The organism is Catenulispora pinistramenti (genome assembly GCF_018274385.1).
GTDB classification, from domain to species: domain Bacteria; phylum Actinomycetota; class Actinomycetes; order Streptomycetales; family Catenulisporaceae; genus Catenulispora; species Catenulispora pinistramenti.
The window spans coordinates 1-57,671 of record NZ_JAAFYZ010000025.1; the positions used below are offsets into that span (position 1 = coordinate 1).

Annotated in this window: 50 protein-coding genes (1 of these 50 running past the window's edge); 14 read left to right on the top strand and 36 right to left on the bottom strand. The window is 70.2% G+C overall.

Annotation, left to right across the window (positions count from 1 at the left end):
- Positions 1-23: 23 nt before the first annotated feature.
- Positions 24-596 carry a GNAT family N-acetyltransferase gene (locus KGQ19_RS10200; RefSeq protein ID WP_212008846.1) on the bottom strand — a complete coding sequence of 191 codons (573 nt, stop codon included), beginning with the start codon at positions 594-596 and terminating at the stop codon, positions 24-26.
- Positions 597-621: 25 nt separating this feature from the next.
- Positions 622-2,142 carry a MocR-like transcription factor YczR gene (gene yczR / locus KGQ19_RS10205; protein ID WP_212008847.1) on the bottom strand — a complete coding sequence of 507 codons (1,521 nt, stop codon included), beginning with the start codon at positions 2,140-2,142 and terminating at the stop codon, positions 622-624.
- 140 nt (positions 2,143-2,282) lie between these two features.
- Here yczR and yczE point away from each other — a divergent pair, with 140 nt between their 5' ends.
- The gene (gene yczE / locus KGQ19_RS10210; RefSeq protein WP_212008848.1) at positions 2,283-3,110 is read left to right on the top strand and encodes a membrane protein YczE; all 828 of its coding nucleotides are present in this window, start codon (positions 2,283-2,285) and stop codon (positions 3,108-3,110) included.
- A gap of 104 nt (positions 3,111-3,214) precedes the next feature.
- Here yczE and KGQ19_RS10215 read toward each other — a convergent pair whose 3' ends face one another.
- The 5 genes from KGQ19_RS10215 to KGQ19_RS10235 form a co-directional block, all read right to left on the bottom strand.
- Positions 3,215-3,685 (bottom strand): pyridoxamine 5'-phosphate oxidase family protein, encoded by a 471-nt coding sequence (locus tag KGQ19_RS10215; RefSeq protein WP_212008849.1) that lies wholly within the window; start codon positions 3,683-3,685, stop codon positions 3,215-3,217.
- Between the two features lie 28 nt (positions 3,686-3,713).
- Positions 3,714-4,472, bottom strand: a complete 759-nt coding sequence (locus KGQ19_RS10220) for a hypothetical protein (protein ID WP_212008850.1) — start codon at positions 4,470-4,472, stop codon at positions 3,714-3,716.
- 92 nt (positions 4,473-4,564) lie between these two features.
- Complete coding sequence (aspS, locus tag KGQ19_RS10225) at positions 4,565-6,409, bottom strand: aspartate--tRNA ligase (protein WP_368862083.1); 1,845 nt, start codon at positions 6,407-6,409, stop codon at positions 4,565-4,567.
- Positions 6,406-7,668: a histidine--tRNA ligase gene (hisS, locus tag KGQ19_RS10230; RefSeq protein WP_212008851.1), complete on the bottom strand. Its 1,263-nt coding sequence runs from the start codon at positions 7,666-7,668 to the stop codon at positions 6,406-6,408. Before hisS ends, aspS begins: the two co-directional genes overlap by 4 nt.
- Positions 7,669-7,685: 17 nt before the next feature.
- On the bottom strand, positions 7,686-8,381 hold the full coding sequence (locus tag KGQ19_RS10235) for an MBL fold metallo-hydrolase (protein ID WP_212008852.1): 696 nt from the start codon (positions 8,379-8,381) through the stop codon (positions 7,686-7,688).
- Between the two features lie 283 nt (positions 8,382-8,664).
- Between KGQ19_RS10235 and KGQ19_RS10240 the strand changes: the two genes are divergently transcribed.
- Together KGQ19_RS10240 and KGQ19_RS10245 are read left to right on the top strand one after the other, a co-directional pair.
- Positions 8,665-9,489 (top strand): peptidylprolyl isomerase, encoded by an 825-nt coding sequence (locus tag KGQ19_RS10240; protein ID WP_212008853.1) that lies wholly within the window; start codon positions 8,665-8,667, stop codon positions 9,487-9,489.
- 207 nt (positions 9,490-9,696) lie between these two features.
- Complete coding sequence (locus KGQ19_RS10245) at positions 9,697-10,941, top strand: DUF349 domain-containing protein (RefSeq protein ID WP_212008854.1); 1,245 nt, start codon at positions 9,697-9,699, stop codon at positions 10,939-10,941.
- Positions 10,942-11,114: 173 nt separating this feature from the next.
- On the opposite strand, the gene KGQ19_RS10250 is transcribed toward KGQ19_RS10245, so the two are convergent.
- From KGQ19_RS10250 to KGQ19_RS10260, 3 genes are all read right to left on the bottom strand, one after another.
- On the bottom strand, positions 11,115-11,672 hold the full coding sequence (locus tag KGQ19_RS10250; protein WP_212008855.1) for a DUF3592 domain-containing protein: 558 nt from the start codon (positions 11,670-11,672) through the stop codon (positions 11,115-11,117).
- A gap of 189 nt (positions 11,673-11,861) precedes the next feature.
- A complete protein-coding gene (locus KGQ19_RS10255; RefSeq protein WP_212008856.1) occupies positions 11,862-12,773 on the bottom strand; it encodes an RpnC/YadD family protein in 912 nt (303 codons plus the stop codon).
- 109 nt (positions 12,774-12,882) lie between these two features.
- Complete coding sequence (locus KGQ19_RS10260; RefSeq protein WP_307856384.1) at positions 12,883-15,087, bottom strand: RelA/SpoT family protein; 2,205 nt, start codon at positions 15,085-15,087, stop codon at positions 12,883-12,885.
- Here KGQ19_RS10260 and KGQ19_RS51805 point away from each other — a divergent pair.
- Positions 15,074-15,376, top strand: coding sequence for a hypothetical protein (locus KGQ19_RS51805; RefSeq protein ID WP_307856385.1), 303 nt, complete (start codon positions 15,074-15,076; stop codon positions 15,374-15,376). The two genes, KGQ19_RS10260 and KGQ19_RS51805, sit on opposite strands and share 14 nt — an antisense overlap.
- Before the next feature lie 668 nt (positions 15,377-16,044).
- On the opposite strand, the gene KGQ19_RS10265 is transcribed toward KGQ19_RS51805, so the two are convergent.
- The 12 genes from KGQ19_RS10265 to KGQ19_RS51810 form a co-directional block, all read right to left on the bottom strand.
- A complete protein-coding gene (locus KGQ19_RS10265; RefSeq protein ID WP_212008857.1) occupies positions 16,045-16,608 on the bottom strand; it encodes an adenine phosphoribosyltransferase in 564 nt (187 codons plus the stop codon).
- 75 nt (positions 16,609-16,683) lie between these two features.
- Positions 16,684-17,868, bottom strand: coding sequence for a protein translocase subunit SecF (secF, locus tag KGQ19_RS10270; RefSeq protein WP_212008858.1), 1,185 nt, complete (start codon positions 17,866-17,868; stop codon positions 16,684-16,686).
- Entirely contained in the window at positions 17,868-19,781 is a 1,914-nt protein-coding gene (gene secD, locus KGQ19_RS10275) for a protein translocase subunit SecD (RefSeq protein ID WP_212008859.1), read from the bottom strand. The genes secF and secD overlap by 1 nt, the downstream gene beginning before the upstream one ends.
- Before the next feature lie 233 nt (positions 19,782-20,014).
- Positions 20,015-20,512 (bottom strand): preprotein translocase subunit YajC, encoded by a 498-nt coding sequence (yajC, locus tag KGQ19_RS10280; protein ID WP_212008860.1) that lies wholly within the window; start codon positions 20,510-20,512, stop codon positions 20,015-20,017.
- A gap of 295 nt (positions 20,513-20,807) precedes the next feature.
- Entirely contained in the window at positions 20,808-21,821 is a 1,014-nt protein-coding gene (gene ruvB, locus KGQ19_RS10285; protein ID WP_212008861.1) for a Holliday junction branch migration DNA helicase RuvB, read from the bottom strand.
- Positions 21,822-21,909: 88 nt separating this feature from the next.
- A complete protein-coding gene (gene ruvA / locus KGQ19_RS10290; protein WP_212008862.1) occupies positions 21,910-22,536 on the bottom strand; it encodes a Holliday junction branch migration protein RuvA in 627 nt (208 codons plus the stop codon).
- Between the two features lie 84 nt (positions 22,537-22,620).
- Positions 22,621-23,133: a crossover junction endodeoxyribonuclease RuvC gene (gene ruvC, locus KGQ19_RS10295; protein ID WP_212008863.1), complete on the bottom strand. Its 513-nt coding sequence runs from the start codon at positions 23,131-23,133 to the stop codon at positions 22,621-22,623.
- A 126-nt stretch (positions 23,134-23,259) separates the two neighbouring features.
- A complete protein-coding gene (locus tag KGQ19_RS10300) occupies positions 23,260-24,015 on the bottom strand; it encodes a YebC/PmpR family DNA-binding transcriptional regulator (RefSeq protein ID WP_194892606.1) in 756 nt (251 codons plus the stop codon).
- A gap of 28 nt (positions 24,016-24,043) precedes the next feature.
- Positions 24,044-24,658, bottom strand: coding sequence for a pyridoxal 5'-phosphate synthase glutaminase subunit PdxT (gene pdxT / locus KGQ19_RS10305; protein WP_230418444.1), 615 nt, complete (start codon positions 24,656-24,658; stop codon positions 24,044-24,046).
- Positions 24,659-24,661: 3 nt separating this feature from the next.
- On the bottom strand, positions 24,662-25,573 hold the full coding sequence (pdxS, locus tag KGQ19_RS10310; protein WP_413562904.1) for a pyridoxal 5'-phosphate synthase lyase subunit PdxS: 912 nt from the start codon (positions 25,571-25,573) through the stop codon (positions 24,662-24,664).
- 217 nt (positions 25,574-25,790) lie between these two features.
- On the bottom strand, positions 25,791-26,333 hold the full coding sequence (locus tag KGQ19_RS10315) for a LemA family protein (RefSeq protein WP_212008864.1): 543 nt from the start codon (positions 26,331-26,333) through the stop codon (positions 25,791-25,793).
- A 41-nt stretch (positions 26,334-26,374) separates the two neighbouring features.
- Entirely contained in the window at positions 26,375-26,857 is a 483-nt protein-coding gene (locus tag KGQ19_RS51810; RefSeq protein WP_212008865.1) for a CGNR zinc finger domain-containing protein, read from the bottom strand.
- Between the two features lie 64 nt (positions 26,858-26,921).
- Here KGQ19_RS51810 and KGQ19_RS10325 point away from each other — a divergent pair, with 64 nt between their 5' ends.
- Positions 26,922-27,647: a hypothetical protein gene (locus KGQ19_RS10325; protein WP_212008866.1), complete on the top strand. Its 726-nt coding sequence runs from the start codon at positions 26,922-26,924 to the stop codon at positions 27,645-27,647.
- 58 nt (positions 27,648-27,705) lie between these two features.
- Here KGQ19_RS10325 and KGQ19_RS10330 read toward each other — a convergent pair whose 3' ends face one another.
- The 4 genes from KGQ19_RS10330 to leuA form a co-directional block, all read right to left on the bottom strand.
- Positions 27,706-28,881 (bottom strand): glycosyltransferase family 4 protein, encoded by a 1,176-nt coding sequence (locus KGQ19_RS10330; protein WP_212008867.1) that lies wholly within the window; start codon positions 28,879-28,881, stop codon positions 27,706-27,708.
- Complete coding sequence (locus KGQ19_RS10335; protein WP_307856386.1) at positions 28,878-29,972, bottom strand: phosphatidylinositol mannoside acyltransferase; 1,095 nt, start codon at positions 29,970-29,972, stop codon at positions 28,878-28,880. The genes KGQ19_RS10330 and KGQ19_RS10335 overlap by 4 nt, the downstream gene beginning before the upstream one ends.
- Positions 29,969-30,586, bottom strand: a complete 618-nt coding sequence (pgsA, locus tag KGQ19_RS10340; RefSeq protein WP_212008868.1) for a phosphatidylinositol phosphate synthase — start codon at positions 30,584-30,586, stop codon at positions 29,969-29,971. The genes KGQ19_RS10335 and pgsA overlap by 4 nt, the downstream gene beginning before the upstream one ends.
- 147 nt (positions 30,587-30,733) lie before the next feature.
- A complete protein-coding gene (gene leuA / locus KGQ19_RS10345; RefSeq protein ID WP_230418445.1) occupies positions 30,734-32,545 on the bottom strand; it encodes a 2-isopropylmalate synthase in 1,812 nt (603 codons plus the stop codon).
- A gap of 81 nt (positions 32,546-32,626) precedes the next feature.
- On the opposite strand from leuA, the gene KGQ19_RS10350 reads away from it, so the two are divergent.
- From KGQ19_RS10350 to KGQ19_RS10365, 4 genes are all read left to right on the top strand, one after another.
- Entirely contained in the window at positions 32,627-33,307 is a 681-nt protein-coding gene (locus tag KGQ19_RS10350) for a FadR/GntR family transcriptional regulator (protein ID WP_212008869.1), read from the top strand.
- Positions 33,308-33,502: 195 nt separating this feature from the next.
- A complete protein-coding gene (locus KGQ19_RS10355) occupies positions 33,503-35,692 on the top strand; it encodes an elongation factor G-like protein EF-G2 (protein ID WP_212008870.1) in 2,190 nt (729 codons plus the stop codon).
- A 433-nt stretch (positions 35,693-36,125) separates the two neighbouring features.
- On the top strand, positions 36,126-36,746 hold the full coding sequence (locus tag KGQ19_RS10360) for a sensor domain-containing protein (protein WP_212008871.1): 621 nt from the start codon (positions 36,126-36,128) through the stop codon (positions 36,744-36,746).
- 2 nt (positions 36,747-36,748) lie between these two features.
- Complete coding sequence (locus tag KGQ19_RS10365) at positions 36,749-39,202, top strand: Hint domain-containing protein (RefSeq protein WP_212008872.1); 2,454 nt, start codon at positions 36,749-36,751, stop codon at positions 39,200-39,202.
- Positions 39,203-39,290: 88 nt separating this feature from the next.
- Here KGQ19_RS10365 and KGQ19_RS10370 read toward each other — a convergent pair whose 3' ends face one another.
- The gene (locus KGQ19_RS10370; RefSeq protein WP_212008873.1) at positions 39,291-39,695 is read right to left on the bottom strand and encodes a thiol-disulfide oxidoreductase DCC family protein; all 405 of its coding nucleotides are present in this window, start codon (positions 39,693-39,695) and stop codon (positions 39,291-39,293) included.
- Positions 39,696-39,699: 4 nt separating this feature from the next.
- Positions 39,700-40,278, bottom strand: a complete 579-nt coding sequence (locus tag KGQ19_RS10375) for an HIT family protein (protein WP_307856387.1) — start codon at positions 40,276-40,278, stop codon at positions 39,700-39,702.
- A gap of 102 nt (positions 40,279-40,380) precedes the next feature.
- Here KGQ19_RS10375 and KGQ19_RS10380 point away from each other — a divergent pair, with 102 nt between their 5' ends.
- A complete protein-coding gene (locus KGQ19_RS10380; RefSeq protein WP_212008874.1) occupies positions 40,381-42,918 on the top strand; it encodes a DEAD/DEAH box helicase in 2,538 nt (845 codons plus the stop codon).
- Positions 42,919-43,145: 227 nt separating this feature from the next.
- The gene (locus tag KGQ19_RS10385; RefSeq protein WP_212008875.1) at positions 43,146-43,991 is read left to right on the top strand and encodes a site-2 protease family protein; all 846 of its coding nucleotides are present in this window, start codon (positions 43,146-43,148) and stop codon (positions 43,989-43,991) included.
- 13 nt (positions 43,992-44,004) lie between these two features.
- Here the strand turns inward: KGQ19_RS10385 and KGQ19_RS10390 are convergent, their stop codons facing one another.
- Positions 44,005-44,448, bottom strand: coding sequence for a MarR family winged helix-turn-helix transcriptional regulator (locus KGQ19_RS10390; protein ID WP_212008876.1), 444 nt, complete (start codon positions 44,446-44,448; stop codon positions 44,005-44,007).
- Between the two features lie 114 nt (positions 44,449-44,562).
- Between KGQ19_RS10390 and KGQ19_RS10395 the strand changes: the two genes are divergently transcribed.
- Positions 44,563-44,919 (top strand): VOC family protein, encoded by a 357-nt coding sequence (locus KGQ19_RS10395; RefSeq protein ID WP_212008877.1) that lies wholly within the window; start codon positions 44,563-44,565, stop codon positions 44,917-44,919.
- A gap of 104 nt (positions 44,920-45,023) precedes the next feature.
- On the opposite strand, the gene KGQ19_RS10400 is transcribed toward KGQ19_RS10395, so the two are convergent.
- Genes KGQ19_RS10400 through KGQ19_RS50960 form a run of 3 tightly spaced genes read right to left on the bottom strand, consistent with a single transcriptional unit; the run spans position 45,024 to position 48,865 of the window.
- Entirely contained in the window at positions 45,024-47,504 is a 2,481-nt protein-coding gene (locus KGQ19_RS10400; RefSeq protein WP_212008878.1) for a Tex family protein, read from the bottom strand.
- Positions 47,505-47,560: 56 nt separating this feature from the next.
- Complete coding sequence (locus KGQ19_RS10405) at positions 47,561-48,067, bottom strand: nucleoside-diphosphate kinase (protein WP_212008879.1); 507 nt, start codon at positions 48,065-48,067, stop codon at positions 47,561-47,563.
- A gap of 51 nt (positions 48,068-48,118) precedes the next feature.
- The gene (locus KGQ19_RS50960) at positions 48,119-48,865 is read right to left on the bottom strand and encodes a class I SAM-dependent methyltransferase (protein ID WP_212008880.1); all 747 of its coding nucleotides are present in this window, start codon (positions 48,863-48,865) and stop codon (positions 48,119-48,121) included.
- 226 nt (positions 48,866-49,091) lie between these two features.
- On the opposite strand from KGQ19_RS50960, the gene KGQ19_RS10415 reads away from it, so the two are divergent.
- Positions 49,092-51,287: an MMPL family transporter gene (locus KGQ19_RS10415; protein ID WP_212008881.1), complete on the top strand. Its 2,196-nt coding sequence runs from the start codon at positions 49,092-49,094 to the stop codon at positions 51,285-51,287.
- A gap of 71 nt (positions 51,288-51,358) precedes the next feature.
- Here the strand turns inward: KGQ19_RS10415 and KGQ19_RS10420 are convergent, their stop codons facing one another.
- The 3 genes from KGQ19_RS10420 to KGQ19_RS10430 all read right to left on the bottom strand — a co-directional run bounded on the left by KGQ19_RS10420 (position 51,359) and on the right by KGQ19_RS10430 (position 55,512).
- Positions 51,359-52,306, bottom strand: a complete 948-nt coding sequence (locus KGQ19_RS10420; RefSeq protein ID WP_212008882.1) for a TIGR03621 family F420-dependent LLM class oxidoreductase — start codon at positions 52,304-52,306, stop codon at positions 51,359-51,361.
- A 74-nt stretch (positions 52,307-52,380) separates the two neighbouring features.
- Complete coding sequence (locus KGQ19_RS10425; RefSeq protein WP_212008883.1) at positions 52,381-53,835, bottom strand: FAD-dependent oxidoreductase; 1,455 nt, start codon at positions 53,833-53,835, stop codon at positions 52,381-52,383.
- Between the two features lie 174 nt (positions 53,836-54,009).
- Positions 54,010-55,512: a helix-turn-helix domain-containing protein gene (locus tag KGQ19_RS10430; protein ID WP_498038948.1), complete on the bottom strand. Its 1,503-nt coding sequence runs from the start codon at positions 55,510-55,512 to the stop codon at positions 54,010-54,012.
- A 684-nt stretch (positions 55,513-56,196) separates the two neighbouring features.
- On the opposite strand from KGQ19_RS10430, the gene KGQ19_RS52690 reads away from it, so the two are divergent.
- Complete coding sequence (locus KGQ19_RS52690; RefSeq protein ID WP_212008885.1) at positions 56,197-56,646, top strand: WhiB family transcriptional regulator; 450 nt, start codon at positions 56,197-56,199, stop codon at positions 56,644-56,646.
- A 330-nt stretch (positions 56,647-56,976) separates the two neighbouring features.
- Here the strand turns inward: KGQ19_RS52690 and KGQ19_RS10440 are convergent, their stop codons facing one another.
- A protein-coding gene (locus tag KGQ19_RS10440; RefSeq protein ID WP_212008886.1) for a TrmH family RNA methyltransferase crosses the window boundary here: on the bottom strand, positions 56,977-57,671 show its 3' portion. The gene runs 115 nt beyond the window's last position; 695 of the gene's 810 nt are visible here — the last part of the coding sequence; its start codon lies off the right edge, out of view; the stop codon is at positions 56,977-56,979.

Below are 57,671 nucleotides of genomic sequence, written 5' to 3' on the forward strand. Positions count from 1 at the left end.
CCGCCCGCCCGCACCTCGCCGCCCTACCGCTTCGCCCATTCCTGAGCGGTCAGCTCGTAGCGAACTTCCCCGTGCTCGGAGCCCTCGATCGGCTCCAGCTCGGGGAAGAACGTGCCCGCATGCGTCATCCCCAGCTTCTCCATGACGTTGCGCGACCCGCGGTTCACGAACATCGTCTCGGCCCACACCATCCGCACCCCGAGCTCGGTGAACGCCTTGCGCAGCAGCGCCTGCGAGCCCTCGGTCGCGTACCCCTTCCCCCACGCCGCCTGTCGTAGCCGGTACCCGAGCTCGACCTCGTCCAGCGGCCCCTCGGCCTTCGGCCGCAGGATGAACCAGCCGATGAACGCGCCGCCCTCCTTCTCGTGCGCGGCGAACAGGCCGAGCTTGTGGTCCCACTTCTCCAGCCCCGCGAGGATCCGCGGCAGGATCCGCTCCCGGATCTCCTCCGGCGGCGTCGGCTTCCCGCCGGTCAGATAGCGCATCACCGCCGGGTCGCTGTCCAGCTCGATCAGCAGCTCGGCGTCGTCGGCAGTGAACCGGCGCAGGAACAGGCGCTCGGTCTCCAGATAGGTATCCGTGTCGTAGGTATCCACGTCCCCGATCTTCGCCGAAGGAGCCTCAGGCCACCCACCGGTTTTCCTCCGGTACCGGCGGCAGCGCCGCCTCGCACCGGAACGCGGCCGCCAACCGCCGCACCGCGTCGCGCAGCGTCTCCTCCGGCTGCGTGTAGGGGATCCTGAGCCGGTGCTCGAACGTCCCGGGGTCCACGCCGAACTGCGGCCCGCCGACCAGCCGCACACCGAACGCCGCGGCCCGGCCGGCCAGCTCCGACGACGACGGCTCGCCGAGGTCCACCCACAGCGACAGCCCGCCGGGCGGGCGGCGCCACGACCACCCCGGCAGCTCCGCGGCCAGCGCCGCCTCCAGCGCGGCCCGCCGCCGCCGCAGCTGCTCGCGCCGCTGCTCGACGATCCCCCAGCCGCGCCGCAACAGCGCGGCGGCCAGGATCTGGTCCAGCACCGAGCCCGCCATGTCCATCGCCACCCGCTGCCCGGCCAGCTCGATGGCCATCCGCGGAGTGGTCCGGATCCAGCCGATGCGCAGGCCGCCCCAGTGGCTTTTGGACATCGACCCGACGCTGATCACCTGCTCGGCCGACGCGCGCGAGACCGAGGCCGGGAACGGCACCGGAGCCGGGACGTCCAGGGCCATCTCCGAGATCGTCTCGTCGTTGACGATCCACGTGCCCGCCGCCCGCGCCGCGTCCGCCGCCTCGGCCCGGCGCTCGGCCGACATCAGCGCGCCGGTCGGGTTCTGGAAGTCCGGGATCAGGTAGGCCACCCGCGGCGCCGTCTGGCGCAGCTGCGCGACCAGCACGTCGGACTCGATGCCGTCCTCGCCCATCGGCACCGGCACCGGCCGCAGGCGGGCCCGGCGCATGGCCTCCAGGCTGTTCGGGTAGGTCGGGCTCTCCACCACGACCCGGTCCCCCGGACCGCACAACAGCCCCAGGGCCAGCACGTTGGCGTGCTGCGCGCCGGAGGTGATGACGATCTGGTCCGGGGTGGTCGGCAGGCCGCGCTCGGCATACCGCTCGGCGATCAGCTCGCGCAGTTCCGGCCAGCCGGCGTGGTAGTAGCCGGTGTTCGAGGTCAGACTCGCGATCGTGGGCGCGGACTCGGCCAACACCTCGGCCATCAGCTCGCCGGGCATGCCGAAGGAGGCACAGGACAGGTCGATGGCGACGTCGGAATTGCCGGGCTGGCTGGGCAGCAGCCAGCCGCCGGAGACGTTCGGTCCGGCACCCGGGGGCAGCAGGGTCCAGGTACCGGAACCGCGCCGGCTCTCCAGAAAGCCGTCCTCGCGCAGCAGGTCATAGGCGGCTGTGACGGTGGTCCGGCTCATCCCCAGGGCCGCGGCCAGGTCGCGTTCGGCCGGCACCCGGGTCCGCAGCGCGATGCGGCCGTCCAGGATCAGGCCCCGGACAGTGTGCGCGAGCGCGCGGTAGGCCGGGCGGCGATCCGGCTCGGCGGCCTGGCCGGGCGCGCCGCCCAGATGCGCGACCTCCCGGATCAGCCGCGCCAGGCGAGTGCTGCCCACCGAGCGGTCGGTGGTCACGAGGTCCAACGGAGCAGCCATGCCACCCTCCCTAGATTGGCCCTACAGCTTCAGGCCACTTGACCCTCATCCTGATGGAAGTGGCCCGCGAGGGCAATCCCGCAGACCATTTCCGACCGATTCAGCGCCGACTCCGGCCCGGACCGACCCAGGAGGCCAGCATGACCAGCACGGCACCAGCGGACCGCCGCTCCACCGCCGCTCCCGTGGCGGGCGACCGCGCCGAGCGCGCCATGCTCGGCCGGCACGAGCAGCGGATCGCCGCACCCCTGCCGGTCGGGGAGCTCGTGCGGGCCGCATTGGCCTGGTTCTCGGCCCTGATCCCCCGTGACCGCCGCGCGCACCGCATGGTCCAGCTCCAGCTCGGGCTGCTGCTCTACGGCCTCAGCGACGGCATGATCCTGATGTCCGGGCTCGGCGCCAACCCGTGGGACGTGTTCCACCAGGGCCTGGCCAAGCACATCGGCCTGCCGGTCGGCACGACGGTGATCCTGGTCGGCGTGGCCGTCATGCTGCTGTGGATCCCGATCCGGCAGAAGCCGGGCTTCGGCACGCTGTGCAACGTGGTCGTGGTCGGCCTGGCGATGGACGCCGCGATGGCCTGGACGCCGACCCCGCACGTGTGGTGGCTGCGCTGGGGCGAGATGGTCGGCGGCATCGTCCTGAACGGCGTGGCGACCGGCGCCTACATCGGGGCCGGCATGGGCCCCGGCCCGCGCGACGGCGTGATGACCGGCTACGCGACCCGCGGCCGCTCGATCCGGGTGGTCCGCACCTCGATGGAGGTCGCGGTCCTGGCCGTGGGCTGGCTCCTGGGCGGCACGGTCGGCATCGGGACGGCGGCCTACGCGCTGCTGATCGGGCCGCTGGCGCACCGGTTCATCCCGCTGCTGGCGATCAAGCCGAAGGACGGTGCCGCACCGCGCGCGCCGAAGGCCGAGAAGCCCCGCCGGGTGGCGGCCGGACACTTCGCGTCAGAGAACTGCTAGCCGTCGGCGATCGGCCGCGACCCGCGGCCGTTTCAGACTCCGGAGCACGTCTTCCTCGGTGGGGCCTTGGGGGACGTGCTCCGGTCGTTCGGCACCGGCGCCGATCAGCCGCCGCGCACCTTGCTCGGCCTGATCCGCGTGGCGACTGAGTACTTGGCCATCACTTCGCCGACCGTGCTCTTGAACTCGGCGGCGGCGCGGGCCCGGTACTTCGCCTCGAACTCCGGCATCTCGCCGGCCGTCGGGTAGCCGTCCAGCATCTCCACGTCGCCGGTGAAGACCGACACCTCCAAGTCGTGCGCACCGCCGTCGAAGTGCAGCGCCACGGTCGGCCGCGCCTTGAGCGAGCGCAGCCGGGCCGCGGTGTCCATGTGGTAGATCAGGAAGCTGCCGTCACCCCACTCGTCGTCCTCGTCCGGGGTCCACAGGAACCACACCGGGTTCGGCTGCGGAACACCGGAGGAATTGACGGTGACCAGCCAGATGATCTCCTCCTCGGCCAGGCGCCGGCGGATGGTCCGGCCGTATTCGGTGGCGGGCTCCGGAAGGATGTGCGCGCGAGCGGGATCGTTCATGAATTCACGATAGCCACGCGATCGGCGACTACGCGATCAGCTTCAGGACGGCGCTGCACAGATCCTGCGGCAGGATGAAGGAGTCAGACTCCTTCATATCCAGCACCACCCCGTCCACGCCGTCGTAATCGGCCAGCTCGAACAACATCGCGGCGGGCATGTCCGCGGCCCCGGTGACACCGGGATCACGCTTCTGGTGCGCCGCGTAGAGGTCGGGCGCGGTGAACGCCATGACGTAGTTGCCCGGCGGCTTCAGCAGGGCGACGACGCGGGGCCGTCCGGTGTCGTCTACCGGGACCACGTAGTGCTGGAAGCCGGCCAGCCGCTCGCCGAGGTCGTCAGCGCTCTCATTCAGCGCCGTCTCGACCTCCAGCGCGCCGATCCAGCGCGCGAGGAAGTCCAGCACGGCGTCGTCGATCCCGACCGACCAGCCGTGCTCGGCCAGCCCGGCCGGGTTCACCTGGATCTGCGACACGGCGTGGCCGAGCGCGCCGAACAGCTCCACGCCCCGCACCGGGCCGCCGGCCGCGGCGAACGCCGAACCGGCCTCGATCGCGGCGGCCACCTGCTCGGCATCGGTGAACACCCACAGCTGTCCGGGAGCCGGCGCCTGGCCGAGGGCCGGTGTCGGGATCATGCTGTCGTAGACCTTGCGGTCCGGGAACACCTCACTGAGCCACAGCATCGGGGCGTACCAGCCGTCGTGGGCGAGCAGTGCGCGCACCACGTCGCTCTCCGACGCCTCCCCGCGTGCGTAATCGGCCAGAACTCCGGTCACAGCAGCCATGAACGCAAGTCAATCAAAGCTCGCCGACACAGGACAAGGGCGGGCCGGGATCGCTCCCGGCCCGCCCTGGCTCGCTTCTCAAGCGCTTGGCATCAGGCCCGCGCGGCGCCGTCCTTGGCCGCCGCGTCCTTGCCGCCCTTGTCCTGGGCGTTCTTGTCCTGGCTGTTCTTGTCCTGGCCGCCCTTGGGCTCGAAGACCGCGTCCACTCCGGCCTCCTTGCGCTGCGCCGCCGTGATCGGCGTCGGTGCGCCGGTCAGCGGGTCGCCGCCGGTGGCGGTCTTCGGGAACGCCATCACGTCGCGGATGGTGTCCGCACCGGTCAGCAGCGCGACCAGGCGGTCCAGGCCGAACGCGATCCCGCCGTGCGGCGGCGGACCGTAGTTGAAGGCCTCCAGCAGGAAGCCGAACTGCGACTGCGCCTCCTGCTGGGAGAGCCCGATCGCGGTGAAGGCCCGCTCCTGCACGTCCTTGCGGTGGATACGGATCGACCCGCCGCCCAGCTCAGTACCGTTGAGGACGATGTCGTAGGCATTGGACAGGGCCGAGCCGGGGTCCTTGTCGAAGGTGTCCAGGCTCTCGGCGGTCGGCGCGGTGAACGGGTGGTGCACCGCGTGCCAGCCGGTCTGCTCGCCGGCCGCGTCCTCGATCGGCTCGAACATCGGGAAGTCCACCACCCACAGGAACTTCCACGCGCTCTCCTCGATCAGCTCGCCGCGCTTGCCGATCTCCAGCCGGGCCGCGCCGAGCAGTTCCTGCGAGGCGGCCCGCTTGCCGGCCGCGAAGAAGACCGCGTCGCCGGGCTTGGCCCCGACCTTGTCGGCGAGCCCGGACAGGTGCGCCTCAGAAAGGTTCTTGGCCACCGGGCCGCGCAGCTCGCCGGTCTCGGCGTCGATGACCACATAGGCCAGGCCGCGGGCGCCGCGCGCCTTGGCCCAGTCCTGCCAGGCGTCCAGCTCCTTGCGGGTCTGGGCCGCGCCGCCGGGCATCACCACGGCGCCGACGTAGGGGGCCTGGAACACCCGGAACTCGGTACCGGCGAAGTACTCGGTCAGCTCGGTGAGCTCCTGGCCGAAGCGCAGGTCCGGCTTGTCCGAGCCGTAGCGGTCCATCGCCTCGTGGTACTTCATGCGCGGCAGCGGCAGCGGGATCTCGACGCCCAGCGTCTCCTTCCACACCGCGGCCACGATCGCCTCGCCGACCTTCAGGATGTCCTCCTGGTCGACGAACGAGGCCTCGACGTCCAGCTGCGTGAACTCCGGCTGCCGGTCGGCCCGGAAGTCCTCGTCCCGGTAGCAGCGCGCGATCTGGTAGTAGCGCTCCAGGCCGGCGACCATCAGCAGCTGCTTGAACAGCTGCGGGGACTGCGGCAGCGCGTACCAGGTGCCCGGCTGCAGGCGCACCGGGACCAGGAAGTCGCGCGCGCCCTCGGGGGTGGAACGGGTCAGCGTCGGGGTCTCGACGTCGAGGAAGCCGTGCTCCTCCATGACGTCCCGGATGACCTTGGTGGCCTTGGAGCGCATCCGCAGGGCCCGGGCCATCGGCTCGCGCCGGATGTCGAGGTAGCGGTACTTCAGCCGCATCTCCTCGTTGATGTTCGAGCTCTTGTGCTCCTCGATCGGGAACGGCAGCGGCGCGGCCGGGGACAGCACCTCGACGGTGTCCACCACGACCTCGATCGCGCCGGTGGGCAGGTCCGGGTTCTCGTTGCCGCCGGGGCGCTCGCGCACCTCGCCGGTGGCCACCACGCAGTACTCGTTGCGCAGGTCGTGCACGGACTCGCTCTCGCGGACCACCACCTGCACGAAACCGGACGCGTCCCGCAGATCCAGGAAGGTGACGCCCCCGTGGTCGCGCCGCCGGGCGACCCACCCGGCCAGCGTGACGGTGGTTCCGGCGTCGGACGCACGAAGCGTTCCCGCTTCATGGGTGCGGATCACTTCAGTTTCTCCTGAATCGTTGTGAGGATGCCGTCGAGGGAGGCAGACTCCTGCTCCCCCGTCGCCAGTTCCTTGATCTGAATGACGTTCTCTGCGATGTCCCGCTCGCCGAGGATCAGCGCGTAGCGCGCCCCGGACCGGTCGGCGGCCTTCATCGCGGCCTTCATGCCCTTGCCGCCGTAGCCGAAGTCGGCGGCGACCCCGGACCGGCGCAGCGTGGTGACCAGCTCGAACAACCGCTCACGGGCCGCGTCGCCCAGCGGCACCGCGAACACCGCCAGCTGCTCGGCGCCCGGCAGTTCCCGGCCCTCGGCCTGCACGGCGAGGATGGTGCGGTCCACGCCCAGCGCCCAGCCGACGCTCGGCAGGTTCGGGCCGCCCAGGTCCTCGGACAGCCCGTCGTAGCGGCCGCCGGCGCCGATCGCGGTCGGCGAGCCGGTGATGCCGCTGTGCACGAACTCGAAGGTGGTGCGGGTGTAGTAGTCCAGGCCGCGGACCAGCTTGGGGTCGTCGACGAAGGCCACGCCGGCCGCGGTGAGCAGGCGCCGGACCTCCTCGTGGTAGACCTTGCACTCCTCGCAGAGGTTGTCGCTGATCAGCGGGACGCCGGTGAGCTGCTTCTGCACCGCCTCGCGCTTGTCGTCCAGCACCCGCAGCGGGTTGATCTCCGCGCGCTTGCGGGTCTCCTCGTCCAGGTCCAGGCCGCGCAGGAACTCCTGAAGCTTCTCCCGGTAGGCCGGACGGCACTTCTGGTCGCCGAGGGAGTTCAGCAGGAGCGTGTACTCGGTGAGGCCCAGGCCCCGGTAGATGTCGTCGCCGATGATCAGCAGCTCGGCGTCCAGGGCCGGATCCTCCGCGCCCAGCGCCTCGGCGCCGACCTGGGAGAAGTGACGGTAGCGGCCGCGCTGCTGCTTCTCGTAGCGGTAGAAGGAGCCGGAGTACCAGAGCTTCACCGGCAGGCTGCCGCGGATCAGGTTCGCCTGCAGGGCGGCGCGCAGCACCGAGGCCGTGCCCTCGGGGCGCAGCGTGATGTCGTCGCCGCCGCGGGTGGTGAAGGAGTACATCTCCTTGGTGACGATGTCCGTGCTCTCGCCGACGCCGCGCTTGAACATGGCGGTCAGTTCGAAGGCCGGGGTCTCGACGTAGCCGTAGCCGGCCGCGCGCAGCGGCGCGGCCATGGCCTCGCGCACCGCGAGGTAGGCCGCCGAGTCGGGCGGGAGGATGTCGAAGGTGCCCGGCGCGTTCTTGAAGGTGCTCATGATGTTCGTGGATGTCCCTACATACCGCGGGGTTTCACCGACAGCGGCGCGGCTTCCGTCAAGAACGGGTTCGTGGCGCGCTCGCGGCCGATCGTGGTCTGGGGGCCGTGGCCGGACAGGACGACGGTCTCGTCCGACAGCGGCAGGCAGACGCGGGCCAGTGACGCCAGCAACTCTTCGCGGTCACCGCCGGGCAGGTCCCAGCGGCCGACTGCTCCGGCGAACAGGAGGTCCCCGGTGAAGAGCACCTGCGGGATGTCCTGTTGCTCGGGAGTCCGGAACGTCACTGAGCCCTTGGTATGGCCCGGGGTGTGGTCAACGGTGATCTCCAGACCGGCCAGGCTCAGCACGACGCCGTCGGTGAGTTCCTTGACGTCGTCCGGCTCGACGAACTTCGCCTGCCCGAAGACCGGCGTGCCCGGGGCGATGCCCAGCCACTTCTGCGGGTCGGTGAGCATGCCGCGGTCGCCGGGGTGGATGTAGGCCGGGACACCGTAGTCGCCGCAGACCGGGACGACGCTCATGGTGTGGTCGACGTGGCCGTGCGTCAGCAGGACCGCGACCGGCTGCAGCCTGTGCTCCCGGACGACTTCCTCGACCCCCGCCGCGGCGGCCTCGCCGGGATCGATGATCACGCACTGTTCCCCGGCGCCGGGCGCCACGAGATAGCAGTTCGCACCCAGGCTTCCGGCTGGGAATCCGGCGACAAGCACGCGCGCCCCACACTTTGTTCGGTCGATGCGGTTTGGAGATTTCCCTACGCAGGCTACCGGGGGCGCCGGTCCCTTTGCGAACTCATTGGAAGCTCACAGGTGATTTCTAGGGAACGCACCGTACACTGTGCCGCTGAAGCCAGACACGTTCAAGATCTTTCAGTGTCGGCCACGGACACATTCCGAAGAGACACCGCACGACGACTAACGACATCCAAGACACTCGAGACACTCGACACGACCTCGGCCGGCAGCGTCCGGCCCACTATCCGGAGGCGAATCGGTGACCAGCAAGGACCGTCAGCGAGAGCTGGAACGCGCCCGTTACGAGCGCGTCCAGGCCCGCTTGGCCCAGCAGCAGGCGGCCGCCAAGAAGCGCAACAAGATCACGGCCGCGGTGGCCGCGGTGGCGGTGATCGGCATAGGGGTCGGCGTCGCGTTCGCGACCAGCGGCGGCAACAAGACCGACAAGACGGCGAGCTCCTCGCCGACCTCGTCGCCGTCGGACACCTCGTCGGCGCCCACCACCCCGGCGCCGACCAGCTCCAGCCCGGAGCAGATCGGCTACCAGAAGACCGGCAGCGCGTCCAAGGACGTCGGCGTGCCGACCTACAACGCGGCCGACGCGGCCAAGCCGTACACCGCGACGATCCACTTCAACTCCGGCGACCTCACCTTCGACGCGCTGACCACGAAGGCGCCGTACACCACGTACTCGTTCAAGTACCTGTCCGGCAAGGGCTACTTCGACAACACCCCCTGCCACCGGCTGGTCACCCAGAGCATCTACGTGCTGCAGTGCGGCGACCCGACCGGCAAGGGCGACGGCGGCCCCGGCTACCAGTTCCAGGACGAGAACCTGACCGGGGCGACGTACCCGGCCGGCACCATCGCCATGGCGAACGGCGGCCCGGGCACCAACGGCAGCCAGTTCTTCATCGTCTACAAGGACTCCCCGCTGCCCCCGAGCTACACGCCCTGGGGCAAGGTGACCTCCGGCATGGACGTGGTCACGGCGATCGCCGCCAAGGGCGAGGACGACTCCAACGGCCAGGGCGACGGCAAGCCGAAGCAGCCGGTGACCATCAAGAGCGTGACCGTCAAGTAAACGGCGACCGGGACCTGTGCACCTGGCACAGCTCGGGCGGCGTTCGAGGAACAGCGGTTCGATTCCGGAACGTGACGCGGGCCGTCCCCTCACTGGGACGGTCCGCGCTATTGTGTCCCACTGGATGACCGGGACCCGGATCCGTGCAGGTGTATGTGGCGGACCGGTCCGCAGATACCCCGGTCCAGCAGAACTTGGAGGCTCATCGTGGGCGAGGCAACCGAGGCTTGGGGCCGGGTCGCCGAGGACGGCACCGTCTACGTCCGAACCGCCGACGGCGAGCGGCAGGTCGGCTCGTGGGCGGCCGGTTCCCCGGACGAGGCGCTGGCGTACTACCAGCGCAAGTTCGACGGCCTGAAGGTCGAGGTCGACCTGATCGCCAACCGCCTGAAGCAGACGGGGCCCTCCGCACCGTCCCCGAAGGACGCCCTGGAGAAGATCGGCAAGCTGCGCGAGTCCATCTCCGGCGCCAACGCGGTCGGCGACCTGGACGGCCTGCTGGCCCGGCTGGACGGCCTGGTGGAGCTGGCCGAGCAGCGCCGGGCCGAGCACCGCGCGGCCCGCGAGCAGCAGCAGGCCGGGGCCCGCGCGGCCAAGCAGGAACTGGCCGAGGAGGCCGAGCGGCTGGCGGTGTCCACCGAGTGGCGCGTGGCCGGGGACCGCATGAAGGTCCTGCTGGACGAGTGGAAGGCCGCTCCGCGCCTGGACCGCAAGACCGACGACGAGCTGTGGCACCGGCTGTCCCAGGCCCGCTCGGCCTTCGCCAAGCGCCGCAAGCAGCACTTCGCCGAACTGGACGCCCAGCGCGTGGAGATCCGCTCCCACAAGGAGCAGCTGATCGCCGAGGCCGAGGCCCTGCAGGACTCCACCGACTGGAACCCCACCGCCGGCCGCTTCCGCGACCTGATGAGCGAGTGGAAGACCGCCGGCCGCGCCCAGCGCGACGTCGAGGACGACCTGTGGAAGCGCTTCAAGGCCGCCCAGGACACCTTCTTCGCCGCCCGCAACGCGATCCTGGACGAACGCAACGGCGCCGAGCGCGAGAACCTGGCCGCCAAGGAAGTCCTGGTGGTCGAGGCCGAGGCTCTGCTCCCGATCACCGACCACCGCGCCGCCCGCGTGGCACTGCGCTCCCTGAACGAGCGCTGGGAGGCCATCGGCCCGGTCCCGCGCGACTCCCGCCAGCGCATCGAGGGCCGCCTGCACACCGTCGACCGCGCCATCGCCGACGCCGAGGCCTCCGAACTGTCCCGCAAGGACCCCGAGAAGCGGGCCCGCGCCGAGGCCACGGTCGAGCAGCTGCGCACCGCCCTGGACAAGCTGCGGGTACAGGCCGACAAGGCACGGGCCGCCGGGCAGGAGAAGAAGGCCGCGGACGCCGAGGCTTCGATCGCGGCACGGCAGGAGTGGCTGGCCGAGGCTGAGAAGGCACTGGCGGAGTTCACGCGGTGAGGTTGTCGGCCTCTGGTACGGTTCGGCGGTAGGGCTGGGGCTGAGCTAAGTTCACCGGGTTTGAGGTTCGGGCGCTTTCCCTGGGAGAGCGCCCGAACTCTTTTGTCTTCCCCGGCGCGATGCGGCCCAGGAGCTCTTAGCCCTACATCGGCCCAACATCCGCCTCGGAGCTTTCAGTTCCAGGTCGACATGCCGAACCCGATGGCACCCGCCAACGCGAACACGGCCGCCGTCAACATCAGCACCGCGATGACCAACCCGGCAGCCGCCGTACGCGGAGCGACCCGGGCCGGCCATATCCGGCTCGGCCGCCGCGGGTCGTAACGCAGCCGTATCCGGCCCTCCGCCGTCTCCGGAAACGTGGCACGGCTACCGGCCCGACGCGTCTCACCCCGCAGCGTCCTGAACTCGTAGACCCGGTGCAAGACATAGCTCTGATCCCCGGGATGCGGCGGCACCGTGTACCCCTCGCTGGTCACAAAGCCCTCGACCACGACCGTACGCCGCCACGCGACCGGATCCGCGATGTAATCCACGCACAACGCCAGCAACATCCACGGCAACCCCGCCGCCAGCACCCCGAACCCGGCGGCCACCACCCACCGCGCGGCCCGGTCCCACTCCTCGAAGCCCAGCAACCCGACCAACGTCACCAGGTACGCGGCCCCCACCGCGATCAACCCCTTGCGCGCCGGGGACAACGTCACCCGCGCCGGGACTCGACTCCGCACCCGCACACCCTAGCGATCACAGCGTCCCGGTAGTAGCCCGAATCGTGCGATAGCCCAAAACGTTGCGATAGCCCGAATCGCCTCCCCTGAGGGATCGGCTCCACGGACATGGCCTACGAGGGCTGACTCCCGAATGACGAACGGCGCCGCTCCCGCAAGGGCAGGCGGCGCCGTCTCGTACTTCGCAGGTCAGCCGACGTCGAAGACTTCGGACGCGCTCGTCGCGGTCAGGGCACGATCGAGCCAGGCATCGAGCTGGTCGAGGTCGGTGCAGCCAGACAACCGGCCACCATGTTCCTCCGTGATCGCGATACCCCGTATGTCCAGAACCCGGCGCAAGCTCGCCGCACGGCCCTCAGCGGCTCCCTCGGCGCGGCCCTCGGCATGGCCCTCGGCACGCCCCTCGGCACGAAGCTGCCGCGAGAAAGACGAGCGGTAGAACGAAGTATCCAGCGCCATCATCTGCCTCCAAATCTCGTCGGCCGGGGTGTCCCCCAAGCCGATGCCCGTCAGCTCGGCCAGGTCGTAGGCCTCTTCGGGGTCATCCATCGCCTTCAGTGCCGAGGCCAGCGTTTTCAGTATCGCACCGATATCGGCGTCTTTCGCGTGAGTCAGCGCAGAAAGCACCGCTAGCGGGACGTAGTCACGCGCGGCCTCCTCGTCGAGGATCGCCGGTACGTTGTGCGGGCCCACTACAACCGCACGCAGCGTCAGTGCGGCCCAGGCGCCGGCGCCGTGCTTGAAGGGCTGCGCCGCCCAGGTCGCCACCCGGCGGTCGTGGCAGATCACGAGCAGCAGGACAGGCAACCGGTACTTGTCCGCCAGGTACGCCAGGTAGTAGGTCCAGGTGTACCGCTTGTCCTCATCCACGCCCCGCTGCGATTCGACAAGCACCAGGTACGCCTCGCCTTCCGCCGTCTCACAGCGGAGCAGGGTGTCGATACGCCGTTCCATCGGCCGGATCTCCGTCACGTCACCCGAGATGACAGACACCGTGTCGGGAGTCGGTAACGACAGTCCTAAGGCGTGAAAAGTCCGCCCGAGCATCTCCGAGTCGTGATGGAAGATCCGGTGCATGGCTTCATGCGAAGAGCTGACCATGTCCGCGACCGTAGGGGAGCCGTGGTGGCGATTCAGGCTTTCCCCCGCGCATCACCCTAAAGAGTGCGAACAAAACTGCGTGCGCTCACCACCCACCCCTGCTCAGCCCTCACGCATGCTTAGCGCTCGTCACCCGATAGACGTCAAACACCCCTTCAACCCCCTTGACCGCCTTCAACACCGCCCCCAGGTGCGCCGGGTCGGCCATCTCGAACGTGAAGCGCGAGATCGCCACCCGGTCGCGGCTGGTGGTCACCGAGGCCGACAGGATGTTGACGTGCTGGTCCGACAGGACGCGGGTGACGTCCGAGAGGAGCCTGGACCGGTCTAGCGCCTCGACTTGGATCGCGACTAGAAACATGGACGCCCCTCCGGGCGACCATGACACCTCCACCATCCGTTCGGGCTGGGCGGCCAGCGATTCGATGTTGGTGCAGTCCGCGCGGTGGACGGAGACGCCGGAGGCGCGGGTGATGAAGCCGACGATGTCGTCGCCGGGGACCGGGGTGCAGCAGCGGGCCAGCTTGACCCAGATGTCGTCGGTGCCCTTGACCAGGACGCCGGGGTCGCCGGCGGGCCGGGCCTGGCCGCGCCGGGAGAGCTTCTCGATGTTGCCCGGGACGGTGGCCTCGGCCAGGTCCTCGGTCGCGCCTTCCTCGCCGCCGAGCAGGTGCAGCAGGCGGTGGACGACGTGCTGCGCCGAGATGTGGCCCTCGCCGATCGCGGCGTACAGGGCGCTGATGTCGGCGTGCCGCAGGTCGTGGGCGACGGTGGCCAGCGACTCGGAGGTCATCAGGCGCTGCAACGGCAGCCCCTGCTTGCGCATGGCCTTGGCGAGCTGGTCCTTGCCCTGCTCGACCGCCTCCTCGCGGCGCTCCTTGGTGTACCACTGGCGGATCTTGTTGCGGGCACGCGGGGACGCCACGAAGCCCAGCCAGTCCCGGGACGGCCCGGAGTTCGGCGCCTTGGAGGTGAAGATCTCCACCACGTCGCCGTTGTCCAGCTTGCTGTCCAGCGGCACCAGCCGGCCGTTCACCCGGGCGCCGATGGTGTGGTGCCCGACCTCGGTGTGGACCGCGTAGGCGAAGTCGACCGGGGTGGAGCCCGACGGCAGCGCCATCACCATGCCCTTGGGCGTGAAGACGTAGACCTCGGCGGTGGACAGGTCGAAGCGCAGCGCGTCCAGGAACTCGTTCGGGTCCGCGGTCTCCTTCTGCCAGTCCAGCAGCTGCCGCAGCCACGCCATGTCGCCGCCGGGGTTCGCGGTCCCGGCGCCGTTGGTGGGCTTGCGGACGCCCTCGACCGCGTCCTCCTTGTACTTCCAGTGCGCCGCGACACCGTACTCCGCGCGCCGGTGCATCGCGAAGGTCCGGATCTGCAGCTCCACGGCCTTGCCGCCGGGGCCGATCACCGTGGTGTGCAGGGACTGGTACATGTTGAACTTCGGCATCGCGATGTAGTCCTTGAACCGGCCGGGGACCGGGTTCCACCGCGCGTGGACGGCGCCGAGCGCCGCGTAGCAGTCGCGCACCGAGTCCACCAGGACCCGGATGCCGACCAGGTCGTAGATGTCGGCGAAGTCGCGGCCGCGCACGATCATCTTCTGGTAGACCGAGTAGTAGTGCTTCGGCCGCCCGGTGACCGTGGCGCGGATCTTCGCCTCGCGCAGGTCGGTGTGCACCGCGTCGATGACCTGGCTCAGGTACTCCTCGCGCTTGGGGGCGCGCTCGGAGACCAGGCGCACGATCTCGTCGTACATCTTGGGGTAGAGGATGGCGAAGGCCAGGTCCTCCAGCTCCCACTTGATGGTGTTCATGCCCAGCCGGTGCGCCAGCGGGGCGTAGATCTCCAGCGTCTCGCGGGACTTGCTCTCCTGCTTCTCCCGCTTCATGTAACGCATGGTGCGCATGTTGTGCAGCCGGTCGGCGAGCTTGATCACCAGCACCCGGATGTCCCGGGCCATGGCCACGACCATCTTGCGCACGGTCTCGGCCTGCGTGGCCTCGCCCAGCTTCACCTTGTCCAGCTTGGTGACGCCGTCCACCAGCAGCGCGACGGTGTCCCCGAAGTCACCGCGCAGCATGTCGAGCGTGTAGTCGGTGTCCTCGACGGTGTCGTGGAGCAGCCCGGCGCACAGCGTCGGCACGTCCATGCCCAGCTCGGCCAGGATGGTGGTGACCGCCAGCGGGTGGGTGATGTACGGGTCGCCGCTCTTGCGCCGCTGCCCGCGATGATGCCGCTCGGCGACCGCGTACGCCTGCTCGACGGGCTTCAGGTCGGCCTTCGGATGGTTGGCCCGGATGATCTTGAACATCGGCTCCAGCACCACCGGCGGCCCACCGCTGCGCGCACTGCCCAGACGCGCCAGGCGGGCCCGGACGCGGCTGGAACTCGGCCGGGTACCGGACTTCGCGACGCCGGGCGGGAGCGGTACAGGCGGCGCGGAGGGCAGAGCCGGAGGCACTGCGGGACGCGCGGGGACCGGGGCGGCCGAGGAGGAGCCCGGTGCGGGCGCGGCAGCGGAACTCGCCGGGGCAGCCGGCGGAGACGGGGCGGCGGCGGCCTTGGGAGCCTGCGAGCCCGACTTCGACGAGTGCGGGTGAGAGCGGGGCTGGGACTTGGCGGGAGGCGGCGTAGCGGCGCTCTGGGCCGCTATTGCGGCGGGGGCGGAGGCGGAGGCGCTTGCCGGGGCAGCAGCTGAAGCGGCGCCTGTCGAAGCCGGAGCAGCAGCGCCGTTGGCCGCCGGAGCTGTGCCGGCGGGGGCGGAGTGCTTCTTGGCAGCCGCGGTGGAGCTGGCCGGGGCGGAAGCCGAAGCGGCGCCCGTCGAGGCCGGAGCAGCGGCAGCCTTGCCCGCAGGAGCAGTGGCAGCAGAATCCGTGGCAGCAGGAGCAGCGCTGGCTGGCGCAGAGGCATCAGCAGCCGTGCCGTTTGCAGCAGGCGCGCCATTGGCCTGTGCAGCAGAAGTCCCGCTCAAAGTACCGGCATCGGCATCGGCAGCCGCGCCATCAGCGCCGCCGGCAGCCTTCCCGGCCGCCCGGCCACCGGCCCCGGAGCCCTTACCGCGCCCCGTCTTGCCCGGCTTCGCAGCAGCGTCGTGCCCCGTGGCGGCCGTGCCGTTCGCCGCGGCGTCGTCGCCGCCGTTCGCACCGGTCCCGGCCGTCGATCCGACCTGCTCCTTCGTCGCCAAGCGGGGTCCCTCTCACTCCAGTGGGTTCGCCCAGTGTAACGACCGCTCTGTGGACATTGTTTCCCAGTCGGAGCAAGAACCAGCTCAGACCACCAGAAGCGTGAGGATTTCGGCCTCCGGGACCGCCTGTTCGAAACGCTCGCGTCCGTTGAGGAAGCCCAGTTCCATCAGCACCGACAGTCCCACCGGTTCCGCGCCGGCGTCGCGGACCAGGTTGGCCGCCGCGACGGCGGTGCCGCCGGTGGCCAGGATGTCGTCGACGATCATCACGCGTTCGCCCGGGGCGAAGGCGTCGCGGTGGACCTCTATCGTCGCGGTGCCGTACTCCAGGTGGTAGTCCTCGCGGTAGGTGGCGCGCGGGAGCTTGCCGGCCTTGCGGACCGGGACGAAGCCGACGCCGGCCGCCAGCGCCACCGGCGCCGCCAGGATGAAGCCGCGCGCTTCCAGCCCCGCGACGCGGGTGGCCCCGGCCGCGCGCACCTGCTCGGCCATCGCCGCGACCACCGGGGCGAACGCCGACGGGTCGCCGAGCAGCGGGGTGATGTCCTTGAAGACGACGCCGGGCTGCGGGTAGTCCGGGACGTCGAGAATGCGAGTGGCGAGGACCTTGGACAGGTCCTCGCCACTGGGGTTTTCGGGGAAGCTCACTCCGGGAGCTTACCCTGCGCGATCACCGCTTCCGGCCCTCCCGAAGGGGGGGCGGTGGCGGTGCCGCGCCGCGCCTCACCGCCGCTTGCCGCTGGGCCGGTTCCGCCCGCGATCCCCGCGCACCGGCTGGTTCCGCGGCCCACGCGGCACCTCGCGCCCGGAGCCCTCGGCCGCGCCGGCCGCCTCCAGGTCGTCCCCGTCCCCGGCCCCGGCGAACCCGGGAGCGAGCCGGTCCTGCGTCGGCACCCCGCTGCGCTCGGCCCTGGCTGCCGCCTTGTTCTGCGCGCCCAGCGCCTTGCGCTTCAGCGTGCGCATCTCCGGCTCGCGCTCCTTCAGGTCGGCCAGCAGCGGCGTCGCGATGAAGATCGAGGAGTAGGTGCCGACCGCGATACCGACCAGCAGGGCCAGCGCCAGGTCCTGGAGCACGCCCGCGCCGCCGCTGACCACGGTGCCCGCGAACAGCAGCGAGGCCACCGGGATCAGCGCGATCAGCGAGGTGTTCAGCGAGCGGATCAGGGTCTGGTTGACGGCCAGGTTCGCGGCCTGGGTGTAGCTCTGGTCGGTCTTGGCCGAGCCCAGGCCCTTGGTGTTCTCCCGGACCTTGTCGAACACCACGACCGTGTCGTAGAGCGAGTAGCCCAGGATGGTCAGGAAGCCGATGACCGTGGCCGGGGAGACCTCGAAGCCGATCAGGGCGTAGATACCGGCGGTGATCACCAGGTCGTGGATCAGGGCGATGATGCCGGACAGCGCCATCTTCCACTCGTAGAAGACCGCCAGGTACAGCATCACCAGCGCGACGAAGATGATCAGACCCTCGATCGCCTTCTGGGTGATCTCGTGGCCCCAGGAGCCGGAGACCAGGGTGACCCCCACCGCGTTCGGGTCCTTCGCCCCGCTGTCGGTGGCGATCACCTGGCGCACCTGGGCCAGTTGGTCGGAGCTCAGCGGGGTGGTCTTGACGATGATGTGCTTGCCGGCGGTGTCGGTCGAGGTCTGGACCGTCGGGTCCTTCACGATCGCGCCGACGCCGTCCTGGATCTTGCTGACGGTCTCGCTGCTGGAGTTCGGCGCCACGATGTCGAACTGCGACCCGCCGCGGAAGTCCAGGGTGAAGTTCAGTCCGAGCGTGAGCAGGGACACGATCGAGATGAGCAGAAGCGCCCCGGACAGGCCGTACCAGCGCTTCTGCTTGCCGATGAAGTCATAGGAGACCTCGCCGCGGTACAGGCGGTTGCCCCAGCTGTTGTGGGCGGACATCAGGCTTCCATCCCTTCCGCAGAGCCCCGGCGGGCTGCGGCGCGGCGGTCGACGATCGTCTGGCGGATGCCCGGCGACTTCTTGACGCCCAGGCGGTTGGGGTCCAGGCCGGACCACGGGTGTCCGTCGTTGAAGAACTTGCGGCGGGCCAGCAGCGTGACGATCGGCTTGGTGAAGGTGAACACCACCACGATGTCCAGCAGCGTGGTCAGGCCGAGGGTGAACGCGAAGCCCTTCACGGTGCCGACCGAGACCTCGTACAGGACGAAGGCGGCCAGGAAGGACACGAAGTCCGAGGAGATGATCGTCCGGCGGGCCCGGACCCAGCCGTGGTCCACGGCGGTTCGCAGGGTTCTGCCTTCCCGCACCTCGTCGCGGAGCCGTTCGAAGAAGATGACGAACGAGTCCGCGGTGATGCCGATCGCGACCACCAGACCTGCGACACCGGCCAGCGAGAGCCGGAAGCTGATCGCCGAGCCCAGCAGGCTGACCAGGGAGTAGGTCAAGATGGCGGAGATCACCAGCGAGGACACCGCGACGATCGACAGACCGCGGTAGTACGCGATCAGGTACAGGATCACCAGCACCATGCCGATGCCGCCGGCCACCAGACCCGCGGCCAGCTGGTTACCGGCCAGCGAGGCCGAGATCTGCGAGACGTTGCCCTGGTCGAAGGTGATCGGCAGCGAGCCGTACTTCAGCACGTTGGCCAGGTCCTGGGCCTGCTTCTGGGTGAAGGTGCCGGTGATCCGGGCGTTGCCGTCGGTGATCGGCTGCTGCACGGTGGCCGCGCTGTAGACGGTGCCGTCCAGGTCCACGGCGAACTGGCCGCCGTTGCCGTTCAGCTCGGTGGTGACCCGGCCGAAGTCCGCGGCGCCCTTGCTGTTGAAGGACAGGTCGACTTCCCACTGGCCGGTCAGGAACGCGTTCGAACCGCCGGCGGTGACCGCGTTGGCCGAGGCGCTGGACAGGTCCTTGCCGTCCACGTCGGCCGGCTCCAGCAGGTAGGGCTCGTGGCTGGTGAAGTCACAGCCGACCGAGAACTGGTTGGCGGCGAACATGCTGCCCAGGGTCGTCGGCGGCTTGGTGCAGTCGATGGTCTCGTACAGGTTCAGCGCCGTGGCGTTCGGCGTGCTCTCCTTCACCGTGCCGTCCGGCGCGGTGGCCGGGGCGGACGGGGACGCGCTCGGCGAGGGAGCCGGGGACGACGGGTTCGACGCGGGGGTCGAGGGCGTGGACGCCGCGCTCTTGGAGCCGCTGGCCGTGGCCGAGCTCTTGGAACTGGCGGTCGACCCGGTCGAGGAACCCGACGGGGTGTCGGAGCTGGCGACGTCGGAGTCCTTCAGACCCTGGTCGGCGACCCGGTGCTGGGTGGACGAGGAGGTGCCCGAAGGGGTGCTCGGGGTGCTCGCCTTGGACGAGGAGGGTGTCGTGGCCGAAGAGCCGCTGCTCTTGGACGACGGCGGGCTGGACTCCTTGGAGCCGGCCGAGCCGGACGGCGTGGTGGCCCCGGACGGGCTGGGCGTCGGCGAGGACGGCGTCGCGGTGGGCGGCGCCACGGTGCTCCGGGCCGGGATCCCGTACTGCGTCGGGTCGGCGACCACCACGCGGAAGTACAGCTTCGCGGTCTGGCCGAGCTGCTTGAGCAGCTCCGAGGAGTTCTTGCCGGGCAGGTCGACCTCGATCGCGTTGTTGCCCTGCTTGGTCACCTCGGCCTCGGACACACCCTGGCCGTTGACCCGGTTCCGCATGATCTGCAGCGCGGTGTCCATGTCGCCGGTCGCCGGGGCCTTGCTGCCCTGGGCGGTCATCGTCATCGTGGTGCCGCCGGCCAGGTCGATGCCGAGCTGGGGGGTCTTGTGCCCGGTGCCGATCATGGTGCCGACCAGCGCCATGATGACGGCGGCTAGCACCGTCAGGGGGGTCCAGGGGCTCGTCTTGCGGTTCCGGGACCGCGGAGCCTTCGATCCGGCCAAGGGATTCGTCCGTCTCTTCGTGTCGTGTCGTGTCCGGCGCCGGCGCGTCGGTCACACCCCACGCCGCCCCGCCGCCGGGACCGGTAGTACACGGTCCGTGGCGGCGGTGCGACCTTACAGGTTTTCGGTGAGGAAACCTTTTCCGTTGCCGAGCCTTTTCGCGACAGCGGTCACGACTTCGCCGGCTCGGCGTCCTTGACCTCCCCAGCCGGCTTGAGGTCGGTGGCCTCATCAGCGGTCTCGTCAGCGGTCTGGTCGGACTCGGCCGGGACGGAGTCCTGGGCCTGGGCCGGCACCGCGTCCTGGACGGAGTGCTTCTCAGCCGCCGGGGCGTCGCCGATGCCGCCGGGGGTCGGCGCGTCCTCAGCCGACTCGGCGTCCTCGGCGCTGTCCTGCGCGACGTCCTCGTCCTCGAGGATGACGCCGACGATCGCGGGCTTGCCGAACTTGATACGCGTACCCGGGGTGGTCTCCACGATGGCCCAGTCGTCACCGACCTCGACGATGGTGCCCATGATCTGGGCCGTGGTCCGCACGTAGGCACCGGGCTGAAGGTGCTGCTGCATGTCGGACTGCTGCGATCGCGCCCGCTTCTGCGGCCGGATCATCATGAAGTAGAACATGGCCCCGATCAGGACGATCCAGATCAGGAAAACAGGAGATCCCATAGGTGTCGCTGGTCCTTGTTGAAGACCGCCGGCGCCGGGCCGGGAGGTCGCTGATGGGCGGTGGGGGGCACCGCCCGACTCGCGGGAGTTTATGCGAGCCGATACGCCCCGAACAACGGTCTGGGGCCTTCGGCCGGTTCCCGTGACCCAACGTAGTCGAAATCATCCGGAACTTGTGAACCGCAGCGGGCCCCGAGCGCCGTAAGTCGCCTGGTGGGACTCCCGAGAACGATGTTGTCGCACCGCCTGGCGTGATATGCCCGATATCAAGCGGTAATCGGCGCGCTTCACCTGATCACGGGGCGCTGAGGCCGAAATGCGCCCACGCCGCGGCGGTCGCGATACGGCCCCGCGGGGTCCGCGCGAGCAGGCCCTCGCGCACCAGGAACGGCTCGGCCACTTCCTCGACCGTCTCGGACTCCTCCCCCACCGCCACGGCCAGGGTGGACAGCCCGACCGGGCCGCCGCCGAACAGCTTGAGCAGCGCGTGCAGCACGGCGCGGTCCAGCCGGTCCAGGCCGCGCTCGTCCACCTCGTAGACGGCCAGCGCGGCCCGCGCGATCTCCAGGTTCACCGCGCCGTCGGCTTTCACCTCGGCGTAGTCGCGCACCCGCCGCAGCAGCCGGTTCGCGATCCGCGGGGTGCCGCGCGAACGCCCGGCGATCTCCTTCGCGCCCTCGGCGTCGATGCGCACGTTGAGCAGGCGCGCGGAGCGGTTGACGACGTACTCCAGGTCTTCGGCGGAGTAGAACTCCAGATGCGCGGTGAAGCCGAACCGGTCGCGCAGCGGCGCGGGCAGCAGGCCCGAGCGCGTGGTGGCGCCGACCAGCGTGAACGGCGGCAGCTCCAATGGAATCGCGGTCGCCCCGGGCCCCTTGCCGACGATGACGTCGACCCGGAAGTCCTCCATCGCCATGTACAGCATCTCCTCGGCGGGCCGCGACATCCGGTGGATCTCGTCGAGGAACAACACCTCGCCCTCGGCCAGCGAGGACAGGATCGCGGCCAGGTCGCCCGCGTGCTGGATGGCCGGCCCGGACGTGATCCGGATCGGTGTCGCCATCTCATTGGCGATGATCATCGACAGCGTCGTCTTCCCCAGCCCGGGCGGCCCGGACAGCAGGATGTGATCAGGCGCCGCCTCCCGCATCCGCGCCGCGTCCAGCACCAGCGACAACTGATCGCGCACCTTGGGCTGCCCGACGAACTCGGCCAGCCGCTTGGGCCGCAGCGCCGCCTCGGCCGCCTGCTCCTCGGCATCGCCGCTGACGGCGGTGCCGGAGACGAGGCGTTCGGTTTCCTGTTCCACGGCGGCGGTTCTCCTGGGGGTGTGCTCGGGACGGACTCGGGGTCCATCGTGTCAGGGGGCTCCGACTGAAGCGATGGCCGACCCCCGGCTACTTCTTCATCGTCCGCAAAGCAGCCTTCAACAACGGCCCCAGCTGAACCGTCTGCCCGGCCGCCTCCTGCTCCGCGGCCAGCGGGCTGACCGCGGTGACCGCGTCATCGGCCTCCCGCGCCGACCAGCCCAGGCCGGTCAGCGCCTCGAGCAGTTGAACGCGCCACGAGCCCAGGCCGGCGCGGCTCCAGCCGTTGTGCGTCTGGCCCGGGACGGCGCCGGTGGGCGGGCCGAGGCGTTCCTTGAGTTCCAGGAGCAGGCGCTGGGCGCCCTTCTTGCCGATGCCCGGGACCTGGGTCAGGGCTGCCTCGTCACCGGTCATGAAGATGGTGCGCAGGGTGTCGGGCGAGTGCACCGAGAGCATGGCCTGGGCCACCTTCGGGCCGATGCCGCTGGCGGTCTGCAAGAGTTCGAAGGTGGCGCGCTCGTCGTCGGTGGCGAAGCCGTAGAGGGTCAGTGAGTCCTCGCGGACCACCAGGGCGGTGAAGAGTTTCGCCTTCTCCCCGACGGTGAGGGCGGCCAGCGTGCCGGGGCCGCAGTGCACGAGCATGCCCACGCCGCCGACCTCGACCACCGCGCCGGTCGGGGTCACCGCGGCCACCGGGCCGGATACGAAGGCGATCACGCGCCACTCCTCACTGCTGTGCTCATGACTGTGCTGTCCTCATGTCTGTGCTGTCCTGGTGAAAGGGGCTCACCGGAAAGCGGCTCACCGCTGCTTCGCGATCGCCGCGGCCAGCCGGTTCTGCGCGGTCCCGCGCCAGATGTGGCAGATGGCCAGGGCCGCGGCGTCGGCGGCGTCGGCCGGCTTGGGCGGCCCGGCCAGCCGCAGCACCCGCGCCACCATGGCCGCCACCTGGTCCTTGTCGGCCCGCCCGGATCCGCTGATCGCCGCCTTGACCTCGCTCGGCGTGTGCAGCGCGACCGGCAGTCCGTGCCGGGCGGCCACCAGCATCGCCACCGCGCTGGCCTGCGCGGTGCCCATCACGGTCCGCACGTTGTGCTGGCTGAAGACCCGCTCGACCGCGACCGCCTCCGGCCGGTGCTCGGCGAACCACTCCTCCAGCCCGGTCTCGATGGCCAGCAGCCGGCGCGAGAGGTCCATGTCCGCCGGGGTGCGGATCACGCCGACCCCGACCAGCGTCAGCGGCCGCCCGGGCGTGCCCTCGACCACGCCCACGCCGCACCGCGTCAGTCCCGGATCGACCCCCAGCACCCGCACGCGCGACCGACCTCCGTTGCGACAAACAGCAGTTCTCTTTTGGAGGGAAGCCTAGCGGCGCGGACGGACACAGCGACGGAGCCGGGCCGCCATCCGCGTGCCCGGCTCCGTGGGAGAGCGCGCCTGTCAGGCGTCGATCTTCTCCATGACGTCGTCGGAGACGTCGAAGTTGGCGTAGACGTTCTGCACGTCGTCGCTGTCCTCCAGGGCCTCGATGAGGCGGAACACCTTGCGCGCGCCGTCCTCGTCCAGCTCCACCTGCACCGACGGCAGGAAGGAGGACTCGGCCGACTCGTAGTCGATGTCCGCTCCCTGGAGCGCGGTGCGCACCGGGATCAGGTCGGCGGCCTCGCTGACCACCTCGAAGGCCTCACCGAGGTCGTTGACCTCCTCGGCGCCGGCCTCCAGCACCGCCAGCAGGACGTCGTCCTCGGTCAGGCTGCCGGACTTGGGGACGATCACGACACCCTTGCGGGTGAACATGTACGACACCGAGCCCGGGTCGGCCATCGAGCCGCCGTTGCGGGTCATGGCCACCCGCACCTCGGAGGCGGCGCGGTTACGGTTGTCGGTCAGGCACTCGATCAGGACCGCCACGCCGTTCGGGGCGTAGCCCTCGTACATGATGGTCTGCCAGTCGGCGCCGCCGGCCTCCGCGCCGGACCCGCGCTTGACCGCGCGGTCGATGTTGTCGGCCGGGACCGAGTTCTTCTTGGCCTTCTGGACCGCGTCGAAGAGCGTGGGGTTACCCGTCACATCTCCGCCGCCGGTCTTGGCGGCGACTTCGATGTTCTTGATCAGCCGGGCGAACAGCTTGCCGCGCTTGGCGTCGATGACCGCCTTCTTGTGCTTGGTGGTCGCCCATTTGGAGTGGCCGGACATTACCCCTGCTCCCTAACTACGAATTCATTCAGGCCGAGCCGCGGTCGGTCACCATCGCCACGAAAAACTCGTGGACCCGGCGGTCCGCGGTCAGCTCCGGATGGAAGGACGTCGCCAGCAGGTTTCCCTGCCGGACCGCGACGATCCTACCGATTGCCGGGCCACTCGTGACGCGAGCCAGCACCTCGACACCGTCCTGGACGCTCTCCACCCAGGGCGCGCGGATGAAGACACCGGCCAATTCGCCGATGCCGTCGAAGGCGATCGGCTCCTCGAAGGACTCCGTCTGTCGCCCGAAAGCGTTACGCCGCACCGTGATCGGCAGCCCGCCGAAGGTCTCCTGACCGGCGGCGGCGTCGGTGATCCGGTCGGCCAGCATGATCATCCCGGCGCAGGTGCCGAAGGCCGGCATCCCGTCGGCGATCCGCTTGCGCACCGGCTCGAACATCTCGGCCGTGGTGGCGAGCTTCCACATCGTGGTGGACTCCCCGCCCGGCACGATCAGCGCGTCGACCGCCTGCAGGTCGTCCGGGCGGCGCACCAGCGCGCTGCGGGCGCCGATCGCCTTCAGGGCCGCGACGTGCTCGCGGAAGTCGCCTTGCAGCGCGAGCACGCCGATCATCGGGTCAGCCGTGGTCGCCATGCACTACCAGCCGCGCGAGGCGTAGCGCTGCTCGGCCGGCAGCGTGTCCAGGTTGATCCCGACGATCGCCTCGCCGAGGTTGCGGGAGACCTTGGCGATGAGGTCCGCGTCGTCGTAGTGCGTGGTGGCCTCGACGATCGCCTTGGCGCGCTTCTCCGGGTCGCCGGACTTGAAGATGCCGGAGCCGACGAAGACGCCCTCGGCGCCGAGCTGCATCATCATCGCGGCGTCGGCCGGGGTGGCGATGCCGCCGGCGGTGAACAGCACGACCGGCAGCTTGCCGGTGCGCGCGACCTCCTTGACCAGCTCGTACGGCGCCTGGTGGTTCTTGGCCGCCAGGAACAGCTCGGACTCGTCCAGCGTCGTCAGCCGCTTGATGTCCGAGCGCAGCTGGCGCATGTGCCGGGTGGCCTCGACCACGTTGCCGGTGCCGGCCTCGCCCTTGGAACGGATCATCGCCGCGCCCTCGGCGATCCGGCGCAGGGCCTCACCGAGGTTGGTGGCACCGCAGACGAAGGGGACGGTGAACGCCCACTTGTCGATGTGGTGGGTCTCGTCGGCCGGGGTCAGCACCTCGGACTCGTCGATGTAGTCGACGCCGAGCGACTGGAGCACCTGGGCCTCGACGAAGTGGCCGATCCGGGCCTTGGCCATGACCGGGATGGAGACCGCCTCGATGATGCCGTCGACCATGTCCGGGTCGCTCATCCGGGCCACGCCGCCGTCCTTGCGGATGTCCGCGGGCACCCGCTCCAGCGCCATCACCGCGACCGCGCCGGCGTCCTCGGCGATCTTGGCCTGGTCGGGGGTGACGACGTCCATGATCACGCCGCCCTTGAGCATCTCGGCCATGCCGCGCTTGACGCGAGCGGTGCCGATTTCGGGGGCCTGCGCGCTGGTCTCGTTCACGGACACGGTGGACCTCACAAGGGAAGGTGGATTAAATAACTGCCGGATGAGCGGACTGCCTCCGGAGCACCATCCTAGAGCGCGCGCAAGTGTGATCCACCTGACAATCTGGCCAGGTCAGGATGCGAGAGTGGACGGTGAGGCGGCTTGCGTCGGCTGGGACTCGTCAGAACCGCAGGTCTGTGACGGTCCTTACACCGGCTGTGCCCCTTACCGCCTGACGCTACCCGGCGGCCATTCCGCGCAAGCCGACCGGTTCCTCGTCGTCCATCTCGAACTGGTCCGGGAACGGCGCGTGCCCGGCCAGCCGGAACCACCGCACCAGCCGCTGCCGCCGCAGCACCCACGTGACGCGCACGGCGTCGTTGTAGAAGTGCCGCGACAGCTGCACCCGCCGACAGGCCGAGTCCAGCTCGACCAGCAGCGCGCCCCCGCCCGGCCGCTCCCTGAGCGCCAGGCTCTCCTTGGGGTCGTCGAAGACGTCGCGCAGCACCCGGGTCAGGTTCGTCTCCGCGAGGTCGCGGCTGTCCGCGGCGGCGTCGCGCGCGGTGTGCGCGGCGTCGTCGAGCAGGATCGACGCGGCCGGGTCCAGCAGGCGCGAGGCCGCCAGGTCCAGCGACACCGAGGCCCGCCGCACGAGCTGCGCGTCGAGCGCGGCCCAGGCCGCGTCGCGCCGGGTGTGCAGACGGTCCAGCCGGTTGGCGGTCCAGCTGAGGTAGAGGCCGATGAGCAGGACGACCGCTGCGGCGTAGACGAGGACGGACACGGTTGGTCAGCCTAGTGGGCCGGGGGCGGTCTGGGCCTCACTCAGTCCTGCGTAGCCCGCGCTCGATAGGCCGCGACGGTCGTCCGGCTCGCGCAGGCGTTGCCGCAGAAGCGCCGCGTACGGTTCCGGGACTGGTCCACGAAGTAGTTCCCGCACCCCGCCGCGGCGCAGCGGCCCAGGGTCACCGCCGGATCGCCGGCCGCGACCAGTGCGAGCTTCGCCGCGATGAGCTGGCCCAGCCAGCGTTCGGCGGGAGTGCCGTCGCGGCTGAAGTGGATGTGGAGGACGCCGTCGTGGTCGGACAGGTGCATCTCCGGCGGGTAGTCGCGCAGGAGGCGGTGGACCGCGTCGGGGGCGTCGCCGTCGACAAGCTGGGCAAGTGCCGTGGACACCAGCTCGGGGAGACCGCCGTAGGTGCCGTCGGGCGGCGGGACGACCTCGTGTTCGCCGAAGAACGCCGCGACCAGTTCGCCGTCCAGGTCCAGCGTGGCGGTGTTGGCCAGCTCGACCGCGAGTCGGGTCACGTTTCCTATGTAGTCACCGTATTGCACTTGACCGCCTACATCGCCGATTCCTACTGTAGGCCCCATGATAGCTGACACCACCTACATAGCCCGGCGCTTGTGGCTGCTCGGAGAGTGGGAGGCGGCGCTCGCCGCGCTGGCTCCCGACACCGAGTCGGAGTTGCGCGCCGAGATAGCCGTGGAACGCTGGTTCTTCCAGATGGCCGGGCACGACGAGGCCGAGCAGGCTGTCGCAGCCCTCGACCCCGCCTCGCCGACGGCCCAGGTACTGCGGGCGCGCCTGGCCTACAGCCGCCTGCTGTTCCGTCGCGACCCGCGTCCCGAGGACCGCGCCGACGCCGAGGCCGGATTCCGGAACGCGGTACGGGACGGCGACGAGGCCACGCGCGGCTGGGCCGAGTTCCACTGGGGATGCCTGCTCGACAACGTCGACGAGGACGCGGGCGGCGCGGTCCCGCACTTCGAGACGGCGCTCGAAGTCGGGGTGAAGGAGCGGGACGCGCTCCTGGAGTCCATCTGCGTCCGCCACCTGTCCGCGCACCGCGAGCCCGCGGAGGGTGTCCGGATGCTGCGACGCTCGCTCCACCTGCGCGCGGCGCTCGGCGCCCGGGCGCTGACCCTCGCGGCCCAGGCCGCGCTGGCCTCCGCGCTGCCCGAGGACGATCCCGAGCGCGCCGACCTGGTCGACACCTACAGCGTCGGGGCCGAGGAACTGCGGATCCGCTGGCTGCTCGGTGGTGCGACCGGCGACGCCGGCGACTTCGAAGCCTTCGAAGACTTCGAGGACTGAATCAAGGGGCGAAAACGGCCCGGGTGGACCACCCGGGCCGCGCGAGGGCCGTGAAGCCTCAGGGCTCCAGCAACTCCCCCGCGCTCAGCGCCTCCACCTCGGCGGCCCGCGCCACCGAAGCCGGAGCCGTCGTCACCATCTCGTACACCGCGAGCAGGTCCGCGGCCACCACCGACCAGTCGTAGCGCCGCACCGCGAGCGAGGCCGCCTGCGACAGCCGCGCGCGCTCCCCGGCGTCGCCCAGCAGCTCGATCGCGTCCTTGGCCAGGGCGTGGGCGTCGCCGACCGGGAACGTGCGCCCGACCGTGCCGCCCTCCAGGACCAGTTCGAAGGCGTCCAGGTCGCTGGCCAGCACCGGCGCTCCGGCGGACATGGCCTCGACCAGGATGATGCCGAAGCTCTCGCCGCCGAGGTTGGGCGCCACGTAGACGTCCACGCTGGACAGCAGGCGTGCCTTGTCCGTATCGGAGAGCCGGCCCAGGAACTCCACCTGGCCGCGCACCGCATCCGGCAGGAACGCCGCGGCCTCCTCCGCGTCGCCGCCGCCGAGCACCAGCAGCCGGACGCCGGGCCGGACCGCGGCGATCTCGGGGAACGCCTCCAACAGCGTCGCCAGGCCCTTGCGCGACTCGGTGAAGCGGCCGATGAACGCCAGCGTCCCGCCCTGGCCGGGCTGCGTCTGCCACTCCGGCCGGGGCTCGGCGCGCTGGTAGAAACCGACGTCCACGCCGTTCGGGATCACCACCGCGTCGCCGCCCAGGTGCTCGACCAGGGTGCGGCGCGCGTATTCGGACACGGCGATACGGGCGCTGATCTTCTCCAGCGTGGGCTGGAGGATCGGGTACGCGACGGTCATCGCCCGCGAGCGCGGGTTGGCGGTGTGGAAAGTGGCGACGATCGGCCCGGAGCCGGCCCAGCAGGCCAGCATCGACAGGCTCGGCGAGGACGGCTCGTGCACGTGCAGCACGTCGAACGCGCCGTCGTGCAGCCAGCGCCGCACCCGCGCGGCGGACAGGAAGCCGAAGTTCACGCGCGCCACCGAGCCGTTGTACGGCACCGGCACCGCACGCCCGGCGGGGGTGACGTACTCCGGCAGCGAGGCCTCGTCGTCGGCCGGGGCCAGCACCGAGACCTCGTGACCCAGCCGGATCAGGTGCTCGGCCAGGTCCCGGACGTGGTTCTGCACGCCGCCCGGGATGTCCCACGCGTAAGGGCAGACCACGCCGATTTTCACGACGCCTCCGGGGAAGGCGACGGCTCCGGCTCAGGCGCGACCTTGGCCTGGGGCTCGGGCGCAGCCTTGGCCTCGGCTTCAGGCGCGGCCGCAGCCCCCGAATCCGTCTCTGTGTCCGCCGCCGCCGCAGCCGCAGCCGCCGGCTTCGCCTTGGGCGCCTTAGCCGGATCAAGGTCCGCGAGGAAGAACTTCTGCATCATGTGCCAGTCCGCCGGATGCGCGGCGATCCCCTCGGCATAAGCGTCGGCGAGCTGCTGGCACATCACGGCCACCTTCTCCGGCCGCTTCCCGTCAGCCGGAACCGGAATCTCCCGCCCCACCCTTATGCTCATCCGCCCATACGACGGGTACCAGAGCCGCACCGGCAGCAACGCCGCCCCGGTCTGCACCGCCAGCGCCGCCGGCCCGGCCGCGATCCGCGTGGCCTCGCCGAACATCGTCACCTGCGCACCGCTGGCGCTCAGGTCCCGGTCGGCGACCAGGGCGACCGTCTTGCCGGCCCGCAGCCGCCGGGCCAGCGTGCCGAACACCGACGGGCCCCCGTCGTGCGGCAGCACCTCCATGCCCAGGCCGCGCCGGTAGTCCAGGAACTTCTCGGCCACCGACTCCGGCTTCAGGTGCTCGGCGACCGTGGTGAAGCCCTCGCCGGTGAAGTGCACCAGCCACACCCCGGCGTGGTCGTAGTTGCCGGTGTGGCCCAGGGCCAGGATCGCTCCGCGGCCGGAGGACATCGCGGCCTTCAGCCGCCCTATGTCCTCGGCGGGGAAGTCGACGCTGCTCATGATGCGCTCACGGCTCCACGTCGGCACGCGGAACTGCTCGCAGTACTGCCGCAGCGCCGACCGCATGGCCTGGTGCGAGACCGCGCGCAGCTTCGCCTCCGACGTGTCCTTGCCCAGCACCCGCAGCAGGTTCTTCTCCAGCTGCCGCACCTGGCCGCCGCGCCGGGCCCACAGCCGGTCGGCGATGAGGTCGAACACCCGGTAGGCCGCGCGCTCCGGCAGCAGCTTCACCGCTCCCCACGCCGCCCCGTAGCCCCAGCTGACCAGCCGCTCCTTGGCGCTTTCCGTACGCACGGTCCCAGCGCTCACGCGACCGCCTCCCCCTTGAGCAGTACCTTGCGGACCAGCATCACCCGCTGCACCAGCGTGACGAAGGACCCGATGGCGATGGCCCACAGCGTGATCGCCTGGATGTAGGGCACGCCCAGCCCCGCCAGCCCGGTCGCCACCAGCGACCCGACCAGCCGCTCGCTGCGCTCGACGTAGCCGACGTTGGCGTTCACCCCGAGCCCCTCGGCGCGGGCCCGCGCGTAGGACACCACCGCGCCCAGCGCCATGATGGCCAGGCAGAGCCCGAACATGACCGGCTGGTTCCCGCCGCGGGCGAACCAGTACGCCAGCCCGCCGAAGATCGCCGCGTCGCCGAGCCGGTCCAGCGTGGAATCCCAGAACGCCCCGAACTTGTCGGTGCGCTCCAGAATCCGCGCCATCGTGCCGTCGATCAGATCGGAGAACACGAACGCGGTGATGACCACCGTCCCGACGAAGAACGACCCGCGCGGATAGAAGCACAGCGCACCGGCGATCACGCCGAGCGTGCCCACCAGCGTCACCGCGTCCGGACTGATCCCGATCTTCAGAAAGAACCGGGCGGTCGGGGTGAAGATGGCGGTGAAGAAGGCACGCGCATAACGGTTGAGCATGACCGTCCTGAAATCGGGTACGTGGGGTCGGTGGGGCGTCTGTCCCGCGGCCAGCCGACCGCGAGGCCATCATAGGGGTCCGGCCGCCTCCGGCTACCCTCGACGGCCGGGTGGGACCGTCCCCGCCCGACCCCCTCGCACCCGTCGTCAGGCCTGGTCGAGCCCCTGGTTCAGGGCGGACACCGCGGCCCGCACCATCGCGGTCACCACTGAGGTGTCCAGGCCCACGCCCCAGACCTCACGGCCGTCCACCCGGGAGCGGATGTAGCAGGCCGCGACGGCGTCGGCGCCGGCGGCCACCGCGTGTTCGGAGTAGTCGAGCACTTCGAACCGGATCCCGGCCTTGGCCAGGGCCACGGTCAGCGCCGACAGCGGCCCATTACCGGAACCGGATACCGGGATGACACCGCCGTCGGCGCGGACCACGCTCGCCCCGACCCGGTGGCCGCCCTCCGGGAGTTCCTGGAACGCCGGCTCGGTCAGCTGCCACGGGCCGTCCTCCCCCGGCACCACATACGTCGCCCGGAACAGCTCCCACAGATCCTTCGGCGCCATCTCCTGACCGTGCTGGTCGGTGGCCCGCTGCACCACCTTGGAGAACACCGGCTGAAACTCGCGCGGCAGATCGACGCCGTAGTGCGTGCGCAGCAGATAGGCCATCCCGCCCTTGCCGGACTGGCTGTTGACCCGGATCACGCCCTCGTAGCTGCGCCCGACGTCCGCCGGGTCGATCGGCAGGTACGGCACGTCCCACGGCGCCTGGTCCGGCGGCACTCCCAGCTTGGCGGCCGAGGCGGCGTGGTGCGCCATGCCCTTGCTGATGGCGTCCTGGTGCGTGCCGGAGAACGCGGTGTAGACGAGGTCGCCGCCGTAGGGGTGCCGCACGTGGACCGGGATCCGGTTGCACTCCTGGACCACGGCCTTGATCGCGTCGATGTCGGAGAAGTCGATCATGGGATCCACGCCCTGCGCGTGCAGGTTCAGCCCCAGCGTCACCAGGTCCACGTTGCCGGTGCGCTCGCCGTTGCCGAACAGGCAGCCCTCGACGCGCTGCGCCCCGGCCAGCACCGCGAGCTCGGCGCAGGCCACGCCGGTACCGCGGTCGTTGTGCGGGTGCACGGACAGGATCACGTCCTCGCGGCGGGCCAGGTTCCGGCTCATGTACTCGATCTGGTCGGCGTAGATGTTCGGCGTCGCCACCTCGACCGTGGCCGGCAGGTTGTGCACCACGGGGCGGTCGGCGCACGCGTCCCAGATCTCGGTGACCCGGTCGCAGACCTCGAGCACGTAGTCCGGCTCGGTCAGGTTGAACACCTCAGGCGAGAACTGGAAGCGCATCCGGTCGGCGCCCGAACTGTGTTCCGCGCCCGCGCCTTTCGCCCCCGAGCGCTGGTCGGCGAGCTTGGCGACCAGTTCCGCGGCGTCCTCGATCAGCGCCTTGACCTCGGCCCGGCTGCCCCGCAACACCAGGTCGCGCCAGGCCGGCGCGGTCGCGGTGTAGAGGTGGACCAGCACGTTCGGCAGGCCCTCGACCGCAGCGAAGGTCCGCTCGATCAGCTCGGGCTTGGCCGGGGTGAAGACGGAGATCGTGACGTCCTCCGGGATGTCGTCACGGGCCGCCAGCGAGCGCACGAAGTCGAAATCCGTCTGGCTGGCCGAGGGATAAGCGACCTCGATCTCCTTGTATCCCATCAGCAGGAACAGGCCGAACATCCGGGCCTTGCGCTCGGTGTCCATCGGCTCGGCCAGCGCCTGGTTGCCGTCCCGCAGGTCCACCGGGACCCACAGCGGCGCGGCGGTGAAGCGGTTGTCGGGCCAGGTCCGCGCTGGCTGTGTCTTCGTCTCCGGCTTCGCCGCGAGCGGGACGTCCACCCGGTCGAAGACGCTCCGGTAGCGGTGCGAGGGCATCGGGCTGGGCTGCTGGGGATTCCACGGCGGGGTCAGGGCTCGAGTCGTCATGCCCCCGAACGGTAGCACTCCTCAGACAAGCTGAGCACCTGAGTTGCTGAGCGGTGCCGGGACGGTGGTACAACTGGGGCCGTGAGCCTGCGATCGATCCAGCCCAGCCCGCTCGTGGAGCAGGCCGCCGAACAGCTGCGCGAGCAGATCACCGGCGGGGCCTGGCCGGTCGGCACCAAACTGCCCGGCGAGACCACGCTGGCCGCCTCGCTGGGCGTCGGCCGCTCCACGGTCCGCGAGGCGATCCGGGCCCTGGCCGGCGAGGGGCTGCTCCAGCCGCGGCAGGGGGCCGGGGTGTTCGTGCTGGCCGTCGAGTCCCGCACCGATCTGGCCGACCACCTGCGCAAAGCCTCGGTCGCCGACCTCTACGAGGTCCGGATGATGATCGAGACCCGGGCCGCGCGGCTGGCCGCCGAGCGCCGCACCCAGGCCGACGTCGCGACACTCGAAGCCGCGCTGGAGCGCCGGACCCGCGCCGCGCGCAGGTCCGACGAGGAGTTCGTGGACGCCGACGTCGCCCTGCACACGGCACTCGTGGCCGCGGCCGGGAACCCGGTGCTCACCGCCTTGTTCGAGCAGTTCGTCCCGACCCTGCGGGAGGGTCTGGTGGAGATGGTCAAACGGCTGGGCCGGGCCGACGAGAACCTGGGGCACCGGGCGCACGCGGCGCTGGTCGCGGCGGTCGCGGAGGGGAACCCGGACCGGGCCGAGACCGTGGTGAGCGAGGAGATCGGCGCGACCACGCTGCGCCGGATCCCGTGAGCCGCGACCTCGTAAACACCGCGTGAACCACTCGGGCCCCGCCCCCTTGTGGCCTGTCCGATATAGGAGTTGGCTGCAAGGAACAGCCGGGTAACGAAGTATGTACAGCTGGTACAACCGTTGCCCCCGTGTCATGACAAGATCGGCTCCGGCTCGGTGACGAGCCGCCCTGACCCAGGAAAAGGAGCACGCTCGATGGCAGACAAATCAGGCGGACAGGGCGGCCACGCCGGGGCCGCCGGCAGGGTGCCGACGCCCTCCGGGCCCGAGCGGATCCGGAACGTGGTGCTCGTCGGGCACACCGGTGCCGGCAAGACCACACTGGCCGAATCCCTGCTGGCGGCCACGGGCGCGGTGAACCGGCCCGGCCGGGTCGAGGAGGGCACCACCGTCACCGACTTCGACGAGGTCGAACAGCGGCAGCAGCGCTCGGTGGCCCTGGCCCTGGCCCCGGTGGAGTTCCAGGGTGTGAAGGTCAACCTGCTGGACGCCCCGGGCTACGCCGACTTCGTGGGCGACCTGCGCGCCGGACTGCGGGCGGCCGACGCCGCGCTGTTCGTCGTGTCGGCCGCCGACGGAGTCGACGGCTCGACGCGGCTGCTGTGGGAGGAGTGCGCGGCGGTCGGGATGCCGCGCGCCGTGGTCGTCACCAAGCTGGACTCGGCCCGCGCCGACTTCGACGAGATGGTGCTGATCTGCCAGCGCATCTTCGGCGACGGGGTGCAGCCGCTGTACCTGCCGCTGCTGGACGAGGAGGAACACGTCGGCGGGGTCATCGGACTGCTGACCCAGCGGATCTACGACTACTCCGAGGGCGAGCGCACCGAGCGCGACGCCGAGGAGGCGCACCGCGAGGGCGTGGAGAACGCCCGCAACGCCCTGATCGAGGGGATCATCGCCGAGAGCGAGGACGAGACCCTCATGGACCGCTACCTCGGCGGCGAGGAGCTGGACACCGAGGTGCTGATCGACGACCTGGAGAAGGCGGTCGCGCGCGGGTCCTTCTACCCGGTGCTGCCCTACTCGGCGATCGCCTCGGGGGCGGTCGCCGCTCCGCCGGCGCTGGGCTCGATCGAGCTGCTGGAGCTGATGACCAAGGCCTTCCCCTCGCCGCTGGAGCACGAGGTGCCGCCGGTCAGCTCGCCGGAGGGCAAGCCGAAGGGCCCGCTGACCTGCGACCCCGACGGGCCGCTGGTGGCCGAGGTGGTGAAGACCTCCACCGACCCCTACGTCGGGCGGATCAGCCTGGTCCGGGTGTTCTCCGGCACGCTGCGCCCCGATCTGCCGGTCCACGTCTCCGGCCACGGCCAGGAGTCCCGCGGGCACGCCGACCACGACATCGACGAGCGGGTCGGCGCGCTGTCCTGCCCGCTGGGCAAGGTGCAGCGCGGCATCGACGCCGGGATCGCCGGCGACATCGTCGCGGTGGCCAAGCTGCTGCACGCCGAGAGCGGCGACACGCTGTCCGGCAAGGACGACCCGATGCTGATCGAGCAGTGGCTGATGCCGGACCCGCTGCTGCCGGTCGCGATCCGCGCGCACGCCAAGAGTGACGAGGACAAGCTGTCGCAGTCGCTGTCCCGGCTGGTCGCCGAGGACGCCACGCTGCGCCTGGAGATGAACCCGGAGACCCGGCAGCTGGTGCTGTGGTGCATGGGCGAGGCGCACATGGACCTGGTCCTGGACCGGCTGAAGAACAAGTTCGGCGTGGCCGTGGACACCGTCTCGCACCGGATCTCGCTGCGCGAGACCTTCGGCGGGGCCGCCAAGGGCCACGGCCGACACGTCAAACAGTCCGGCGGCCACGGCCAGTACGCGATCTGCGACATCGAGGTCGAGCCGCTCCCGTCCGGCAGCGGCTTCGTGTTCGTGGACAAGGTGGTCGGCGGCGCGGTGCCCCGCAACTACATCCCCTCGGTGGAGAAGGGCGTGCGGGCGCAGATGGAGCGCGGCGTCGCGGCCGGCTACCCGATGATCGACCTGCGCGTGACCCTCTACGACGGCAAGGCGCACTCGGTGGACTCCAGCGACATGGCCTTCCAGACCGCCGGTGCCCTGGCCCTGCGCGACGCCGCGGCCAAGACCAGCATCCTGCTGCTGGAGCCGGTCGACAGCCTGGAGATCCAGGTCGCCGACGAGTACGTGGGCGCGGTGATGGGCGACCTGTCCTCCCGGCGCGGCCGGGTGTCGGGCTCGGAGCCCGGCGAGAACGGCCGCACGGTGATCCGGGCCGACGCCCCGGAGGTGGAGATCGGCCGCTACGCGATCGAGCTGCGCTCGCTGTCGCACGGCACCGGGACGTTCACCCGGAGCTACCTGGGGCACGAGCCCATGCCGCCGCAGCTGGCGACGAAGGTGAAGGCCGAGGTCGAGCAGGAGGCGTGACAGCACCGCAGCGCGCAAGGTCCTAACACGGCAGGAGGGGTCCCGACGCAGGACCCCTCCTCCCGCCTGTCATGTACACCAGTGTTCAGACTCAACACCGTGAGTCGCTGGTGAACCTCGACGGGTGAGGGTGGGAACGACGGTGCCGCGCAAATCCTCGGCGAATCAGCCGACCATGCAATTGAACGTCCCGGCGCCGGCGGCGAGTACGGCGCCGTCGCAACAGCAGGGGCTGCCACAGTCGCCGCCGGGGTCAACTCTGGTAAAGCCTCCGCAGCAGGCTCCGGTGCTGCCGCCGGGCCAGCCTCAGTCTCCCGGGCAATCTCCGCCTCCAGGGCAGCCCCAGTCTCCCCGGCGATCCGCGTCGGGGCCGTCTCGCCGGGCGGTCCTGGCCATCGCACTGGTTCTTGTACTAGTCGCCGCCGGCGGCGGCGTGACCTGGGCGATGTGGCCGACGAGCAAGGCGGCGCCGCCCGCGGCCAGTCCCCTGCACGTCGTCCCCGGCACGGTCCAGGCCGCGGTACTGACCCCGGACGAGGTCAGCAAGGCGATCGGCACGACGGTGATCGCCGGCCCGCAGAGCGACCAGCCGCCGGCCGCGCTGACCGCCGACCCGGCGTTGTGCGCGGTGGCCGTGGGACCGGCGACCGCGTCCGGCTACACGTCGGGCTGGACGGTGTTCCTGTCCACCACGTATGAGGACTCTGCCGGGTCCGGGGACTACACCGTGACCCAGACCGTGGGCGTCTACGGCAGCGCGGACCAGGCCACGAGCGTGTTCGGCAAGCTCGGCGACGGCGTGAAGGGCTGCCCGTCGGCGACCCGGACCGACCCGAATCAGGGCCCGGTGAAGTGGGACTACACCGTCGGCACGGCGACCTCGGACACCCTCGTCTGGACCGCTACGCAGGAGTCCGGCGGCGGGTGGGCGTGCTACCGGCAGGCCCGGCTCAAGGGCAAGGACGTGGTGCAGGTCGCGGTGTGCGAGGGCGGGGACGGCGGGTCGGCGGCCGCGCAGGTCGCCGGGCAGTTCACGGCCCGGGTGAGCGGGTAGCCATGGCTGTCTTCACTGCTATCGGCCGGGGTTTGCCGCTGCGCCGCTCAGCTGCGGTGCTGGCCACCGCCACGCTTGGCCTGGCGGCCTTCGCCGGACCCGCACAGGCCACGTCCGGACCGACTGTTCCGCTCGCGCAGCCGATCTCAACCACCGCGACCGCGGCCGGGCCGGCCACCGACGACGACCCCGGGCTGACCCCGACCCCGACTCCTGATATGCCGGGGGTACTGATCGCCACGGCCGAGCCCGAGGCTCAGGCGATCGCGGCGAAGTACCAGGCCGACGCGCAGGCCGTCACAGCGCAGGCAAACGCGGCCAAAGCCGAGGAAGGCCCGCTTGAGACACGCGCGGCCGACGTACAGACACGCGAGGCCAACCTGGAGGCGCAGTTCGCGAGCACACAAGCGCGGGCCAACACCCTCAACGGCCAAGCCGACGCCCTCAACACCGCCATCGCCACCCACAACAGCGAACCGCACCAGTTCCAGCTCCCGGCTCAGGCAAGCCAACTGGCCGCGTACAACCAGGAAAAAGCGAACCTCGAAGCCCAACAGGCGAGCCTGCAAAGCCAGTTCAACGCCCTCACCGCACAAACCAACCAACTGCAAAGCGCACAAGCCCAGGCCGACGCTGACCAGGCAAAGGTCAACGCCGACATCCAGAAGCACAACGCCGCCGTGGCGGCGCTCCAGACCGCCATCTCGAATCTGAAGGCCGAGCGCCAAGCGTGCGTCGCGAAGATCGCCGCACTCCTCCAGAACATGCTCGCCGGCACCCAGACCGGCGGCGCCAGCCCCCTGGCCACCGCCGGCGGCGACCAGTCCGCCCCGGCAGCCGCCCTCGCCCCGACCCCGCAGGCCCAGGCACTGCCCAGCGGCGGCGGCGACCAGTCGGCCCCGGCCCAGGTCGGCACCTACGCCCCGGTCACAGTCGGAGCGACCGGCACCGCGGGCACCCAGACCGGATCGGGCTCGGCCCAGACCGGCACGGCACCCCCGCTCGTCATCACCCCGACCACGGTGGAGACGTACATGCCGCCGGCCGGCCTCGCCAAAATGTCCGCGGACCAGGCCGCCGACATAAACCCGGCCCAAACCTACGGCGCCCTGATCCCCGAACCCAGCGGCAACTACGCGGTGCTCCAGCTCCCGCTGCCCGCGGGCACCACGGCACCCCCGGGCCAACAGGCCTACACCACCGCCATCAACAACGGCGCCAAGGCCACCACCTACATCGCCGGCAAGCCGGTCGTGGTCGACCATGTCGTGCTGGCGAGCCCGATGCCCACGGCGAACCAGGGCGGGGACACCGCGCGGCCGGTGCAGGCCTCGCCGCTGGCGTCGGCCCTGCCGAGCTGGCTGCCGAGGCTGAACCAGCCCAGTGCGGTGAGCGGGCCGCCAGTCAGCGTCACCGCGCTGCAGGGGCTGCTCGGGCAGAACGGCCTGAACTTCTACGCGACGCGGTTCGACCTCGAATACGCACCGGTCATCTTGGATGGCAACGGCAACCCCTTGTATGCCACCGCTCCCGTGGATGCACAGGGCAACCCCGCGCTAGGTCAGACCGGGAAGCCGATCCTTCGGTTCTCAAGCCTGGGTCTGCAGAACCCCGGCCAGGCGATGAACGCCTTCTTCCAGGCGGCGGTGGCCAACGCGAGTGCCCGGGCTGAACCGCCCTGTCCCGAACACAGTTTCTCGGGGTCTACCAAGGTCCTGATGGCGGACGGCTCCGTCAAGCCGATCGCCGACGTCCGGGTCGGGGACCTGATCCGGAACGCCCAGCCGGGCGGCGGGACGGAGGTCCACCGCGTGGACCAGGTCCACATGACGACGACGGACACCGCCTTCGTCGATGTGGCCGTGGCCGTACCCGGGGGCGGCGGCACCATCGTCGGAACGGCGAACCATCCGTTCTACGACACCAGCGCCGGCGGGTTCGTCGATGCCGGTGATCTGCGGGCGGGCGACCGTCTCCAGACCGGGACGAGCGGACGGGCCACAGTGGACGCCGTCCACGCGCAGGTCGGACCGCTCGTCACCTACGACCTGACGATCGACGGGTTGCACACGTACTTCGTCGAAGCCGGGCAGACGCCGGTATTGGTCCACAACGATATCTGCAGCGAGCTTCCCTCGAAAGTCAGTGCGAAATACGCCGTACTGGGCCGACTGAAGGACACTGAAAAAGCGAACAAATGGCCCAACTACGAAGTCCTCGGACTCCCCAGCGGCTGGACGATCGCCGCGAACGACGCGTTCATCGCGGGTGTGATCGCGAAAGGGCAGACGGTCTACTTCGCCTCGCCCCTGACCCCGCAAAACCTGTGGGACGCCGCGAAAAACAGAGTAACCGTGACCTTCCGTGAAGTCGTCCAGCTCTTGAATGCCGGATACACGTTCAGAGGAGCCGACGGCAACCCGTACCAGTACATGGATCCACCCGGAGTCCCGTAAGACGACGGCCGAGGGGCAAGCGGCAGAACAAGACGGCTCCCTGGGGAATCGCGATCGATTCCCCAGGGAGCCGCGTGCCTCGCGGGCCTCAGCCCGAGACACTCCCGCGCGCCGCCGGCGGCAGCGCGCAAGCAGCGGTGCCGCCAGGCATCCGCTGCCGGTTGTTCGCGATCAGGCGATACACGCCGGCCGCGATCCAGCGGACCGGCGGGGTGCGGAGCATCCATCCGGCCGCGGCGTAGATTCCGCCCGCTGAAATCAAAAGGCGCGCAACTGCCTGCGCGCCTCCGTGGATTCGGCCTGTCGGGTCCACCCACAACACTTCGTGTGTTGCCCGTTCCTCTGTTGTTCCGTACAACTCGAGGTCTGTGAACTGGTAAGCCGTCACCTCCGCGTCGATCGGGAGGCGCTTGAGGACGTTGACCGAGCGCGTGCAGAAGGCACAGTCACCGTCATAGATCAGAACCGGCTTGGGGAAGCTGCCCTCGTCCATACCCTCATTCTACGGGCCATTCGTCCGCCAACAGCTTGCGGGTTTCCCCTAGCAGCTGCGGAAGGACCTTGGTCTGGCCCACCACGGGCATGAAGTTCGTGTCGCCGCCCCAGCGCGGGACCACGTGCTGGTGCAGATGTGCCGCGATGCCCGCACCTGCGACGTCGCCCTGGTTCATGCCGATGTTGAAGCCCTGCGCTCCGGAGGCGGCGCGGACCGCGGTCATCGCGCGCTTGGTGAAGTCGGCGAGTTCGGCGGTCTCGGGCAGGGTCAGGTCTGTGTAGTCCGCCACGTGCCGGTACGGGACCACCATCAGGTGCCCGCCGTTGTACGGGTACAGGTTCAGCACCGCGTAGACCAGCTCCCCGCGGGCGATGATCAGCCCGTCCTCGTCGCTCAGCGACGGGATGCGGCAGAACGGGTCCTCGCCGGCGGCCGGGCCGGTGGGCTTGTTCTCGCCCTTGATGTAGGCCATGCGGTGCGGCGTCCACAGCCGCCGGAAGCCGTCCGGCTCCCCCACGCCGTCCTGCGCCTGAAGGTCGGCCGCCTGGTTCGGGTCGTCGGTCGGGTCCGGCATGGTCATGACACGAAGCTTAGGCGGTGCGCCTTTCGGGACGGAATAGCGTCCTGAGGATCTTCCTGGTGCCCCGGGCTTACCCGGAGACCGCATATTGTTGAAGCCACTATGACCCTCACCGATCGCCTGCCCGCCACCGACGACCCCGACGCGCTCTTCGACGCCTTCAGCGAGTGGGCCGGCGAGCAGGGGATCACGCTCTATCCAGCCCAGGAGGAGGCGCTGCTGGAGGTGGTGACAGGGGCCAACCTGATTCTGTCCACCCCCACCGGCTCCGGCAAGTCGCTGGTCGCCGCCGGCGCGCACTTCGCCGCGCTGGCCCGCTACCGCGACGACCCCCGGCAGCGCACCTACTACACCGCGCCGATCAAGGCGCTGGTGAGCGAGAAGTTCTTCGCGCTGTGCGCCATGTTCGGCGCGGACAAGGTCGGGATGCTCACCGGCGACGCCAGCGTGAACCCGAACGCGCCGATCATCTGCTGCACCGCCGAGGTGCTGGCCAACCACGCGCTGCGCGACGGCGCCTCGGCCGACATCGGCCAGGTGGTGATGGACGAGTTCCACTTCTACGCCGAACCCGACCGCGGCTGGGCCTGGCAGGTGCCGATCCTGGAGCTGCCGAAGGCACAGTTCGTGCTGATGTCGGCGACGCTCGGTGACGTCACCCGGTTCGAGAAGGACCTCACCCGGCGCACCGGCCGCCCGACCGCGGTGGTCTCCTCCGGGCAGCGTCCGGTGCCGCTGTATTACTCCTATTCAGAGACGCCGCTGCACGAGACGCTGGAAGACCTCCTGCAGACCAATCAGGCGCCGATCTACGTCGTGCACTTCACCCAGGCCGCGGCCATCGAGCGCGCGCAGGCGCTGATGAGCGTCAACGTGTGCACCAAGGAGGAGAAGGCCAAGATCGCCGACATGATCGGCAACTTCCGGTTCACCGCCGGCTTCGGCAAGACGCTCTCGCGGCTGGTCCGGCACGGGATCGGCGTGCACCACGCGGGCATGCTGCCGAAGTACCGGCGCCTGGTGGAACTGCTGGCGCAGGCCGGGCTGCTGAAGGTGATCTGCGGCACCGACACCCTGGGCGTCGGCATCAACGTGCCGATCCGCACCGTGCTGTTCACCGGGCTGACCAAGTACGACGGCGTGCGGACCCGCCAGCTCAAGGCCCGCGAGTTCCACCAGATCGCCGGGCGCGCGGGCCGGGCCGGCTACGACAGCGCCGGCTACGTCGTGGCGCAGGCCCCCGAGCACGAGGTGGAGAACGCCAAGCGCGTCTCGAAGGCCGGCGGCGACAAGAAGAAGCTCTCGCGGGTGGTCCGGGTCAAGGCGCCGGAGGGCTTCGTCTCCTGGGGCAAGCCGAGCTTCGAGCGTCTGGTCGCCGCCGAGCCGGAGCCGCTGACGTCCAGCTTCCAGGTCAGCCACGCGATGCTGCTGAACGTCATCAGCCGCCCGGGCAACGCCTTCGACGCGATGCGGCACCTGCTGGAGGACAACCACGAGGACCGCAAGTCGCAGCTGAAGCTGATCCGCAAGGCGATCGCCATCTACCGGGGACTGCTGGCCGCCGGGATCGTCGAGCGCCTGGACGAGCCGGACGAGCAGGGCCGGACCGTGCGGCTGACCAAGGACCTGCAGTTCGACTTCGCCCTGAACCAGCCGCTGTCGCCGTTCGCGCTGGCCACGCTGGAACTGCTGGAGCCGGAGTCGCCGACATACGCGCTGGACGTCCTGTCGGTCATCGAGTCGACGCTGGACAACCCGCGGCAAGTGCTGTCCGCGCAGCAGAACAAGGCGCGCGGCGAGGCAGTCGCGCAGATGAAGGCGGACGGGATCGAGTATGAGGAGCGGATGGAGATCCTTGAGAACGTCGGGTATCCCAAGCCGCTCCAGGAACTTCTAGAGGCGGCGTACGACGTCTACAAGCGCAGCTCCCCGTGGGTCGCCGACTACGAGGTCGCCCCGAAGTCCGTGGCGCGCGACATGTTCGAGCGCGCCATGACCTTCGCGGAGTACGTGAGCTTCTATACGCTGCCGCGCTCCGAAGGTCTCCTCCTGCGCTACCTCGCGGACGCCTACAAGGCGCTCAAGCACACGGTGCCCGAGGAGATGCGCAACGACGAGGCCAACGACCTCATCGAGTGGCTCGGCGAGATGGTGCGCCAGGTCGACTCCTCGCTGCTCGACGAGTGGGAGGAACTGGTCAACCCGGGCGAAGAGGCCCCGGCCGTCTCTCCGCACAACTTCGACGAGCGCCCGCCCCCGGTCACCGCGAACGCCCGCGCGTTCCGGGTCATGGTCCGCAACGAGCTGTTCCACCGCGTGGAGCTCTTCGCGTTGAGGAAGTACGACGACCTCGGCGAGTTGGACGCGGCCTCCGGCTGGGACTCGGAGAAGTGGTACTACGCGATCGAGGACTACTACGACGCCCACGACGTGCTTGGCACCGGCCCGGACGCCCGCGGCCCGAAGCTGCTGGTCATCGACGAGAAGCCGGAGGACCGGCCGGGCACCTGGCTGATCCGGCAGATCTTCGACGACCCCGAGGGCTACCACGACTGGGGCATCAGCGCCGAAGTGGACCTGGCGGCCAGCGACGAGGCGGGCACGGCCGTGGTGACCGTCACCGCCGTGAACCAGCTGTAGCACCCCGGGATCGTTCCGCGGCCCTGCCGCGTTGGTCGGTGGGAGGACCTACGATGGCGCGGCGGCACCGATACCGCCGCGCACGACCCAGCGCCGTACAAGACCGACCGCCGCGCAAGACCGACCGCCGTGCGACACCGACCGTCGCGCACGACTGACCGTCCCGCAGACAGACCGCCGCGCGCGACGAGACGACGACCCAGCCGACCCCCGAGGTGAGTGACCCGATGGCCCGCAAGAACCTGCGCCTGATCAAGCCCGGCGAGTACCGGCCGGACTGGTCTCAGTCCGCGCGCGGAGGCGGCATCTCGCCGATCTTCCCGGCGTTGGTCGCCTGCTTCGTGGCCAGCGGGATCGCGCTGTACAAGGGCTACGGCAGCGATCGCGCCGGGGTGTTCATCTTCGTGCTCAGCGGCTGGCTGATCTCGCTGTGCCTGCACGAGTTCATGCACGCCGCGGCCGCCTACTGGGGCGGCGACCACACCGTGGCCGGCAAGGGCTACCTGCGCCTGGACCCGCGCGTCTACGGGCACCCGGTGCTGACCTTCGTGCTGCCGCTGTTCTTCCTGCTGATCGGCGGCCTGCCGCTGCCCGGCGGCGCGGTGATGATCGAGTCGCACCGGCTGCGCGGTAAGTGGAAGGACTCGCTGGTCTCGGCGGCGGGGCCGGCGGTGAACGTGGTGTTCTCGGCGGTGCTGATCGTGGTGCTGAAGGTGTGGGGGCCGGGCTACATCCTGTACCCCAGCATCCCCGCCCACGCCGGCGCCTTCTGGTCCGCCTTGACGTTCCTGGCCTACATCCAGGTCGCGAGCGCGATACTGAACCTGCTCCCGATCCCCGGCCTGGACGGCTACGGCATCATCGAGCCCTTCCTCAGCGCCGACTGGCGCCGCATGGGCGCCCAGATCGCGCCCTACGGCATCCTCCTCGTCTTCGCGCTGCTCTACGCCCTCGGCCCGGACCGGAACTTCATCGCCAAATGGGCTCAGGACATCCTGAACGGGCGCACGCCGGTCAACGGCCAGTACTTCGGGTACCACCTGTTCCGGTTCTGGGACACGCTCAGCTACTAAGTCCCCGCTGGATTCACGGGGTCAACGCGGCGATACAAGCCCGCAGTGCTGAGGCGAGTTGGCGTTGCTGACCGGTGTCGAGCCCGGTCAGCATCCGCTGTTCGACGACGGTCACCGCCGCGTCGCAGGCCTGAAGGGTTTCGCGTCCCCCGTCGGTAAGTTCAGCCTGAAGGATCCGCCCGTGGGTGGGATGCCGGCTGCGGATGGCCCAGCCGCGCTGTTCGAGGTCGCGCAGGTTCTCGTTCATGCTCTGCGGGGTGATGAACGCGCGGCGGGCCAGTTCGGCGTTGGACAGGCCCGGTTCCTCGGCCAGGGCCGTGAGCACGGCGAACTGGGTGAGGGTGACGCCGTACTCGTGGAGCGCCCGGGTCATCTGGGCGTTGAGTGCGGCCTGGGCCTTCTTGATCAGGTAGCCGGGCCGGTCGACGGTGTCCCGCGGCTGGTGCGCATCGCCCATGGTTCCCCTCCTCCGTCTTCGGTCTGCTGATTGATATCAGGTTACCTTGCATAGTTCGGGGTTCGCGTCTACTCTGAATATCAGGTTCCCTGACATCAAAGGAGTGGTGCCGTCATGGCTGTCACCGGCCCGTCGTTCGTCGCGCTGCAGGTACACGACTTGGAAGCGTCTGCCCGCTTCTACGAGGAGCGGCTGGGGCTCACCCGCGCGCCCGTCTCCCCTCCGCACGGAGTGGTGTTCGATACCCGGCCGATCCCGTTCGCGGTGCGCGAACCCCTGGTCGACCTGGACGCCAGCGACAAGCTCGGCTGGGGTGTCGTGCTGTGGCTCCAGGCTGAGGACGTCGACAAGATCCACGCCGACCTGGTCGAGCACGGCGTGCGGATCGTGACCGAGCCGTTCGACGGCCCGTTCGGCCGGACCTTCGCGTTCGCCGACCCCGACGGGTACGTCGTCACGCTGCACAGCTGACGGCCCACGCGGCCCACGGGGTCCACGCAGCCGTCAGCCGTCAGGCACCGCCGAACCGTGAGCGCCCGCCGCGGATTCCGCGGCGGGCGCTCGAAGTCCGGCGACTACGCCAGTCCGGCGCGGCGCAGCGCGTCGGCCAGCGCGCCCTGCGGCTCGCTGTTCCCGCCGCGCCGATCGCCGCCGCGACCGCCGCCATTGCCCCCTCCGTTGCCGCCACCGCCGCCGTTGCCGCCACCGCGCCGGTCACCGCCGCCGCCCTGGCCGCCGTTCCCGCCCCGCCGGTCGGCACCCCCGCCACCGCCACGGCCGTCGCGCCCGCGACCGCCGCCGCCGCCGTTCTCCGAGGACTGCCGCTGCCGCCCCGGCCCGCCGGACCCGCTCCCGGCCTCGTCGTCCAGCCGCAGCGTCAGCGCGATCCGCTTGCGCACCGCGTCCACGTCCAGCACCTTCACCCGCACCACGTCGCCGGGCTTCACCACGTCGCGCGGGTCCTTGACGTAGGTCTTGGACAGCGCCGAGATGTGCACCAGGCCGTCCTGGTGGACGCCGACGTCGACGAAGGCGCCGAAGGCCGCGACGTTAGTGACCACACCCTCCAGCAGCATCCCCGGCTGCAGGTCGCCGATCTTCTCGACGCCCTCCTTGAAGGTCGCCGTCTTGAACGCCGGGCGCGGGTCCCGGCCGGGCTTCTCCAGCTCGGCGAGGATGTCCGTCACGGTCGGGACGCCGAACGTGTCGTCGGCGAACTGCACCGGCTTCAGCGCGCGCAGGGTCTTGGTGTCGCCGATCAGTTCCTTGATGCCGGTGCCGGTCGTCGACAGGATCCGGCGGACCACCGGGTAGGCCTCCGGGTGCACCGAGGAGGCGTCCAGCGGGTCGTCGCCGCCGGGGATGCGCAGGAAGCCCGCGCACTGCTCGAAGGCCTTGGCGCCCAGGCGCGGCACGTTCTTGATGGCGCCGCGGGTCGCGAACGGGCCGTTGGCGTCGCGGTGCGCCACGATGTTGTCGGCCAGCGAGGAGCCGATGCCCGACACCCGGGTCAGCAGCGGCGCCGAGGCGGTGTTGACGTCCACGCCGACGGCGTTCACGCAGTCCTCGACCACCGCGTCCAGCGAGCGCGACAGCTTCCCCTCGGCCAGGTCGTGCTGGTACTGGCCGACGCCGATCGACTTCGGGTCGATCTTCACCAGCTCGGCCAGCGGGTCCTGGAGCCGCCGGGCGATGGACACCGCGCCGCGCAGCGAGACGTCCATGTCCGGCAGTTCCTGCGAGGCGAACGCCGACGCCGAGTACACCGAGGCGCCGGCCTCGGAGACCATGATCTTCGTCAGCTTCAGCTCCGGCAGCCCGGCGACCAGTTCGGAGGCCAGCTTGTCGGTCTCGCGGGAGGCGGTGCCGTTGCCGAACGCGATCAGCTCGACCTTGTGCACCTTGCACAGCGAGGCCAGCTTGGCCAGCGCCTCGCTCCACTTGTTCTGCGGGACGTGCGGGTAGATGACGTCGGTGGCGACCACCTTGCCGGTGGCGTCGACCACGGCGACCTTCACGCCGGTGCGGTAGCCCGGGTCCAGGCCCATGGTGGCGCGGGTGCCGGCCGGGGCGGCCAGCAGCAGGTCGCGCAGGTTGGCGGCGAAGACCCGGACCGCCTCGTCCTCGGCCAGCGTCCACAGCTGCATCCGGATGTCCACGGCCAGCCGGACCAGGATGCGGGTGCGCCAGGCCCAGCGCACGGTGTCGTTCAGCCACTTCACACCGGCGCCGGCCGTGCTCGGCGAGGGGACGGCGAAGTTCTTGGCGATCCGGACCTCGTAGCCGCTCGGCGTCACCGGCGCACCGGGCTCGGCGTCCTCGGGCTCGGGGTCGAAGGTGAGGTCCAGGACCTCCTCCTTCTCCCCGCGCAGCAGCGCCAGGATGCGGTGCGAGGGCAGCGCGGTGAAGGGCTCGGCGAAGTCGAAGTAGTCGGAGAACTTCGCGCCGGCCTCCTCCTTGCCCTCGCGGACCTTGGAGGTCAGCCGGCCGGACTCCCACATGCGCTCGCGCAGCGCGCCGATCAGGTCGGCGTCCTCACCGAACCGCTCGACCAGGATCGAGCGCGCGCCGTCCAGGGCCGCCGCGGCGTCCGCCACGCCCTTGTCGGCGTCCACGTAGTCCGCGGCGCTGCCGGTCGGATCGAGGTTCGGATCCGCGAGCAGCGCGTCGGCCAGCGGCTCCAGCCCGGCCTCCCGGGCGATCATCGCCTTGGTCCGGCGCTTGGGCTTGAACGGGAGGTAGATGTCCTCCAGCCGGGACTTGGAGTCCGCGGCGAGGATCTGCGCCTCCAGCGCCTCGTCGAGCTTGCCCTGACCGCGGATGGACTCCAGGATCGCCTCCCGGCGCTCCTCCATCTCGCGCAGGTAGCGCAGCCGCTCCTCCAGGGTGCGCAGCTGCGCGTCGTCCAAGCCCTCGGTCACCTCCTTGCGGTACCGCGCGACGAACGGCACGGTCGCACCGCCGTCCAGGAGCTCGACGGCCGCCCGGACTTGCCGGTCGACGACGCCGAGCTCCTCGGCGATGCGCAGGTGGATGGACGCTGCTGTCGCTGCCACGCGTGGTACTCCCGCCAGGTGAAAAGCCTGCTATCTCGCGAGAGCGATCCTAGCGACTACAGGACGAACTTCTCCGCGACCGTCGAGTACTCGAAGAGTTCTTCGTCGGTGAACCACAGCGCGACTTCCTGCTTGGCCTCGTCGATGTTGCCCGAGGCGTGCACCAGGTTGGCCACGGCGATGCCGTTGGCGGTGGCGTAGGCCTTGTTCTGGTGCGCGAAGTCGCCGCGGATGGTGCCCGGGGCGGCCTCGTTCGGGTAGGTGGAGCCGACCAGCTTGCGGACCGTCTTGACCGCGTCGATGCCCTCCAGGACCAGGGCGAGCACCGGACCGGACTGCATGAAGGCGGCGGTGGCGTTGTAGACGCCGGCGCCGAAGCGCTCCTCCAGGTCGAAGTAGTGCTTGCGGGTCAGATCGGCGTCCATCCAGACCATCTTGGAGCCGACCACCTTCAGCAGCGCGTCCTCGAACCGGGTCAGGACCCGTCCCATCGTGCCGCGCGCCACGGCGTCGGGCTTGAGCAGGACGAGCGTCCGCTCGACGGGGGCGCCGTTGTCGGTCATATGCGTGGTCCTTCGCTCTTCGACGATGTTTCCGATACTTCTGTAAGCATCTTATTGGGCGCGCGCGACGGTGATGATTTCGCGGCTGTCCGCCGTCAGCGGCCCGCGCTTCCAGTCGCCGTACTGGTCCTGGATCCGGAAACCGGCTTCTTCCAGGAACGGGTTCAATGTCTCGGGGATGTGGAAGCGCAGCGTCGTGCCGGAGACGCGCAGCGGCGCGCCGTCCGGGAGCGCGGTGGTCTCGGTGAACGTCACCCGGGGGCCGTCGACCCGCTCCACCTGATACCAGCCGCGGATCTCGCGGCCGTCGGGCAGCGTGAGGTTCCCGGCGTTCGAGGGGTTCCACTCCTCCCAGGCACGTCCCTGCAGGTGGCGGGTGCCGAACACGAAAGTGCCGCCGCCCACCAGCGCCCGGCGGATCGCGGCCAGCGAGGCCCGCAGGTCCTCGTCGGTAGCGAAGCACTGGAAGGCGTTGCTGGCCATCACGGCGAGGTCGAACTCCTCGGCGTAGGCCATCTCGGCGGCGGTCGCCCGGACCCACTCGATGTCCGTCCGGCGCCGGGCCCGGGCCAGCATCGACTCGTCCGGATCGACACCGACCAACCGGCCGGTGTGCCCGGCGGCCCGGGCCGCGTGCAGCATGCTCCCGGTGCCGCAGCCCACGTCGAGGACCGCTTCAGCGGCGGCGACCGCGTCGGAATAGAAGCGGTCGGCCGGCCAGTCGGGATCCCAGGGGTTCTCCAGGTCGTATACGAGAGCTGAATCATCGTCGGTGAAGGTCTGTGAGTCCTGATCCACTCGGACAGCTGTAGCCGGAAAAGCCGGTACCGTCCACTGGTTTTCACTGTTCCTAGCAGGAACTTCGCTGCTCGCCGTCGAGTGCCTGCCGTTAACCTCGCGGTTGCAAAATCGCGTTGTATCGCGTGTCACAATAGGCGGGTAACGAGTCCGCGAGTCGGACCCGCACATAGGGGTGGGGACCGTCCGCGGACTCCAGGTCGCGATAGCCTGAGGGGGCTCTTTCGTGAGTGGTAACGCGTTGACCAACGCGGATTCGGAACCGGGCGTCTTCGCCCGGGTCGTGTCCGGGCGCAGATCCAAGTGGGCGGTGTTCGCCGCCTGGCTGGTGGTGATCATCGCCCTGGGCAGCTTCGCCACGAAGCTGAACGGCGCCCAGAAGAACGACACCACGTCTTGGCTGCCCAAGAGTGCCGAATCCACGAAGGAACTGAAGATCGAGGGTGACTTCCACCCGAACTGGTATCCGGCGATCCTGCTCTACGCCCGCTCGACCGGGCTGACCGACGCCGACAAGGCGCAGGCCCAGCACGCCGCGGCGATCATGGAGCAGGACCCGCCGGCGAAGAACCTGGACCTGGTGGTGCACAACGCCGTCCAGACGATCCCGGTGACCACCGGCCCGAACGCCGGCAAGGCGATCCAGATCATCGTGCCGGTGAACCCCGGCAGCGACGGCTGGAACAAGTTCCCGGACACCGTCACGGCCATGAAGGCCGCGCTCGGCCCGCCCACCGCGGGCCTGCAGACCTACGTGACCGGGCCGATGGGTGAGGCCGGCGACGAGGCCGACGCCTTCAAGAAGATCAACGGCTCGCTGACCTACTTCACCGCGTTCGCGGTGATCATCATCTTGCTGATCGCCTACCGCAGCCCGATCCTGTGGCTGCTGCCGCTGATCACGGTCGGCGGCGCCGCCCTGACGGTGGCCGAGTCGGTGATCTATCTGCTGGCCAAACACGCGGGACTGACGGTGAACGGCCAAGCCGCGTTCATCTTGATCGTCCTGGTGTTCGGAGCGGGCACCGACTACGCGCTGTTGCTCATCGCGAGATATCGGGAAGAGCTCAGACGGTACGAGGACCGGCACGAGGCGATGGCGCACGCCGTGCACCGAGCCGGGCCGGCCCTGGTCGCCAGCTCCGCGACGGTCGCCGTCAGCATGCTGATCCTGCTGGTCGCCGAGATGAACTCGACCAAGGGCATGGGCCCGGTCCTGGCCATCGGCGTGATCATCGCACTGTGCGCGATGCTGACCCTGATGCCGGCGCTGCTGGTGATCTTCGGCCGCTGGGTGTTCTGGCCGGTGCGCCCGACGTTCGGCTCCGACGAGCCGACCCAGCACGGAGTCTGGGCCCGCATGGGCAAGCGGATCGCGGTCCGGCCGCGCGCCGTGTGGGTGGGCACCGCGGTGGTCCTGGTCGCGCTGGCCGGCGGCATCACCGAGCTCAACGCCCACCAGCAGACCGTGGCCGAGCAGTTCGTCACCAAGCCCGCCTCCGTGACCGGCGCCGAGGTGCAGGCCCAGTACTTCCCGGACAACTCCGGGCAGCCGCTGGCCGTCATCGGCGACGCCGGTCAGCTGGACGCGGTCGTGGCCAAGCTGAAGACGGTCCCGGGGGTCGACCCGAACGGCGTCGACGTCCCGAAGACCCTGAAGAACCCGATCGTCAACGGGCACTTCTATGTCGAGGCGGCGCTGACCGACGCCCCGGACTCCAAGGCCGCGCAGAACACGGTCGACCGGGTCCGCGCCGCGGTGCACTCGATCCCGGGAGCCGACGCCGTGGTCGGCGGCGGCCCGGCGGTGACGCTGGACATCGCCCGCGCCTCCAGCCACGACAGCAAGCTGATCATCCCGCTGATCCTGTTGGCGGTGTTCATCATCCTGGGCCTGCTGCTGCGCGCCTTCCTGGCCCCGCTGCTGCTGATCCTGACGGTCATCCTGTCCTTCGGCGCCTCGCTGGGCATCAGTGCCCTGGTGTTCAAGGGCCTGGGCTGGCACGGCGTGGACATCGGGATGCCGCTGTTCGGCTTCGTGTTCCTGGTGGCCCTGGGCATCGACTACAACATCTTCCTGATGACCCGGATCAGGGAGGAGTCGGTCCGGCGCGGCACCCGGCGCGGCGCGCTGATCGGCCTGTCGGCCACCGGCGGCGTGATCACCTGGGCCGGACTGGTGCTGGCCGCCACCTTCGGGGTGCTGGCCACGCTGCCGATCGTGCCGTTCGCCGAGATCGGCTTCGCGGTCGCGCTCGGGGTGCTGCTGGACACCATGATCGTGCGGTCGGTGCTGGTCACGGCGCTCACGCTGGACATCGGCAAGGTGATGTGGTGGCCCTCGCGGCTGTCCCGGTCCGACGAGCCCGACGGCGGGACGCTGGCCGCCGCGCGCTCCTCGGATGACAGCGTGCTGGTGTAGGTGCCGGCGTAGCTGAGCGACGGCGATCGGGAGGTTCCCGACCGGGAACCTCCCCATCGCCTTGTGCCCCGCTACTGCCCGGCGAGTTGCTCCACGACCGGCGCCATGGCGTCCAGGTCGTCGATCAGGAACGAGCTGATCCCGAAGCGTTCCCGCAGTTCCAGGAACTTGCGCGTCAGGTCCTTGGCGCTGCCGACGAACGTGTGCGGCGACTCCAGGACCTCCTCGACGCTCAGCTCGACACCGGTCTGCTGCCGGATCCGGTCGACGCGGCGCCGCGCCTCGATCCGGGGCTCGGCGGTGACGACGATGGGGCCGCCGGCCGGATAGGTGTTCAGCTCGATCTGCTCGAAGCGGTCGCCCGCGGCCGCCCGGATCCAGCCGATCTTCTCCTCGGTCGCCGCCGCGGTGATGCTCGGCGCGTCCAGGCGGGGAGCGCCGTCGCCGATCACGATGCGCGGCGCCAGCCCGACGATCTGGGCCTGCCGGCCGGCCAGCGTCAGGAACCGCTTGCCGCCCCCGCCGAGGAAGAACGGCGGATGCGGCCGCTGCACCGGGGCCGGGATGTCGGCGAGATCGGTGATCGTGTAGTACTCCCCGGCGAAGGAGAACGGCCCCTCGGTGAAGCTGCCCTTGATGACCGCGATCGCCTCGGTCAGCTGCTTGATGCGGACGCCGACCGGCTCGAAGGGGATGCCGATCGCGTCGTATTCGGGCTTGTTCCACCCGGCGCCGATCCCGATCTCCAGGCGGCCGTCCGACAACCGGTCGAGGGTCGCCAACTCCTGGGCCAGCACCGCCGGGTGCCGCAGGCTGTTGTTGAGGACGAAGGTGCCGACCCGCAGGCGCTCGGTCACGGCCGCGACCTGCGCCAGCGGGAGCAGCGGGGCCAGGCCCATGAGGTGGTCGGGGATCACGAAGGCCGAGTAGCCCATCGCCTCGGCTTTGCGGGCATGGGGGATCAGGTGGGAGAACTCGTCGTTGTCGTCGATCGTCGCGAGGAAACGAAAAGGACGCATGCCGGCCATCTTTCCGGACGGTGCCGGTCTGTGGCTGGTTCCCGGGTCGGTCCCCTGAAGTCCCATCAGGGCCGTCAAGCCCCGGAAGCGGCGATCGCCGCCGCGACTTCCTCGGCACTGGGCGCCTCGGCCGCCCACGCAATATAGCCGTCCGGCCGGACCAACCGCACCGGGCCGCCGTCCGCCGCCACCGCCGCCGTGACCCCCGCTTCGGCCGCCACCGCATGCAGTTCCGGCGGGGCCAGCAGCACGAAACCGCCGCCTCGCAACGCTTCCAGCAAGCGCTCGGGTGTGCCGGTCAGCGCCACGTCCCCGGCTCGACGCCCGGTCAGCGCGTGTGCGCCCCGCGGAGCCGGATACGTGATCCACAGTCCCGACAGGGCGAAGCCGATCCGCCGGTTCACCGCCGGCCGCGCGAGGGCGAAGTGCATCGCCAGGTTCCGGGCCTTGCGGGCCGGCGTCATCTTGATCTGCGCGGCCCGCAGCAGCCGGCCCGATCCCTTGATCACCGCGGCGCCGACCGGATGGCGCTCGCGCTCATAGCTGTCCAGCAGCGCCTCGCCGGCCCGGCCGCGCAGGACCGCGATCAGCTTCCACGACAGGTTGGCGGCGTCCAGCAGGCCGGTGTTCATGCCCTGGCCGCCGGCCGGGCTGTGGGTGTGCGCGGCGTCGCCGGCCAGGAACACGCGCCCGACCCGGTAGCGCTCGGCCTGCCGCTCGTCGCTGTGGAAGCGGCTGGACCAGCGCGGTTCGCCCATCCCGAAGTCCGAGCCCAAAGTCTCGCGCAGGATGTCGCGCACCTCGGCCAGCTCCACCGGCTCGGTCTCGGCCTTGGCGTGCTTCTGGTCCCAGCAGATGATGCGGTGGTAGCCGTCCTTGAACGGGGCCACGAAGGCGAACTTGTCGCCATCGGTGTTGGTCGCGATGCGGGTCTGCGGCGGGTGGGACAGCTTCGCGTCCGCCAACATCACCGAGGCCACCACGGTGTGCCCGGGGAACTCCACGCCGAGCAGCGAGCGGACCGCGCTGCGGCTGCCGTCTGTGCCGACGACGTAGGCGGCGCGTTCCTCGCGGGTGCCGGACGCTTCGCGGACCGTCACGGTCACGCCGTCCGGGTCCTGGCGCAGGCCGACGACCTCGGTCTCGTACCGGATCCGCACGCCGAGCCGTTCCAGCCGCTCGTACAGCACCGCTTCGGTCTCGTACTGCGGCACCACCAGCAGGTACGGATACGGGGTGGGCAGCTCCGAGACGTCCACGACCGCGGTGTCGAACAACCGCAGCGACCGCACCGGCGCACCGCGCTCGATCAGCGGGGCGGCGATGTCCCTGGAGTCCAGGGCTTCCAAGGTGGTCGCGTGCACGACCAGCGCGCGGCTCAGGTTGGAGCGGCCCGGGTGCCTGCGCTCCAGCAGCGTCACCGGGATGCCGGCCGCCGCCAGATCACCGGCCAGCAACAGCCCGGTGGGACCGGCGCCGACCACGACCACGCCTCGACTGTCAATGTCTTTATCTCGGTTCTCTGACACGCCTCGGAACGTAGCGTCCGCAAAGGCCTGGAGTCCAGAGCACCGACAGCGGTGCGGCCTGCGCACTCAGGGCGATTGCGGAGCCGGGAAGCCAGGGGATCCGCCGATGGCCACCGGGCCACCGTCCCTACGGATCCCCCTGCTGACCAGTCCTGGACCCCCGGTCCGCCCGGATCAGGTCGCCAGGCGCATCGTCGCGCCCCACGAGGAGTTCATCCGCATGTCCAGTTCCCGGACCGAGCGGGTGTCCCCGAAGTTGTCCATCTTGCGGCGCACGTTGAAGATCCGGTCCCAGCCGATGCCGTACCAGTGCTTGTCCAGGTTCACCAGGGCCCGCTCCAACGTGACGCAGGCCTGCTCGATCTCCTTGGTGCGCACGTGGATGTCCGCCATGTCGGCCAGCACGATGGTGCGCTGCTTGGCCTCGTTGGGCTTGAGCGCCATCAGCGAGCACAGCAGCGCTTCCTGGGCCAGTTCCGGACTGCCGCCGTTGATGTGGCAGAAACCCTTGAAACCGTTGAGGCGCGTGGCGTCGAAGTAGTCCAGCCACTCCGGGTCCGGGACGCTGGAGCGGTCGGCGTCCGACAGGGCCTCCTCCGCCCTGCCGATCAGGTCGACCGCGCGCTTGTGATCGCCCAGCCGGGCCTCGATCTCGGCGTCCACGGCGTGCAGCCAGGAGCGCTGGACCGCGCTGACGCCCCGGGCGGCGTGCGCGTAGGCGGCGCGCATCAGGTCCCGGGACTCCCCGGCCTTGCCGTCCCAGGCCGGGACGAAGGCCAGGTGGGCCAGGATCGCCGAGCCCAGCTGGTGGTCGTCGGCCTCGCGGGCGGCGACCAGGGCGTTGCGGTAGTGCATGCGGGCCGGCTCGGTCTTCTTCAGGTCGAAGAACGCCAGCCGGGCGGCCAGCAGCGAGGCCTCGGCCAGCGAGCCGGCCAGCCGGGAGCGCTGGGTCTGCGGTCCGGTCCCGCTCAGCAGTGCCGCCCCGAGCTGGGCGTGCGCCACCGCCGGGGAGTACATGCGGGCCGGGGGGACCGTGTAGTACAGGGATCGCTGCTGGCTGGTGATGAACTCATAGCCGTCCACCATCTGGCGGTCGAACGGGACCGCGCGGCCGGCCGGGTCGGCGGCGGCCGGGAGCCGTTCGGAAGCATCGGCGGCGTACGCGGACTCACCTGCCCCGGCCACGGTCAGCGCCGCTGCGGCGCTGGTGACGAACTCTCGTCGCTTCACTGGGTCGTGCCCTCCAGATCGGTCGGCGGGCCGCGTGCGGCACAGCCCTGCCATCCGTCCGTGTTGCGTGGCTCCCCCAGCTACTCCGTCCTCCTCGGGCTCCGCTTCCGGAGCACGCCCAGTCGCGGCGGTCGGTGGCTGCGACGATTCCGGCCGCGGCGCCCACGGCACCGACCATCCGACCTGGAATCCCATCTGCGCGACGGAGACGCCGAAGACTTCTTCCAAGACCCGCTGGTACGCCGGGAGCGGACACGGCGGATCCTCACTCTCCCACCGGCGGACCTGCCGGACGGACAGTGACAGCACTTTACCAAGCGCGCGGGAGGCTTTCTCGAACTCGGCGGCGAATTCGGCCTGAGTCCAGTGCCGGGACAGCCGCAAGGCCTTCAGCGCGGTGTTGCCCGCCGGCTTCCTACCCGGGGAAGAGCCTGGATCCACCTGCATGGCAGAACCCTTCGGTCCATGCGCCTGGAGCGGACCGGCCCCGCGCCGACCGCAGCCCGACACGGCGGCGGCCCGTGGGCCGGCCGTCGCAGAAGGCTGGTTCAGACGTTAGACCCGAACAAGCCTCCAATGGTAGTACAACCACCCGAAAGGACTATGGCGAATACCTGCGAAAGCCGGGATCAGCCTGATCAGGGCCCTGCGACAGACGGTGGTTTCGGCAAAAAATCTCCTTCTTACCGGGCCGGGACCGGCGCCACACCCGGCATTGCCGATCGGGGGCCGACATGGGACCGGCGGTGCGGTGGTGCGGCCAGTTGGCCTATCACTGTTGCCATAACATCGTGCGAAAAATTCTCCACCCCCAGTGGTTTATCCGCCGCCGCGCCGATGAACCCCATCCGAGCGCCATACCGCCTTCTCGGGTGAATCCGCCGATGCTCGTGCAACCGCGCGTGCATGTGCCGTGACCGGTCGGGACCGGGGCGTTCATCGAAACGAGCTGAGAAGATTTCGCCCCGTTCGGCGGGAACACCGCAAGCCCGTGATCCGTTACACCCGTAACCCGGCGTTGCCGCTGACGGCATCCAGCTGAGAGGCGGTGCGACTGCGCCCGGGTGAGTCACGGCAGGTGCGCGGGGAAGCCTGTGCAGAACTAAAGGCAGTGGAGGGGGTGAGCCGACCATGGCTCAGCAGACCACGGTGCGAGGAGCCGTCGGACCGATACCGGTCCGCTCGTCGTCGGCCCGGACGGCGGCCCGGATCCCGCCGATCGCCGAGCTCAAGCTCGGCTGGCAGGAGCGGGGACTGTGCCAGTCCGGGGACGCGGCGGTGTTCTTCGCCCCGGATTCGGAACGGATCCGGGAACGGGAGAAGCGCGAGACGACGGCCAAGCGGGTGTGCGACGACTGCCCGGTCCGCCAGCAGTGCCTCGAGCACGCGCTGGCGTTGCCGGAACAGTTCGGCATCTGGGGCGGATTGACGGAGCTGGAGCGGGCCGAGGAGTCCCGCCGGCGCCGGGGCGCGGCGACCGGTGCCCGACCGGTCGTGGTGCCGATCCGCATCGGCACGCAGCGCGACCGGGGCTTCGCGGACGCCCAGGCGGCCAGGGAGGGGACCGAAGTGGCGGCCTGACCCGCCACGAGCGCACAAGAGCACAAAGAGACTTACCCAGCACAGAAGACTTACAGCAACACGGCAAGACAGCAACGCAGCCACGTTACGGACAAGCGCCGGGTGGGCCGGGAGGCCACCCGGTGCTTGTCTTTTGCCGCGCCGGCGGGAAACAACAGCGGACCGGATCCACGGCTTTCCCAGCCATCACCGCCAGATCCCCCGCGCCTGCTTGATGGGCCATCACGCGTTGGTTACCGGGAATTCGGCGCCGAACAACACTTAACGCGTTGTACCTGACCGTATTTCAGCCGGCTGCCGAGAAAGCGCAATCGGCTATCGGGCGAAAACTCAACTCCCGGCAGCGATCGCGTAACAAGCGACCGCCGCAGCGGCCGCCACATTCAGCGAATCCACCCCGGCCGCCATCGGAATCCGCACCCGCAGATCGGCGGCCGCCAACGCCGGGTCCGACAGGCCGTCCCCCTCGGTTCCGAGCAGCAACGCCACCTTGTCCTGCGGCCCGAAACGCAGGTCCCGCAGGTCGATCGCGGTCGGACCGGGTGTCAGCGCGACGGTGCGGAAGCCGTGCTCGGTCAACGTCGCCAGGCCCCCAGGCCAGGAATCCAAGCGCGCGTAAGGCATCGCGAAGACGGTCCCCATCGATACCCGCACCGAGCGGCGATACAGCGGGTCCGCACAACTCGGCGTCAGCAGCGCCGCGTCCATGCCGAGCGCCGCCGCGCTGCGGAAGATCGCACCGAGGTTGGTGTGGTTGACGATGTCCTCCATCACCACGACGCGCCGCGCGCGCTCCAGCACGGTCCCGGCCGACGGCAGCGGGGTGCGCTGCATCGAGGCCAGGGCGCCGCGGTGGACGTGAAAGCCGGTCACCGCCTCCAGCAACGCTTCGTCGCCGACGTAGATCGGGGCGTCGACGGCATCGATCAGCGGCCGCATCGCCGCCGCCCACTTCGGCGACAGCAGCGTCGAGCGCATCGGATAGCCGGCGGCCAGGGCGCGGCGGATCACCTTCTCCCCCTCGG

What these genes read in the sequence shown, in the direction of transcription:
- yczR (WP_212008847.1), bottom strand. Translation starts at nt 2,142, where the DNA reads ATGGCTGCTCCGTTGGACCTCGTGACCACCGACCGCTCGGTGGGCAGC.
- yczE (WP_212008848.1), top strand. Translation starts at nt 2,283, where the DNA reads ATGACCAGCACGGCACCAGCGGACCGCCGCTCCACCGCCGCTCCCGTG.
- KGQ19_RS10215 (WP_212008849.1), bottom strand. Translation starts at nt 3,685, where the DNA reads ATGAACGATCCCGCTCGCGCGCACATCCTTCCGGAGCCCGCCACCGAA.
- KGQ19_RS10220 (WP_212008850.1), bottom strand. Translation starts at nt 4,472, where the DNA reads ATGGCTGCTGTGACCGGAGTTCTGGCCGATTACGCACGCGGGGAGGCG.
- hisS (WP_212008851.1), bottom strand. Translation starts at nt 7,668, where the DNA reads ATGAGCACCTTCAAGAACGCGCCGGGCACCTTCGACATCCTCCCGCCC.
- KGQ19_RS10255 (WP_212008856.1), bottom strand. Translation starts at nt 12,773, where the DNA reads ATGGTCAGCTCTTCGCATGAAGCCATGCACCGGATCTTCCATCACGAC.
- KGQ19_RS51805 (WP_307856385.1), top strand. Translation starts at nt 15,074, where the DNA reads ATGATCTTGAACATCGGCTCCAGCACCACCGGCGGCCCACCGCTGCGC.
- KGQ19_RS10260 (WP_307856384.1), bottom strand. Translation starts at nt 15,087, where the DNA reads ATGTTCAAGATCATCCGGGCCAACCATCCGAAGGCCGACCTGAAGCCC.
- secF (WP_212008858.1), bottom strand. Translation starts at nt 17,868, where the DNA reads ATGTCCGCCCACAACAGCTGGGGCAACCGCCTGTACCGCGGCGAGGTC.
- yajC (WP_212008860.1), bottom strand. Translation starts at nt 20,512, where the DNA reads ATGGGATCTCCTGTTTTCCTGATCTGGATCGTCCTGATCGGGGCCATG.
- KGQ19_RS10300 (WP_194892606.1), bottom strand. Translation starts at nt 24,015, where the DNA reads ATGTCCGGCCACTCCAAATGGGCGACCACCAAGCACAAGAAGGCGGTC.
- pdxT (WP_230418444.1), bottom strand. Translation starts at nt 24,658, where the DNA reads ATGGCGACCACGGCTGACCCGATGATCGGCGTGCTCGCGCTGCAAGGC.
- KGQ19_RS10325 (WP_212008866.1), top strand. Translation starts at nt 26,922, where the DNA reads ATGATAGCTGACACCACCTACATAGCCCGGCGCTTGTGGCTGCTCGGA.
- pgsA (WP_212008868.1), bottom strand. Translation starts at nt 30,586, where the DNA reads ATGCTCAACCGTTATGCGCGTGCCTTCTTCACCGCCATCTTCACCCCG.
- leuA (WP_230418445.1), bottom strand. Translation starts at nt 32,545, where the DNA reads ATGACGACTCGAGCCCTGACCCCGCCGTGGAATCCCCAGCAGCCCAGC.
- KGQ19_RS10355 (WP_212008870.1), top strand. Translation starts at nt 33,503, where the DNA reads ATGGCAGACAAATCAGGCGGACAGGGCGGCCACGCCGGGGCCGCCGGC.
- KGQ19_RS10365 (WP_212008872.1), top strand. Translation starts at nt 36,749, where the DNA reads ATGGCTGTCTTCACTGCTATCGGCCGGGGTTTGCCGCTGCGCCGCTCA.
- KGQ19_RS10370 (WP_212008873.1), bottom strand. Translation starts at nt 39,695, where the DNA reads ATGGACGAGGGCAGCTTCCCCAAGCCGGTTCTGATCTATGACGGTGAC.
- KGQ19_RS10375 (WP_307856387.1), bottom strand. Translation starts at nt 40,278, where the DNA reads ATGACCATGCCGGACCCGACCGACGACCCGAACCAGGCGGCCGACCTT.
- KGQ19_RS10380 (WP_212008874.1), top strand. Translation starts at nt 40,381, where the DNA reads ATGACCCTCACCGATCGCCTGCCCGCCACCGACGACCCCGACGCGCTC.
- KGQ19_RS10385 (WP_212008875.1), top strand. Translation starts at nt 43,146, where the DNA reads ATGGCCCGCAAGAACCTGCGCCTGATCAAGCCCGGCGAGTACCGGCCG.
- KGQ19_RS10390 (WP_212008876.1), bottom strand. Translation starts at nt 44,448, where the DNA reads ATGGGCGATGCGCACCAGCCGCGGGACACCGTCGACCGGCCCGGCTAC.
- KGQ19_RS10395 (WP_212008877.1), top strand. Translation starts at nt 44,563, where the DNA reads ATGGCTGTCACCGGCCCGTCGTTCGTCGCGCTGCAGGTACACGACTTG.
- KGQ19_RS10405 (WP_212008879.1), bottom strand. Translation starts at nt 48,067, where the DNA reads ATGACCGACAACGGCGCCCCCGTCGAGCGGACGCTCGTCCTGCTCAAG.
- KGQ19_RS10420 (WP_212008882.1), bottom strand. Translation starts at nt 52,306, where the DNA reads ATGCGTCCTTTTCGTTTCCTCGCGACGATCGACGACAACGACGAGTTC.
- KGQ19_RS10430 (WP_498038948.1), bottom strand. Translation starts at nt 55,512, where the DNA reads ATGCAGGTGGATCCAGGCTCTTCCCCGGGTAGGAAGCCGGCGGGCAAC.
- KGQ19_RS52690 (WP_212008885.1), top strand. Translation starts at nt 56,197, where the DNA reads ATGGCTCAGCAGACCACGGTGCGAGGAGCCGTCGGACCGATACCGGTC.